Annotated in this window: 63 protein-coding genes and 2 tRNA genes (2 of these 65 cut by a window edge); 23 read left to right on the forward strand and 42 right to left on the reverse strand. The window is 29.8% G+C overall.

The window, feature by feature from the left end; translation table 11 throughout:
- On the reverse strand, positions 1-994 hold the 5' portion of the coding sequence (locus tag EU98_RS00615) for a GumC family protein (RefSeq protein WP_032516481.1). It extends 731 nt beyond the left edge of the window; the window shows 994 of its 1,725 coding nt (coding positions 1-994); it begins with the start codon at positions 992-994; its stop codon lies off the left edge, out of view.
- 36 nt (positions 995-1,030) lie between these two features.
- The gene (locus EU98_RS00610) at positions 1,031-2,050 is read right to left on the reverse strand and encodes a GDP-L-fucose synthase family protein (RefSeq protein WP_032516482.1); all 1,020 of its coding nucleotides are present in this window, start codon (positions 2,048-2,050) and stop codon (positions 1,031-1,033) included.
- Positions 2,051-2,282: 232 nt separating this feature from the next.
- Between EU98_RS00610 and galE the strand changes: the two genes are divergently transcribed.
- A complete protein-coding gene (gene galE, locus EU98_RS00605; protein WP_032516483.1) occupies positions 2,283-3,335 on the forward strand; it encodes a UDP-glucose 4-epimerase GalE in 1,053 nt (350 codons plus the stop codon).
- 47 nt (positions 3,336-3,382) lie between these two features.
- On the opposite strand, the gene gmd is transcribed toward galE, so the two are convergent.
- Positions 3,383-4,459, reverse strand: a complete 1,077-nt coding sequence (gene gmd, locus EU98_RS00600; RefSeq protein ID WP_032516484.1) for a GDP-mannose 4,6-dehydratase — start codon at positions 4,457-4,459, stop codon at positions 3,383-3,385.
- A 200-nt stretch (positions 4,460-4,659) separates the two neighbouring features.
- On the opposite strand from gmd, the gene EU98_RS00595 reads away from it, so the two are divergent.
- The 6 genes from EU98_RS00595 to EU98_RS00575 all read left to right on the forward strand — a co-directional run bounded on the left by EU98_RS00595 (position 4,660) and on the right by EU98_RS00575 (position 10,628).
- Complete coding sequence (locus EU98_RS00595; RefSeq protein WP_032516485.1) at positions 4,660-5,679, forward strand: NAD-dependent epimerase/dehydratase family protein; 1,020 nt, start codon at positions 4,660-4,662, stop codon at positions 5,677-5,679.
- Between the two features lie 182 nt (positions 5,680-5,861).
- Positions 5,862-6,920: an NAD-dependent epimerase/dehydratase family protein gene (locus EU98_RS00590; RefSeq protein WP_032516486.1), complete on the forward strand. Its 1,059-nt coding sequence runs from the start codon at positions 5,862-5,864 to the stop codon at positions 6,918-6,920.
- The gene (locus tag EU98_RS00585; protein WP_032516487.1) at positions 6,917-7,792 is read left to right on the forward strand and encodes an alpha-1,2-fucosyltransferase; all 876 of its coding nucleotides are present in this window, start codon (positions 6,917-6,919) and stop codon (positions 7,790-7,792) included. The genes EU98_RS00590 and EU98_RS00585 overlap by 4 nt, the downstream gene beginning before the upstream one ends.
- A 72-nt stretch (positions 7,793-7,864) precedes the next feature.
- Positions 7,865-8,881, forward strand: coding sequence for an NAD-dependent epimerase/dehydratase family protein (locus EU98_RS00580; protein WP_032516488.1), 1,017 nt, complete (start codon positions 7,865-7,867; stop codon positions 8,879-8,881).
- Positions 8,878-9,741, forward strand: a complete 864-nt coding sequence (locus tag EU98_RS0109245) for a glycosyltransferase family 2 protein (protein WP_032516489.1) — start codon at positions 8,878-8,880, stop codon at positions 9,739-9,741. The genes EU98_RS00580 and EU98_RS0109245 overlap by 4 nt, the downstream gene beginning before the upstream one ends.
- Before the next feature lie 80 nt (positions 9,742-9,821).
- Positions 9,822-10,628, forward strand: coding sequence for a glycosyltransferase (locus EU98_RS00575; RefSeq protein WP_152557475.1), 807 nt, complete (start codon positions 9,822-9,824; stop codon positions 10,626-10,628).
- An 8-nt stretch (positions 10,629-10,636) separates the two neighbouring features.
- Here EU98_RS00575 and EU98_RS00570 read toward each other — a convergent pair whose 3' ends face one another.
- The 14 genes from EU98_RS00570 to EU98_RS00520 all read right to left on the reverse strand — a co-directional run bounded on the left by EU98_RS00570 (position 10,637) and on the right by EU98_RS00520 (position 24,221).
- Positions 10,637-11,575 (reverse strand): UDP-glucuronic acid decarboxylase family protein, encoded by a 939-nt coding sequence (locus EU98_RS00570; RefSeq protein WP_032516490.1) that lies wholly within the window; start codon positions 11,573-11,575, stop codon positions 10,637-10,639.
- Positions 11,576-11,587: 12 nt separating this feature from the next.
- The gene (locus tag EU98_RS00565; protein WP_032516491.1) at positions 11,588-13,021 is read right to left on the reverse strand and encodes a nucleotide sugar dehydrogenase; all 1,434 of its coding nucleotides are present in this window, start codon (positions 13,019-13,021) and stop codon (positions 11,588-11,590) included.
- A 106-nt stretch (positions 13,022-13,127) separates the two neighbouring features.
- Positions 13,128-13,826 carry a DUF5672 family protein gene (locus EU98_RS00560; protein ID WP_032516492.1) on the reverse strand — a complete coding sequence of 233 codons (699 nt, stop codon included), beginning with the start codon at positions 13,824-13,826 and terminating at the stop codon, positions 13,128-13,130.
- A gap of 50 nt (positions 13,827-13,876) precedes the next feature.
- A complete protein-coding gene (locus EU98_RS00555) occupies positions 13,877-14,524 on the reverse strand; it encodes a hypothetical protein (RefSeq protein ID WP_032516493.1) in 648 nt (215 codons plus the stop codon).
- A 15-nt stretch (positions 14,525-14,539) separates the two neighbouring features.
- Positions 14,540-15,511: an alpha-1,2-fucosyltransferase gene (locus EU98_RS00550; protein ID WP_032516494.1), complete on the reverse strand. Its 972-nt coding sequence runs from the start codon at positions 15,509-15,511 to the stop codon at positions 14,540-14,542.
- 1 nt (position 15,512) lies between these two features.
- On the reverse strand, positions 15,513-16,811 hold the full coding sequence (locus EU98_RS00545; RefSeq protein ID WP_032516495.1) for a lipopolysaccharide biosynthesis protein: 1,299 nt from the start codon (positions 16,809-16,811) through the stop codon (positions 15,513-15,515).
- A gap of 15 nt (positions 16,812-16,826) precedes the next feature.
- The gene (locus EU98_RS0109250; RefSeq protein ID WP_032516496.1) at positions 16,827-17,846 is read right to left on the reverse strand and encodes a hypothetical protein; all 1,020 of its coding nucleotides are present in this window, start codon (positions 17,844-17,846) and stop codon (positions 16,827-16,829) included.
- Positions 17,847-17,852: 6 nt separating this feature from the next.
- A complete protein-coding gene (locus EU98_RS09385) occupies positions 17,853-19,223 on the reverse strand; it encodes an exopolysaccharide biosynthesis polyprenyl glycosylphosphotransferase (protein ID WP_052045524.1) in 1,371 nt (456 codons plus the stop codon).
- A 1-nt stretch (position 19,224) separates the two neighbouring features.
- Positions 19,225-20,241: a dTDP-glucose 4,6-dehydratase gene (rfbB, locus tag EU98_RS00540; RefSeq protein WP_032516497.1), complete on the reverse strand. Its 1,017-nt coding sequence runs from the start codon at positions 20,239-20,241 to the stop codon at positions 19,225-19,227.
- A gap of 36 nt (positions 20,242-20,277) precedes the next feature.
- Positions 20,278-21,195 carry a dTDP-4-dehydrorhamnose reductase gene (gene rfbD / locus EU98_RS00535; protein WP_052045525.1) on the reverse strand — a complete coding sequence of 306 codons (918 nt, stop codon included), beginning with the start codon at positions 21,193-21,195 and terminating at the stop codon, positions 20,278-20,280.
- Positions 21,192-21,779 (reverse strand): dTDP-4-dehydrorhamnose 3,5-epimerase, encoded by a 588-nt coding sequence (gene rfbC / locus EU98_RS00530; RefSeq protein ID WP_032516498.1) that lies wholly within the window; start codon positions 21,777-21,779, stop codon positions 21,192-21,194. The genes rfbD and rfbC overlap by 4 nt, the downstream gene beginning before the upstream one ends.
- A 3-nt stretch (positions 21,780-21,782) precedes the next feature.
- Complete coding sequence (rfbA, locus tag EU98_RS00525; RefSeq protein ID WP_032516499.1) at positions 21,783-22,670, reverse strand: glucose-1-phosphate thymidylyltransferase RfbA; 888 nt, start codon at positions 22,668-22,670, stop codon at positions 21,783-21,785.
- A 41-nt stretch (positions 22,671-22,711) separates the two neighbouring features.
- Positions 22,712-24,058 carry an O-antigen ligase family protein gene (locus tag EU98_RS0109260; RefSeq protein ID WP_052045526.1) on the reverse strand — a complete coding sequence of 449 codons (1,347 nt, stop codon included), beginning with the start codon at positions 24,056-24,058 and terminating at the stop codon, positions 22,712-22,714.
- A gap of 89 nt (positions 24,059-24,147) precedes the next feature.
- Positions 24,148-24,221, reverse strand: a tRNA-Arg gene (locus tag EU98_RS00520).
- A 134-nt stretch (positions 24,222-24,355) separates the two neighbouring features.
- On the opposite strand from EU98_RS00520, the gene EU98_RS00515 reads away from it, so the two are divergent.
- Positions 24,356-25,039 (forward strand): hypothetical protein, encoded by a 684-nt coding sequence (locus tag EU98_RS00515; protein WP_032516500.1) that lies wholly within the window; start codon positions 24,356-24,358, stop codon positions 25,037-25,039.
- A 5-nt stretch (positions 25,040-25,044) separates the two neighbouring features.
- Here the strand turns inward: EU98_RS00515 and EU98_RS0109265 are convergent, their stop codons facing one another.
- Positions 25,045-25,203 carry a hypothetical protein gene (locus EU98_RS0109265; RefSeq protein ID WP_342665661.1) on the reverse strand — a complete coding sequence of 53 codons (159 nt, stop codon included), beginning with the start codon at positions 25,201-25,203 and terminating at the stop codon, positions 25,045-25,047.
- A gap of 87 nt (positions 25,204-25,290) precedes the next feature.
- Complete coding sequence (rsmI, locus tag EU98_RS00510; RefSeq protein ID WP_032516502.1) at positions 25,291-26,157, reverse strand: 16S rRNA (cytidine(1402)-2'-O)-methyltransferase; 867 nt, start codon at positions 26,155-26,157, stop codon at positions 25,291-25,293.
- Between the two features lie 3 nt (positions 26,158-26,160).
- On the opposite strand from rsmI, the gene EU98_RS00505 reads away from it, so the two are divergent.
- Complete coding sequence (locus tag EU98_RS00505) at positions 26,161-27,063, forward strand: 3'(2'),5'-bisphosphate nucleotidase CysQ (protein WP_032516503.1); 903 nt, start codon at positions 26,161-26,163, stop codon at positions 27,061-27,063.
- A gap of 2 nt (positions 27,064-27,065) precedes the next feature.
- On the opposite strand, the gene EU98_RS00500 is transcribed toward EU98_RS00505, so the two are convergent.
- From EU98_RS00500 to sppA, 12 genes are all read right to left on the reverse strand, one after another.
- Complete coding sequence (locus EU98_RS00500) at positions 27,066-29,231, reverse strand: polyribonucleotide nucleotidyltransferase (protein ID WP_032516504.1); 2,166 nt, start codon at positions 29,229-29,231, stop codon at positions 27,066-27,068.
- 174 nt (positions 29,232-29,405) lie between these two features.
- Positions 29,406-29,708 (reverse strand): 30S ribosomal protein S14, encoded by a 303-nt coding sequence (gene rpsN / locus EU98_RS00495; RefSeq protein WP_032516505.1) that lies wholly within the window; start codon positions 29,706-29,708, stop codon positions 29,406-29,408.
- 62 nt (positions 29,709-29,770) lie between these two features.
- Positions 29,771-30,850 (reverse strand): RIP metalloprotease RseP, encoded by a 1,080-nt coding sequence (rseP, locus tag EU98_RS00490; RefSeq protein ID WP_032516506.1) that lies wholly within the window; start codon positions 30,848-30,850, stop codon positions 29,771-29,773.
- A gap of 9 nt (positions 30,851-30,859) precedes the next feature.
- Positions 30,860-32,137, reverse strand: a complete 1,278-nt coding sequence (serS, locus tag EU98_RS00485) for a serine--tRNA ligase (RefSeq protein WP_032516507.1) — start codon at positions 32,135-32,137, stop codon at positions 30,860-30,862.
- A 124-nt stretch (positions 32,138-32,261) separates the two neighbouring features.
- On the reverse strand, positions 32,262-33,728 hold the full coding sequence (locus EU98_RS00480) for an AAA family ATPase (protein WP_032516508.1): 1,467 nt from the start codon (positions 33,726-33,728) through the stop codon (positions 32,262-32,264).
- A 16-nt stretch (positions 33,729-33,744) separates the two neighbouring features.
- A complete protein-coding gene (yidC, locus tag EU98_RS00475; protein WP_032516509.1) occupies positions 33,745-34,887 on the reverse strand; it encodes a membrane protein insertase YidC in 1,143 nt (380 codons plus the stop codon).
- A 71-nt stretch (positions 34,888-34,958) separates the two neighbouring features.
- Entirely contained in the window at positions 34,959-35,372 is a 414-nt protein-coding gene (locus EU98_RS00470; protein WP_032516510.1) for a PH domain-containing protein, read from the reverse strand.
- On the reverse strand, positions 35,369-35,755 hold the full coding sequence (locus EU98_RS00465) for a ribonuclease P protein component (RefSeq protein WP_032516511.1): 387 nt from the start codon (positions 35,753-35,755) through the stop codon (positions 35,369-35,371). The genes EU98_RS00470 and EU98_RS00465 overlap by 4 nt, the downstream gene beginning before the upstream one ends.
- 12 nt (positions 35,756-35,767) lie before the next feature.
- On the reverse strand, positions 35,768-35,905 hold the full coding sequence (gene rpmH, locus EU98_RS00460) for a 50S ribosomal protein L34 (RefSeq protein WP_002808184.1): 138 nt from the start codon (positions 35,903-35,905) through the stop codon (positions 35,768-35,770).
- 30 nt (positions 35,906-35,935) lie between these two features.
- The gene (locus EU98_RS00455) at positions 35,936-36,514 is read right to left on the reverse strand and encodes a DUF2808 domain-containing protein (protein ID WP_032516512.1); all 579 of its coding nucleotides are present in this window, start codon (positions 36,512-36,514) and stop codon (positions 35,936-35,938) included.
- Between the two features lie 70 nt (positions 36,515-36,584).
- Positions 36,585-36,968, reverse strand: a complete 384-nt coding sequence (gene aroH / locus EU98_RS00450) for a chorismate mutase (RefSeq protein WP_080725825.1) — start codon at positions 36,966-36,968, stop codon at positions 36,585-36,587.
- 7 nt (positions 36,969-36,975) lie between these two features.
- A complete protein-coding gene (sppA, locus tag EU98_RS00445) occupies positions 36,976-37,785 on the reverse strand; it encodes a signal peptide peptidase SppA (protein ID WP_032516513.1) in 810 nt (269 codons plus the stop codon).
- A 52-nt stretch (positions 37,786-37,837) separates the two neighbouring features.
- Between sppA and EU98_RS00440 the strand changes: the two genes are divergently transcribed.
- From EU98_RS00440 to EU98_RS00430, 3 genes are read left to right on the forward strand one after another with little or no spacing between them, the layout of a single operon-like run.
- Entirely contained in the window at positions 37,838-38,779 is a 942-nt protein-coding gene (locus EU98_RS00440) for a DMT family transporter (protein ID WP_032516514.1), read from the forward strand.
- A gap of 28 nt (positions 38,780-38,807) precedes the next feature.
- Positions 38,808-39,884, forward strand: a complete 1,077-nt coding sequence (locus tag EU98_RS00435; protein WP_032516515.1) for a glycosyltransferase family 4 protein — start codon at positions 38,808-38,810, stop codon at positions 39,882-39,884.
- Between the two features lie 6 nt (positions 39,885-39,890).
- Positions 39,891-41,696, forward strand: coding sequence for an ArnT family glycosyltransferase (locus tag EU98_RS00430; RefSeq protein ID WP_032516516.1), 1,806 nt, complete (start codon positions 39,891-39,893; stop codon positions 41,694-41,696).
- Here EU98_RS00430 and EU98_RS00425 read toward each other — a convergent pair.
- The 5 genes from EU98_RS00425 to EU98_RS00410 form a co-directional block, all read right to left on the reverse strand.
- Positions 41,693-41,944: a hypothetical protein gene (locus EU98_RS00425; protein ID WP_032516517.1), complete on the reverse strand. Its 252-nt coding sequence runs from the start codon at positions 41,942-41,944 to the stop codon at positions 41,693-41,695. The genes EU98_RS00430 and EU98_RS00425 overlap by 4 nt on opposite strands.
- An 84-nt stretch (positions 41,945-42,028) precedes the next feature.
- Positions 42,029-42,823 carry an AEC family transporter gene (locus EU98_RS0109270; RefSeq protein ID WP_032516519.1) on the reverse strand — a complete coding sequence of 265 codons (795 nt, stop codon included), beginning with the start codon at positions 42,821-42,823 and terminating at the stop codon, positions 42,029-42,031.
- Between the two features lie 205 nt (positions 42,824-43,028).
- Entirely contained in the window at positions 43,029-43,253 is a 225-nt protein-coding gene (locus EU98_RS00420) for a hypothetical protein (RefSeq protein WP_032516520.1), read from the reverse strand.
- A gap of 84 nt (positions 43,254-43,337) precedes the next feature.
- Entirely contained in the window at positions 43,338-43,595 is a 258-nt protein-coding gene (locus tag EU98_RS00415; RefSeq protein WP_025881879.1) for a SemiSWEET family sugar transporter, read from the reverse strand.
- A 16-nt stretch (positions 43,596-43,611) separates the two neighbouring features.
- Positions 43,612-44,346 (reverse strand): AhpC/TSA family protein, encoded by a 735-nt coding sequence (locus tag EU98_RS00410; RefSeq protein WP_032516521.1) that lies wholly within the window; start codon positions 44,344-44,346, stop codon positions 43,612-43,614.
- Between the two features lie 140 nt (positions 44,347-44,486).
- Between EU98_RS00410 and fldA the strand changes: the two genes are divergently transcribed.
- The 3 genes from fldA to EU98_RS00395 all read left to right on the forward strand — a co-directional run bounded on the left by fldA (position 44,487) and on the right by EU98_RS00395 (position 46,943).
- A complete protein-coding gene (fldA, locus tag EU98_RS00405; RefSeq protein WP_032516522.1) occupies positions 44,487-45,011 on the forward strand; it encodes a flavodoxin FldA in 525 nt (174 codons plus the stop codon).
- Positions 45,012-45,154: 143 nt separating this feature from the next.
- Positions 45,155-46,213: a chlorophyll a/b binding light-harvesting protein gene (locus EU98_RS00400; protein WP_032516523.1), complete on the forward strand. Its 1,059-nt coding sequence runs from the start codon at positions 45,155-45,157 to the stop codon at positions 46,211-46,213.
- A 76-nt stretch (positions 46,214-46,289) separates the two neighbouring features.
- On the forward strand, positions 46,290-46,943 hold the full coding sequence (locus tag EU98_RS00395; RefSeq protein ID WP_032516524.1) for a DUF3386 domain-containing protein: 654 nt from the start codon (positions 46,290-46,292) through the stop codon (positions 46,941-46,943).
- A gap of 5 nt (positions 46,944-46,948) precedes the next feature.
- Here EU98_RS00395 and EU98_RS00390 read toward each other — a convergent pair whose 3' ends face one another.
- A complete protein-coding gene (locus EU98_RS00390) occupies positions 46,949-47,194 on the reverse strand; it encodes a hypothetical protein (RefSeq protein WP_002807817.1) in 246 nt (81 codons plus the stop codon).
- A gap of 107 nt (positions 47,195-47,301) precedes the next feature.
- Positions 47,302-47,940, reverse strand: a complete 639-nt coding sequence (locus tag EU98_RS00385) for a methyltransferase domain-containing protein (protein ID WP_032516525.1) — start codon at positions 47,938-47,940, stop codon at positions 47,302-47,304.
- Between the two features lie 152 nt (positions 47,941-48,092).
- On the opposite strand from EU98_RS00385, the gene EU98_RS10030 reads away from it, so the two are divergent.
- The 5 genes from EU98_RS10030 (at position 48,093) to EU98_RS00365 (ending at position 51,508) form a co-directional block, all read left to right on the forward strand.
- Positions 48,093-48,263 (forward strand): hypothetical protein, encoded by a 171-nt coding sequence (locus EU98_RS10030; RefSeq protein WP_193743056.1) that lies wholly within the window; start codon positions 48,093-48,095, stop codon positions 48,261-48,263.
- A gap of 2 nt (positions 48,264-48,265) precedes the next feature.
- Entirely contained in the window at positions 48,266-48,598 is a 333-nt protein-coding gene (locus EU98_RS00380) for a phenylpyruvate tautomerase MIF-related protein (RefSeq protein ID WP_032516526.1), read from the forward strand.
- Positions 48,599-48,619: 21 nt separating this feature from the next.
- Positions 48,620-49,006, forward strand: coding sequence for a DUF1824 family protein (locus tag EU98_RS00375; protein ID WP_032516527.1), 387 nt, complete (start codon positions 48,620-48,622; stop codon positions 49,004-49,006).
- A gap of 157 nt (positions 49,007-49,163) precedes the next feature.
- Positions 49,164-50,042 (forward strand): glycine--tRNA ligase subunit alpha, encoded by an 879-nt coding sequence (glyQ, locus tag EU98_RS00370; RefSeq protein WP_032516528.1) that lies wholly within the window; start codon positions 49,164-49,166, stop codon positions 50,040-50,042.
- A 131-nt stretch (positions 50,043-50,173) separates the two neighbouring features.
- On the forward strand, positions 50,174-51,508 hold the full coding sequence (locus EU98_RS00365) for an iron uptake porin (RefSeq protein ID WP_032516529.1): 1,335 nt from the start codon (positions 50,174-50,176) through the stop codon (positions 51,506-51,508).
- Positions 51,509-51,569: 61 nt separating this feature from the next.
- Here EU98_RS00365 and EU98_RS00360 read toward each other — a convergent pair whose 3' ends face one another.
- Positions 51,570-51,809, reverse strand: coding sequence for a hypothetical protein (locus EU98_RS00360; protein ID WP_032516530.1), 240 nt, complete (start codon positions 51,807-51,809; stop codon positions 51,570-51,572).
- A gap of 71 nt (positions 51,810-51,880) precedes the next feature.
- The gene (locus EU98_RS00355; RefSeq protein WP_032516531.1) at positions 51,881-52,549 is read right to left on the reverse strand and encodes a Fe2+-dependent dioxygenase; all 669 of its coding nucleotides are present in this window, start codon (positions 52,547-52,549) and stop codon (positions 51,881-51,883) included.
- A 102-nt stretch (positions 52,550-52,651) separates the two neighbouring features.
- Between EU98_RS00355 and EU98_RS00350 the strand changes: the two genes are divergently transcribed.
- The 3 genes from EU98_RS00350 to EU98_RS00335 all read left to right on the forward strand — a co-directional run bounded on the left by EU98_RS00350 (position 52,652) and on the right by EU98_RS00335 (position 56,545).
- Complete coding sequence (locus tag EU98_RS00350) at positions 52,652-53,674, forward strand: extracellular solute-binding protein (protein ID WP_032516532.1); 1,023 nt, start codon at positions 52,652-52,654, stop codon at positions 53,672-53,674.
- Between the two features lie 61 nt (positions 53,675-53,735).
- Positions 53,736-53,820: transfer RNA gene (locus EU98_RS00345), tRNA-Ser, on the forward strand.
- A gap of 925 nt (positions 53,821-54,745) precedes the next feature.
- On the forward strand, positions 54,746-56,545 hold the full coding sequence (locus EU98_RS00335) for a hypothetical protein (protein ID WP_241466407.1): 1,800 nt from the start codon (positions 54,746-54,748) through the stop codon (positions 56,543-56,545).
- Between the two features lie 8 nt (positions 56,546-56,553).
- Here the strand turns inward: EU98_RS00335 and EU98_RS00330 are convergent, their stop codons facing one another.
- Positions 56,554-56,808: a 2Fe-2S iron-sulfur cluster binding domain-containing protein gene (locus EU98_RS00330; protein WP_032516534.1), complete on the reverse strand. Its 255-nt coding sequence runs from the start codon at positions 56,806-56,808 to the stop codon at positions 56,554-56,556.
- Positions 56,805-57,671 carry the 3' portion of a cobyric acid synthase gene (locus tag EU98_RS00325; RefSeq protein ID WP_032516536.1) on the reverse strand. 663 nt of this gene lie beyond the right edge of the window, so only the last 867 of its 1,530 coding nucleotides appear in the window; the start codon falls outside the window, past its right edge; it ends in the stop codon at positions 56,805-56,807. The genes EU98_RS00330 and EU98_RS00325 overlap by 4 nt, the downstream gene beginning before the upstream one ends.

Below are 57,671 nucleotides of genomic sequence, written 5' to 3' on the forward strand. Positions count from 1 at the left end.
TTAAGGCAGATTCTCTTATTCTGTTTAACAATTGTTCCCGCTGCCTCTCTAATTTTCTAGTTTTAGAATAATTATTTGTAAATATTGCTTTTGCTTGATTAATTTCGTTTTCCAACTCTTCCAAATTCTTAAGAATTGATTCTTCAACTAATTGATTACTAGCAGCAAGGTATGAAATTTTTTCATTGTCAATATCTTCTCTTTGAAAATACTCCTTTAACTGGTAAAATAACCTTTTTTGAATGGCTGCTTCAGTAGTTTGATCTTGAATATTTGAACTATTACTTATTATGGGTCTACTTAGCTCGGTTCCAAATTCTAATGGTGGAGCATTTACAACTTTTAAATCATTTTCTAACGCAAACTTCTGAGATCTCTCATAAGAAATATTACTTTTTTCTCTATATAGTTCAATTTGATTAGTTAAATAATCAATTCCCGTCGAAAGGGTTTTGTCCATATTAACTGTTGAATAATCTTGGTAAACTTCTGAAATGTCATTCAAAATAGGTATTATTGATTCTTTATTTTTATTTTTATATTTTATTTTCAGTACACTTGTGCCTTTCTCAAGGTCAACTAGTAAGTTTCCTTTCCATTTCCTAAATGATATTGGTTTGTTGTTATTCGGATGACTTTTATCTCTAAGGATTGATTTTTTATATATGGGCATCAGTATTGAAGGACTTTTAAGAATCTCAACTTCAGTATCAAGTTTGGAGGATTGATCTTTATTCAATATGAAATCAAAAGTATTACTAGCGGATTGAAAAGCATTATTTATTGGGTTTGATTCACTTTCAAGAACTATCTGAAATTCCCCTTGCCATACATTTTTCAGCCTAAGGGCATAAATTAAACTTATACTTAATCCTATACTTAAGATATAAATAAACTTTTTTGAATTTCGTATCAAAAAAAGAACTAAATCTTTGTAGAAAATATCATTATTACCTATTAATATTTCCTCTTCTTTGCTTAAATTATATGTCATTTAGTCTTTATGCTTAACGTTTGCTTAATAAATCAATTAGAGTCTTAAAAATTTACCTTCTTCTATTGAAGTTTTAAAATACTCAATAGTAGACATAATACCATCTTCTAGAGTGATTGTCGGAGACCAACCTAGACTTGAAATTTTTTCAATATCAACTCTTTTAATAGGATGCCCATCAGGTTTTGATTTGTCCCATATTATCTTACCTTTATAACCGGTTTTATTAGCAATTAAAATGGCTAATTCTTTAATAGATATATCATCCCCTGATCCAACGTTGAGATATGTAATTATTTCTCCATTCAAACTTTTTGGAGCATTCTCTGCAAAAGTCGACCAATTCTCAAGAAGGAAAACAGAAGCATCTCCTAGATCATCAACATGTAAAAAATCTCTTCTAGGAGATCCACTGCCCCAGCATATGACTTCTTCAACAGAATTTTTTTTTGCTTCATAAAAACGTCTTATTAATGCTGGTAAAACGTGGCTGTTGGTTTGATGGAAATTATCCATTGGACCGTATAGATTCGCTGGCATTATACTTATCGCATTAAAACCATGTTGTTTTCTTAAAGATTCACATAATTTAATTCCAGCAATTTTTGCAATTGCATACCATTGGTTTGTTCTTTCTAGTTCACCTGTTAATAAAGATTCCTCTTTCATAGGTTGATGAGAAAACTTTGGATAGATGCAATTACTCCCTAAGAATAGTAATTTTTTGACTTTTCTTTCCCATGAGATCTCTATTAAGTTAGTTTGAATTTTCAAATTTTCTAATAAAAAGTCAGCAGGGAATGTATCATTTGCGAAAATTCCTCCAACTTTTGCTGCAGCAATAATCACAACATTTGGTTGGTTTTTCTTAAACCAATCATTTACTTCCTCTCTATAAAGGTAATTTAGTTCACTTCTACTTGGATAAAATAATTTACCACCAATTTCTTCTCTCCCATATCCAGATTTTTGTAACGCTCTCAAGATGGCACTACCAGCTAATCCTGAAGCTCCTGCAATTAGTATTTTATCATCATAAGAAATATCTTTATTCATGAAATTATCAAACTAAATTATTTTCAAAATTCTAAGATTACTAAATAAAATATATTATTTAAAAGAAATATAAATTTATAATTCTCAACTTAAAAAAAATAATTAAAATTTCTAATTAAAAATTAAATATAATTTTAAAAATAAAAAAATTTTTTAATAATTTAATAGTGAATTTGAATTTGATTATTATTATGTATTTTAAGAATAATTTTATGAAAAGAATTTTAATTTTATGAAAAGAATTTTAATAACTGGAGGAGCGGGTTTTATTGGTAGTCATACTTGCATAAAACTATTAAAAAATAATTATGAGGTTTATTTGGTAGATTCATTTATCAATAGTTCTCCAAAAGTTATTAATAGAATTTCTTCAATTTGCAATTTATATAATTCAAACTTGGTAAAAAATTTAAAAGTATTCAAAGGCGATATTAAAGATAAGGGATTTATCGAGAATATTTTTTCTAATGCAAAGAAGATTGGCAAGCCCATTGAAGGTGTAATACATTTTGCTGGATTAAAAGCGGTAAATGAATCAGTTATGAACCCTCTCCTTTATTGGCATGAAAATGTTTTTTCATCAATTACACTTTTAAGAGTAATGAAAAAATATAAATGTAATCTACTTGTTTTTAGCAGTAGTGCGACTGTTTATGGAAAAGAATCAATATCACCAATAAAAGAAAATTCTTATCTCAATCCCTCAAATCCTTATGGTAATACAAAGCTATCCATTGAGAAATTATTAAGCGATATATATAATGAAAATAGAAATCTTTGGAAAATTGCTTGTTTAAGATATTTTAATCCTATTGGAGCACACCCCTCTTCTTTGATAGGTGAAAACCCTCTTGGAACTCCTAATAACTTATTCCCACTAATTTGTAATGCAGCTTTAGACCCTAATCAGAAACTAAAAATTTTTGGTTCTGATTGGAATACTATTGATGGCACATGTATTAGAGACTTTGTACATGTTTCTGACGTTGCAGAAGGTCATCTGAGAACATTAGAGTATTTAATCAACAATAATTCAAATATTCTTAAGATGAATATAGGTACTGGTTTAGGAACAAGCGTTCTTCAATTAATTCAGACTTTCTCAAGAATCAATAAAGTTAAGATTAATTATAAATTTAGCTCTCGAAGAGATGGAGATGTAGAAGAAATAGTGGCCGATAATTTATTGTCAAAATCTTTATTAGACTGGAAACCTAAAAGATCCATAGAAGAAATGTGTGTTGATGGATGGAACTGGAAAAAAAATAATATTAATGGTTATTAAACTTTAGGTAAAAATAATTTAAAAATTATTTAATCTAATAAATTTTCTTATAAATCTTTTTGAACTTCTTTTTTATCCTCTTCTACCATTTCTTTTATCATTTGCTCCAAAGTAGTTTTTGGTTCCCATCCCATATCTTTGTAAGCTTTTGATGAGTCTCCTCTTAATTCTTCAACTTCAGTGGGTCTAAAATATTTCGGGTCAACTCTTATTATGATTTTATTATTATCTGCTCTTCTACCTATTTCATTTATTCCCTCTCCTTCCCAAATAATGGCAGGTTGACTTTTATTTTTATTCCAACCTATTTGTTTTGCAGTTAATTCAATGAACGTTCTTATTGTTTCCATTCTTCCTGTTGAAATTACATAATCTTTGGCTTCTTTTTGTTGAAGCATTAACCATTGCATAGCCACATAATCTTTTGCATGCCCCCAATCTCTTTTAGCATTTAAATTTCCCATATGTAAGCATTCATCTAATCCAGCTTCTATTCTTGAGAGCCCTCTTGTTATCTTTCTAGTTGCGAAAGTTTCTCCTCTTCTAGGACTTTCATGATTAAACAAAATACCATTACAAGCAAATATACCATAAGCCTCTCTGTAGTTTACTACTATCCAATATGCATACAGTTTGGCGACACCATAGGGACTTCTTGGATAAAAAGGAGTATTCTCATTTTGGGGACTAATTTGAACTTTTCCATATAATTCACTAGTGCTTGCTTGATAAAGTTTAGTTTTCTTTGATAATCCCAAGATTCTTATTGCTTCAAGAATTCTGAGAGTTCCTAATGCATCGCTATTTGCAGTGTATTCAGGGGTTTCAAAACTTACAGCTACATGACTTTGTGCACCTAAATTATATATTTCGTCTGGCTCGATTTCTTTTATAATTCTTATTAAATTTGTGCTATCTGTAAGGTCGCCATAGTGCAAAATGAAATTTAAATTATTTTCGTGTGGATCTTGATAAAGATGATCTATCCTTCCTGTATTAAAACTACTTGATCTTCTTTTTATGCCATGAACTTCATAACCTTTTTCTAATAAAAACTCGCTTAAATAACTCCCATCTTGACCTGTTACGCCCGTTATTAGTGCTTTTTTGTTTTTATTTTTCATAAATTATTTAGAAAATTAACTTTTATAGAAATCAAATGGATTAATTTTTATTTTTTAATTAAAAATTAGTTTCTTTGTAATTTACACAAAATAAATCAATTTCACATTGTCTTTTAAGCCGTTTTTACAATTTGGTAAAAAAATATAGATTGATATTATAGTATTTTGTAGGGATTAAAATTTAAATTAATAAATATAAAATGTTTAATGATAAATTATCTTTTTTAGTAACTGGTGTTGCTGGTTTTATAGGTTCAGCATTAGTAAAAAGACTGCTTGAAAATGGCAATAAGATTGTTGGCATAGATAATATGAATGATTACTATGATAAATCTTTAAAAGAATCTAGACTAAAAAGTATAAAAAAAATTTCATCTAAATCTCAGGGTCAATTCACTTTCTATAAATGTTCACTTGAAGATAAATTATTTCTTGAAAGTATATTCCTTAAAGAAAACCCTGATATAGTTGTGCACTTAGCTGCTCAGGCTGGAGTTAGATATTCGATTGAAAATCCTAATGCATATTTTCAAAGCAATTTAATAGGATTTGGAAATATAATTGAATCAATAAGAAAGATTAGTATCCAAAACTTTATCTTTGCATCAAGTAGTTCAGTTTATGGCGGAAGCAGTAATTTACCATTTAAAGAAGATCAATTGGTAGATAAGCCTATTAGCCTATATGCGGCTACAAAAAAATCAAATGAGTTACTTGCTTATTCATATAGTCATCTCTATAAGATTCCCACAATAGGTTTGAGATTTTTTACTGTTTATGGTCCATGGGGTAGACCAGATATGGCTCCATATATATTTCTTGAATCTATGCTTTCAAATAAAACTATAAAAATATATAATTACGGAAAAATGAGAAGAGATTTTACATATATTGATGATGTAATAGAGGGGCTATTTAGATGTTGTTTTAAGCCAGTATTAAATAATAAATCTTCCTTTTATTTAGAACAAACAGCTCCTTTTAAAATTTTCAATATAGGAAATGGTAATCCAATTCAATTAATGGATTTTATTGAGAAATTAGAGATTAAATTAGGTTTTGAGGCTATCAAAGAATTTTTGCCTATTCAAAAAGGAGATGTAATAGAAACTTTTGCTGACACCTCAGAATTGCAAAAATGGATTGGTTTTTCTCCTGAAACACCCTTAGAAATAGGATTAGATGAATTTATAAAATGGTATAAGAGCTATCATTCCTAGAAGTACTCAAACTATATTCTTATCGATCAAATCTTAATAATTTTAGATAATATCAGTAAAAATTTTAGGAGTAGAAATTTATTAACTTAATTATTAGATGTTTAAAAATATTCTTATCAAGTTACTATTTGTATAAAATGTCTAAGGAAACCTTATAGTAAATCTGTAATATTTAGAAAATTTTGAAACAAGAAACAATCTTAGTTACTGGTTCTTCAGGATTGATTGGAGGCGAGGTAGTTAATTTCTTTTGTGAAAAAGGATTTAAAGTTTTAGGTGTAGATAACAATATGAGAGAAGTCTTTTTTGGTAGACAAGGGAGTACAAAAAGTAATTTAAAAAGATTGGAAAACAAATTTAGTTCTTTTAAGAGCCATAATATAGACATAAGAAACAGAAAATTAATTGATGAACTAGTTAAAGAAAAGAAACCAAACATAATTGTACATACAGCTGCACAACCTTCTCATGATAAGGCTGCTGAGATTCCATTCTTAGATTTTGAGGTAAATGCATTTGGAACTCTTAATTTATTAGAATCTACTAGAAAATATTGTTCGAACTCTCCATTTATACATCTTTCAACGAACAAAGTTTATGGTGATACTCCAAATAAAATTCAAATAAAGGAACTCGAAACACGTTGGGAATATAAAAATAATTTCTTTAAAAAAGGTATAAATGAAAATTTAACTATTGATCAATCTACTCATTCTTTATTTGGAGTTTCGAAATTATCTTCAGATTTATTAGTTCAGGAATACGGTAGATACTTTAATATACCTACCTGTTGTCTTAGGGGAGGTTGCTTAACCGGGCCATCTCATTCGGGAGTAAAATTACACGGTTTTTTAAATTACTTAATAAGGTGTAATTTATTGAAAAAGAAGTATACAATTTTTGGTTATAAAGGCAAACAAGTAAGGGATAATATTCATTCTTTTGATGTGGCAAACTTTATTTATTTATTTTCTAGAAATCCTAAGTTGGCGGCTGTTTATAATATTGGAGGAGGTTATGCAAATAGTATTTCTATTCTTGAAGCATTTAATCTTATTGAATCTTTGACAGGAAACAAAATGGTTTATGACTATGATCCTAAAGAAAGAATAGGAGATCATATTTGTTACTACAGCGATCTTACAAAGATTAGAGGCGACTATCCAAGTTGGGAAATAACAAAATCATTAACTAATATTTTTGAAGATATTCATGATGGACTTAAAGATATTGTTACATGAAGACTATTATCTTAAAAGGAGGCCTGGGTAATCAACTTTTTCAACTTGCTAAGTATTTTGATCTTTATGCTAATTTTAGTGACCTCAAAATAGATATAAAGACAGGTTTTTTACTTGACTTCAAATATAAAAGAAAATTAGAGATAAAAGAATTAAAAAAGAGTAAATTTAGAAATCCAAATTATTTTTGTTTTTTTAATGCACTTTTTCTAATTTTAGAAAAAGTTTTTCCCTATTTAAATTATTTATTCAACATTAATGTTATCGATGATAATAAAGAAAGATATAAAAATACCGGTAGTAGATTAGTTATTTTTAATGGTTATTTTCAAGACTATAAATTAGTAAATTCCAACTTAAGTAATATTTATAATCTCGTTAAATCAAATTTTCTCGTAAACAAAGAAAGTAAATTTAAGGAACTTATAGAGTGTATCGATTCATGTACAAATTCTGTTGCTTTATGTATAAGATTTTATGAAGAGTCAAAAGATCCAAATATTCACGCTTCTAAAAATTCAAATCTTAAAAGTCCTGAAAACTTTAATAAAGTTATAAGAAATTTTGAAAAAAAAGTTGAAAATCCTACATTTTTTGTTTTTGTGCAGGAAGAAAATCAATTTACGGATAAATTACAATTTAATTGTCCTTTTCATATCATTTCGCACGATAGAGGATTCAGGGGCTCTTGGGAAAGACTTACATCTCAAGCGCATTGCAAACATCATATCTTTAACAACAGTACTTTTTATTATTGGGGAGCAATTTTTTCTCAATTTTTAAACAAAAGATTGGACATTGAGGCTCAGGTTTTTGTTACAGATAACTTTATTTATAAAGATATATACTGTCCTGAATGGAAAAGATTTTAAGTTAATGATTCTTTTGAATTTTATATTTTATTTGGCGCTTGTTTATAATATGGAAAATAAAAGATTTAATTAATGAAGAAAGTATTCATAACAGGCATAGCAGGATTTTTAGGTTCTCACGTAGCAGATGAATTCCTTTATCAGGGTTATGAAGTGGCAGGAAATGATAATTTAATTGGAGGGTATGAGGATAATGTTCCAAAAGAAGCTATTTTCTACCCTTTTGATTGTAGAAGTGAGCAAATAAAAACTATATTTAATGATTTCAAACCTGACATACTCGTGCACACTGCTGCTACGGCCTATGAGGGATTAAGTGTTTTTTCGCCAAGTTTTGTTACTTCAAATATTTATGAAGCTTCTGTCTCAGTATTTAGCGCTGCAATATCAAGTGGAGTTAAAAGAATAGTTAATTGTTCATCAATGGCAAGATATGGCGAAATTCAAATTCCATTTACTGAAGATATGACTCCTAAACCTCAAGATCCTTATGGTATTGCCAAGTATGCTGCTGAACAAACATTAGAATGTCTTGCTAAAGTTCATTCCATCGAATATGTAACTTTAGTTCCACATAATATTATTGGCCCTAGGCAAAAGTATGATGATCCATACAGAAATGTAGCCTCAATAATGATAAATAGATGTTTGCAAGGATTGCCTCCAATTATTTATGGAGATGGAATGCAGACAAGGTGCTTCTCTTTCATACAAGATGTACTTAGTTGTTTAATGACAGCGTGCTTAGATGACGGACCTCTTGGAAATGTTATCAATGTAGGCCCAGATGAAGAAGTTATAACAATAAATAAACTTGCAGAAAAAATTTGTAAATTGACTAATTTTAATGGTGCCCCAGAATTTTTACCTGCCAGACCTCAAGAAGTAAAACATGCTGTTTGCTCATCCAATAAAGCAAGAAAAATTCTTGATTATGGGACTAAAGTCAATCTAGAGGATGGATTGAAATCAATGGTAAAATATATTGAAAAAAGAGGAGTATCCAAATTTAATAGACATATACCTGTAGAGATAATTTCAGATTTAACTCCAAAAACATGGATATCTGATCGTATGAACCAAAAGTGATTTCAAAGCCATTTTTTTCAATCGCAATTCCTTTTTATTACCGAGATGAAAATTCTTTAAATCAGCTATATAGATGTGTAAATTCTATTAAAAATCAACTTTTTAAAAGTTATGAGGTCATAATCAGTACTCAAAATATTTTTGAGCGATTAAAAGAAGATCCTTTTTTTAATACCGAAATGATTAATCTTTATAATGCAGAAAATATTGGAGGATTTATTCAAGGAAATATTAATAATGCTATACAAAATTGTTCTGGTAAATGGATAAAGATCCTTTTTTCAGATGATTTTTTCTTTGATCAATATTCTCTAACCAATTTAAATTTGCAATTAAATTCAAATGATAAAATGTGGGCAGTAATGAATTCTTTACACTTTAACCACGATTCAAAAAAAATTTATAAACCATTAATACCTTATTTTCAAAAAAATATTTTGGAAGTTAATACTATTGGCTCGCCAAGTGCAATAGTTCTTAGAAATTCAAAAAAAATATTATTCGATAAAAAATCTTGGATGAGATTAGATGTTGATTATTATTTATCTCTTTTTAAAAAATTGGGTAAACCACTCTATATTAATGATGTTTTTATTGTTAATGAAATTCATAAAAATCAATTCAGTGCATTACTCTTAAATAAAGATAAATATATAAAAAATAAACTTAAGAATGAATTTGAATATTTATTTAATAAACATAAATATAAGAAAAAAAATGTGATGAGTTTGTTTTTCCTGCGTGTTTTTATTAAATTGGATAGATTATTATTATCATTATTGTATAAAATTTTATATAAAAATTTTAATAAAATAATTAAGATAATTTTTAAATTTAAATATCAAAAATACTTTAAATAAAAAATTAATTTATTTTTAATTAAAAAATATAAGATAATAATAAAGCATAAAATTTTAAAATTATTTTTTTGCATGGTGAAATGACTTATGATTTTTTGGGTTCTGCATACTTGAAAACTTCTTCGGAAGAATTAAATTATGCTTTATTTTCAATTCAAAAACAAACTTTAGAACCAAATAAAGTTGTTTTAGTTTTCGATGGACCTGTTAATGAAAGTTTGTTTGAAATAGTTGATAAATATAGAATTTATTTAAAAATTGATCTTTTAAAGCTTGATAATAATTTTGGACTCGGTATAGCTCTTAGGGAAGGACTAAAATTATGCGAGTCAAAATATGTTCTTCGATTTGATACTGATGATTATAATTTGCCATTACGAGCAGAAAAACAAATTTCTTTTATGAATAAGGGAGATTATGACATTTCAGGCTCTTATGTTATTGAATTCTTTGATACTTTAGATAATGTTATTTCCACAAAGAAGGTACCAACAAGTCAAAGAAAAATAAAAAATATGCTCCCTTTTAGGAATCCTTTTAATCACCCATCAATTTGTTTTAAACTTGAATCAATTCTTAAATTAGATTGCGGTTACAGACATTTCCCCTTTTATGAAGATTATGATTTATGGATTAGAGCCATGCATAGTGGATTAAAATGTTCTAATTTAAATGAAAATTTAGTGGCTATGAAATCAAACCAAATAATTTGTAGAAGAAGTGGATTAAATATGGTTTTTAATGAAACAAGACTATTTAAAACTTTTTGGAAATATTCTTTTAAAGATTTTATTTTATTTTTTCCTTCTTTCTTTTTAAGGACATTAATACGACTTTTACCAACTAGATTTTTGGTAGCTTTTTATAAACAATTTCTTAGATCGTAAAAGTTCTATTAGTAAAAACTTTTAAAGTACTCGATTGTTTTATCTAATCCTTCGGAGAGATTTATTTTAGGCTCCCAATTAATTATTTCTTTCGCAAGTTTTATGTCGGGTCTGCGTCTTTTAGGGTCATCTTCCGGGAGCTCTTTGAATTCTATCTCTAATGAAGGATTTGTTTTTTCTATAACTTTTTTCGCGAGATCAATAATTGTAAATTCATCTGGATTACCCAAGTTTATAGGACCTGAAAATTCACTATTCATAAATTCGTAAATGCCCTCAATTAAATCTGAGACATAACAAAAGCTTCTTGTTTGATTCCCGTCACCATAAATTGTTAGAGGATTACCTTCTAATGCTTGTACTATAAAATTACTTATAACTCTTCCATCGTCTCTTAACATTCTGGGGCCGAAAGTATTAAATATCCTTCCAACTCGTATCTCAGTCGAATGCATTCTTTGATAATCAAAGCATAATGTTTCTGCAATTCTTTTTCCTTCGTCATAACAACTTCTTGTCCCTGTTGTATTTACGTTGCCCCGATAGCTTTCGGGTTGTGGATGCACTTTAGGGTCGCCATAGATTTCACTCGTAGAAGCTAAAAAAATTCTTGCTCTTGTCCTTCTTGCTAAACCAAGCATATTATATGTTCCTAAAAAACTAGTTTTTGCTGTTTTTATTGGATTAGATTGGTATTGAATTGGAGAAGCTGGACATGCCAAGTGCCATATCCTATCAACTTCTACAAGTATAGGTTCTGTGATATCGTGTCTAATTACTTCGAATTTAGGATTGCCTACCCATTGATTAAGATTACTTTTACGCCCAGTGTAAAAATTATCAATGCAAACAACTTCTTCACCAGATTCCATTAATTTATCAATAAGATGGGATCCAAGGAAACCAGCTCCACCAGTAACAAGATTGCGAGTATGATTTTGTGACATTTTGAAGTTTGATTAATTTATCGCTGAAGAATTTAAATTGATAGATCTACTCCCAAGTCTCCAGAGTTTAATTTTTGTCTTTTTGATTTCTTCAATATCTATTATTGACCTGGTATCAAATATCCATACATTCTTTTTAAGTGAATCTTCTTTATCCAACCATTTTATTTTTGAATACTCTTCCCATTCAGTCAGAATAATAATTGCATGAGCATCATTAATTGCATTATCTATGCTTAGCGCATATTCCCATGTACCTTCCACTCTAGTAGCACAATTCATAATTGATTCGTTAAGTATAAAATTTATCTGATCAGATTTTACTTTTGGATCATGAATAAATAGGTTGGCCCCTTCTTCTAATAAATCATGACAAATTGATATAGAAGGTGATTCTCTAGTATCATTAGTGTTCGCTTTGAAAGCAAAACCTAGAATTGCAATTTTTTTATCACTCACAGTTCCAAAAAGTTTTTCAACTATAGTTTTTGTGATTCGTCTTTGCTGCCAATCATTTATTGTAAGTACACTTTCCCAATAATTAGAAATATCAGGTAAGTTATAGAAATCACAAAGATAAATTAAATTTAAAATATCTTTTTTGAAACAACTTCCGCCAAATCCAGGACCTGATTTTAGGAATTTAGAACCAATGCGAGTGTCTGAGCCTATTGATTTTGAAACTTCGTTGACATCTGCACCTGTTTGTTCGCATATGGCAGAAATTGAATTTATTGAGCTAATTCTTTGAGCAAGAAAGGCGTTTGCAGATAGTTTGGATAATTCACTACTCCAAATATTTGTTGTTATTATTTTTTCAGGGCTTATCCAATTCATATAAATTTTAGAGAGAATTTCAACAGAATTTTTGTCTTTACCACCAATTAATACTCTATCTGGATTAAGCAAATCATTAATTGCTGTCCCCTCTGCTAAAAACTCTGGATTTGATAAAACAGAAAAATTATTTCCAGAATTACTTTTACTTAAAATTTCTTCTAAAATTCCGGCTGTTTTTACTGGAACGGTACTTTTTTCTACAATTATAGTATTGTTTTTAGCGTAAGTCGAAATTTCGTTAGCACATATTTCTAACCACTTTAAATCGCTAGCTTTCCCAGAACCAATTCCTCGTTTTTTTGTAGGCGTATTAACACATAAAAAAATCATATTTGATGATTCAATTTCTTTTTGAACATCATTTGAGAAGAAAAGATTTTTACCTCTATTTTTCTTTATGATTTCTTTTAGTCCTGGTTCGAATACTGGCAAGTCTTCATAATTCTCACTATTCCAAGATTCGATTCTTTCTCTATTTACATCAACAACAGTAATTGTGATGTTAGGACACTTTTCTGCAATAACAGCCATTGATGGTCCTCCAACATAACCTGCTCCAATACAACATATTTTTTTTATATCTTTTGGCGGTATAAACTTGCCCATTAGATTATTTTTTCAAAACTTAAGTTGTTATTATAATACGATTAAAAGGTTTCATTAAAAAACAATTGATTTTTTTATTTAGTATTAATAGATAATATATTTATTTTCAATAAAAAAAAATACTAAAAACTCTTGTAAATAAAATTTTTGGGTGTATTTTTAATAATTTTTTTCCATGAAAACCAAAGGGTAAATTAAAAAAATCTCTTAAAGTTAAAGGACTCTCAATCGAAAACTTTTTTGCAATTGAAAATGGCGCCCACTTAAATCCTTTTGATTCTAAAAATTTTCTATGATAAACGGAAAAAAAACCATCTTCATGATTATTAGTTTGAGATTTTTCATCCATGAGTTTATATTTAGAAGCCGCTTTTAAAATATTTAAACTTCTAAGAGAAAATCCTCCATTACCAATACAATAAAATTCTCCAAATTTATCTCTTGAATAATTAAAATCTTTAGCTCTTGGTACAAAAGGAGCTCCAATATAGTCATAATCAAGGAATTTATCTTCCCATTTATTTCCATTAATTATAAAACCGTCCCATTGGACAAGCAGTATATGAGAAGTTGAAATGTAATTATGAAGTTTATAAACTATAAAATGGTTGTAGTCTTTTAAAGATTTTAATGGCTCTATTTTTATTACTTTTAGTCCCTTAAAAAAATATGAGTTTTTTATATTTTTTGAACTTAAAAGAACTACTTGACTATACTTAATTTTTTTTGATGATATTTTAAGGGAATTAATAGTCTGAATTATTTTAGTATCAGCAACTGCTACTATCGTTAAACTTTTTTGCAAAACATTAAGTTTTAATTTGATTAATTATAGATGATTTTCTTTTATTATTTTTAATTGGTAAGTTGTTTCAAAATATAAAAATAATTATAAGTAAGTTCCACTAGTAAATGAAAAATATATCGGGGCAAAAATTTTATTATTAATATCCTCTTTTTTTTGTGAGAATATCTTTTTATTTCAATAATACAATTATCAATCAGAAATCTGTTAAATCTAAAGTCAAAAATTTTACAAGAATGTTCAAAAAATATATTGGTTACAGACTTAATATCAGAACTTATATTTTCAACAATTATTACTCCATTTTTTTTTAATTTAGATTTGAGAAAATTAATAACATAATTGATATCTTCAATATTCTTATATTTTTTTATAATTACAATGTCAAATAAAAAGTCTTTATATGATTCCATAAATATATCAAAGCTTTTAGCAGTACTTAGAATTTCATTTTTTATTACTGGGCTTTTAAAAAAACTATTCCATAAATTATTTATTATTTTATTAGATTCGTTTATTTGAATAATAACTGGAGATTTATTTTGATTATAAATTTTGCAAAATGAATCCATGTAATATAAGTCTGAGTATGATTTCGGCCAAACAATATCAGTCCCTTTAGGATTTTTTGAAATACATATTTTATTTTTTTCGATTTCTCGTGAAAATCTTTTTTTTATTTCCTTAAATTTTTCCATAAATTATTTTACTAATCACCCAATAAAAAGTGGAAATATCTTTGCAAGAAATTTTTTTATAGGAATTTTAAGTTTTCTTGGAATTAAATCTTTGAAATTAAATCTTTTAAGAGCTTTAATATTTGTTTTGATATTATAAGATTCATAAATAATTTGTGAATTAATTAAAGATTTTATTATTTCACTCTCGGGTACTAAATTACCATCTATATTTTGCCATAACCAGTTCTTATAATAGTTACATGGAGAGGCCCATCTATTATATGTATTCCCAAATCTTGACCATTGATAAGGAGCTATGACAATTTCAGGTTTTATACCTAATTTTACTGGGAAATATCCAAAAGATGAGTTTGATAATATCACATAATTACAAGAATAAAGATTCATAAAATCTTCTTTAATGCCTCCCTCTAATATCTCATAATTTGGCAAAAGTTTGGAAGCGTATAAATTATCATCTGTAATTATTTTAAATTCAATATCTTTATTTATTTTTGATATATTTTTTATTCCATTTAACCAATAACTTTTTGGAAGTATTAGATTCTTATGTAGTTTGTACTCTCCTCCTCTGATATTAAGGATACAAGTATTTTTTTTGATTTTTTTATTTTTAGTTACACTCTTTAGTTCAATATATTTATTTAATATTTCTATGTTTGGTCTTAGATAATTTTCTGATTGTAAATTACCTTCTATTATTGTATTGTCGGATATATTTAAAATATTTTTATCAAAAAGATATATTAAACATTTTAAATCACTATCAAATATTGCACTCTCCTTATAATGTTTATAATCTTTAGTTTCATGTTCTTCTTCGCTATTTGTTAATTCAATATTTAAAAAATCTTTTGCTTTGAAATTTTCATAGTCAATAATTTTGAATTTTAAATTATTAAAATCAGCTGCTGATCTTAAGACTACATAATTCCACAATTGGTTCCCAAGCCCTTGATCTTTTTTAAATTTTAATACAAGCATTTTAAAAAATTTCTTTTTTGTAAGGTTGTTTTTTTGTCTTATTATATTTTGTTATGACATAGATTAATCCCACTGATTCTGCAATTAAATTTGAGTAAGCAGCGCCTAAAATTCCAAAATAGTAGATTGAGGGGAAGCCTGTTAAAATAATACTTGAAACAATTAATGTTCTTAGTTTATTTATTTCTTTATACATTCCATTTGGAATCATATATTGATTTACCATAATTTCTTCTATTACATTGATAACGAAAGAAAATAAAAGAATTCGTAATACACTAATTATTTTCAAAATATCTTCATTTGTGAAGTAAGAAACCACCTCTTTGATATATATATTCAAAAATAAAAAACTCACTATTGTTATTGAGAGAAAAAGGACTAAAAAATATTTAAGAAGTTTATTTCCCTTATTTTTATTTTGATGATATTCCTTTGTCATTCTTGGAAAAATTGAATGGCTTAAAGGATGTGATAATTGAACTGAAATCCCCTTAATTCTGTCGGCTATATTATACATGCCTAGATTTATAGGGCCAAGTAAACTTCCAATTAATAGAGGCAATGAAGAATTTATTAAAGAGCCTAAAATAGATGATAAAAATAATCCTGAACTCTTTTTTATAGTGCGAAAACCTTTTTTAAAGCTTATTAGCCCTATTAAATTTTTGTATTTATTTGAAAGCCTTAATTGATAAAAAATACCAGTTAAACAAAAACTAAGACCATAGAAAAGGAAATAAGTATTTATTTCAGAAAAATTATTTATAAAAGAAATTGTTAGTGAAGCGAAAAAAAATTTATGAAATAATTGTAGCAGTGCACTTTCATAGATTTTTTCTAAACCATTTATAAACCAATATGGTTGAAGGAAGTTTCCTATAAGAATTAAACAGAATGGCCAGAAAAGAGATTCTTTTCCCAAATAAAATAATAGAAAAAAACATATAGAAATACTTGAAATAGTAAGTATAAATTGAGCAGTCCAAGTCTCTCTAAAAATATTTTTTAGCTCTTTATAATTATTCGAATATATGGAAACAAATTTTGAGCTATATTGATGAAATGACCAATCAATTGTCCAAATTAAATAATTAAGAACTAATTGAAGAAAAACAACTTCTCCCCATTTTGCAATGCCATAATTCTTTATTAGATGAGGAAGAACTAGTAGACTAATTAGGAAATTAAATCCATAAATTATAAATAGAGAAATTGTATTTATAGTTATATTTTTATTAGAAGAAAGACTTTTAATGATTTCTCTATATTTCTTGAAATTAATTTTTAAATCGCTCATTTTTAAATAAATATCTTAGAAAAATTTCGAAAGGTTCTTACTAAAAATATTCTTTAATTTAAAAATTGCTCTTAAAGGGTTTTTCTTTACTAATGATATATATATTTTTAATTGAATATATCTATAAAAAATCACATCAAATAGATTTTCCTTAATAGTTGTTTTGATTTGTAGTTGGTTATAATTCGAAAGTATTTTTTTAATTTTCATATCAAAGATCTTATCCTTTTCAATATCAATTATTTTATTTCTTGAAATTCCTAATCTATAAAAAACATCTCTTCCAGTTAATAAATTATGTTTAAGATTATTTTTTATTTCATCAATATTAAATTCTTGATGCCCCCAACTTTCAATCTTGGATTTTAATAATTTTTCGCCACCTAATGAAGTAAAGTGGTAACCCGCATTTTTTATTTTCTTAAATTTACTTGATTCTTTCCTCATAAGATTTAGTGATTTCTTTTCTAAAAATGAATAAGGAGAGATCATTGAACCTAACCACTTTAAATTATTAAGACTATTTAAATAATATTTAAATTCATATTGTTCACAAACAAGCGGAATTGATAACTTCTTATTTTTTTTAATAAAATCAAATACTTTTAATGAGGGAATTTCATCTAGATCTGACAAAATAACTATATCATTAGAATGGCAAATCTTTTTTAATACTAAGTGTATACACTCTCTATGATATGACTCTAATACCCACCATAAATGCTTTCTATCGTAGTGGTAATGACTTTCAATTAATTTAGAAATAAATCTTTTTTGGGAATATTTATGATTTGAGAGATATCTATATAGTTCTTCAAAGGTATGATGGAAATCATTGATTTTATAGTAAATAATTTTCTTAGAATATTTTTTAAATCTATTTTTGTGATTCTCGAAATTGAACTTCTTTCTTTTACCCTTGAAAGTTTGACAAGCCTCAATAATTACAAATTTATCAACATATTCGTATAAATAATTTAATCTTATTTCTAGTAAATCTAATTCTTGAAAAAATAAAAAACTATCAATAATCATATGAAATTAGTAACCTTTCATTTTGAAAATTAATTTAATTGTTTGAATAAATATTAATAGATCTAACCAAATAGATTTGTTTTGTATGTAAAAGAGATCATAACTTAGTTTTTCTGAAGAATCAGATATTGAGGAACCATAAGGGAAATTTACTTGCGCCCATCCACTAAGACCAGGTTTAATAATATGCCTTAATTTATAGTTAGGGATCTTTTCATTAAGCTCTTCCTCAAGTTGAGGTCTTTCTGGTCGTGGTCCAATTAAACTCATATCACCAATTAAAACATTTATTAATTGAGGAAGTTCATCAATTCTTGCTTTTCTTATCAATCTTCCTACTTTAGTAATTCTTTTATCATTTTTATTTGCCCAAACTGCACCATTATTTTCAGAATCGATTTTCATTGACCTTAATTTCCTTATTATTATTGGCTGCTCAAATAGACCTGTCCTAACTTGATTATAAAATACAGGACCGTTATCTTCTAATTTGATTAGAATTGCAACAATGAATATTATTGGGAAAGTTAAAAATAATAATATGAGACTAAGAAAAACATCAGCCATTCTTTTTATCCTTATATGAATTTTATTACTGTTTAAATATTTATTACTGTAATTAATAAAATTCAATGTAATAAATTGTGATGGAATCTTATGGACATATTTCTCGAACCATTCAGATTTATTTAGTATTTCTACATTATTTTTAAAAGTCTCATTAATAAGAAATTCAGTATTATCAAATTTCATACCTTCTGTCGCAATAACCACAGTTTTAAAGTCTTTTTCTTTACTGGAAAAAAGATCATTAATGCAATTTAATTTTATAATTTTTGTATTTTTATTGGTTAAAAAATTTTTAGATTGTTTCTTAAATATCCTAATATCGTCTTCTTTACCAATAATAAATATTGATTTGTTTTTTTTATTTAAAGAATTAATAATTATCAATCTTAATGATTGAATAATTGCACTAGATAAGCCAATAAATAAAAATGAATTCCTGCCAATTGGGAATAAGTATGGTAAAAATATTAAAATAATTTTGTCAAAAATATATACTAAAATTAAAACAAATATTGTTTTTAGTAATAGGTAATAAATTTCAATAAAAGCATTAGGGTATTTACTCTCTTTACTATATCTACCAAAAATGTAACTAAGTAATCCCCATGATAATGATAATGTAAATACCTTTAAATTATCTATTGAATTTATTTTTGTAGAATTACTTAAATAAAAAAATATAAATATTGCAAGGTCTAAGAAGTAAAAAATTAATAAGCTTTTTCTGCTTTGTATCCAAATTGGTAAAGATAGGCCAAAATAATTAGCTATATTTTCTCTTAGAGTGTAGTTTATTTTTGATTTCATTTTATTTTAAGTATTCCCACCAAGTTCTATTATTTAAATACCAATGAATAGTTAGTTCAATACCCTTATCAAATGATATTTTGGGTTTCCAATTCAATTCTTTTGTTAACTTATTTGGATCTATTGCATAGCGCTTATCATGTCCTGCTCTATCCTTGACATTCTGAATTAATTTTATGTGTGGATATTCTTTAGGAAAAAAAGTATCAAGACTATTGCATATTTTTTCTAATACTTCTTTATTGGTTCTTTCTCCAAAACCACCAATACAATATTTTTCTCCAATCCTACCTTTTTTGAAAATGAGAAGTAATGCATCTATGTGATCATCAACAAATAACCAGTCTCTAATATTTAAACCATTACCATACAAAGGAATTGGTAAATTCTTAATCCCATTAGTTATAGCTAGTGGAATAAGTTTGTCTATAAATTGAAAAGGTCCATAATTATTGCTGCAATTGGTAATAATTGTGGGTATGCAATAAGAGTGGAACCATGCGTTAACGAAATGATCACTAGCAGCTTTTGATGCAGAATATGGACTTCTTGGATCATAATTTGAATTCTCATTAAATTTACCAGTAGATCCAAGGCTCCCAAAGACCTCATCGGTACTTATATGCAGAAACTTAAAATTTTCTTTCTTTGAACCAGTAATTTTATTCCAATGAATCCTGGTCGCTTCAAGTAAATTGAATGTACCAAAAACATTACTTTGTATAAATTGATCTGGATTACTTAGTGAGACATCTACATGACTCTCAGCAGCTAAGTGAAAAATTGCATCCGGATTAATTTGTTCAAATAAATTTATTAAAAGTTCTTTATTAGTTAAATTAACTAAATAGTGCTTATGTCTATGAGATGCATTAAATTCCTCAATTCTAGTTAATCCATTTTTATAAGATAAAATATCGATATTGTAAATAATATTATTTTCCTCTTTAAGTAATCTTTTAATTAATGCGCCCCCTATAAAACCTGCACCTCCAGTTATTAATATTTTTTTAGTCATAGCAATAATTATAAAATAAACAAAAAATTAAAACTTTTAAATATTAAGGTTTTTTTCTTTTAATTGTTCTAATAGCATTTGGTAAATTGATTTCTGCCAAGGTATTCTCTTTATATTTAATAATTTTTGGGTCGAATTGCAATCAAGAGCCGAAAAAAGGGGCCTTTGTGCATTTGTTTTATAATTTGAGCTCTTGGTGGGATTTATTATCTTATTTTTTTCTATCAATCCTAATTTTGAACCTATTGAGTATATTTCAAGAGCTAACTCATACCATGATGTAATACCTTCATCAGTCCAATGATAAATAGGGTATTTATTAAAACTATATTGTTTGATAAGTTTATCTTTTGATATAAGCCCCCATATTACATTTGCTAGTGATTTTGTTGTGGTTGGTGAACCAAATTGATCTGAAATAACGTCAATTTGATCTCTTTTAGAGAGTAGCTCAATAATTTTTGAAGAAAAATTGCCCCCTTTTTCACCCATTAGCCAGCTTGTTCTTAAGATGTAATAATTTTTTGATTTTGTCATTGCTTTTTGAATTTCATCCTCTCCTTCAGCTTTACTTTTACCATAAATATTTATGGGATTTTTTATTTGATCAGTTTGATAGGGAAAATTCTGTGCTCCATTAAAAACGTAATCAGTACTTATGTGAATTAAATTACCCCCAACAAGATTCAATGCTTTTGCAAAATATTTAGGAGCATCTCTATTGATCTTAAAACAAAGCTCATGATTTGATTCTGCTAAATCTACTGATGTATAGGCTGCACAATTTAAAATCCAATCTGGTTTTATATCTAAGGTTTTAATAAAACATTCTTGAGGATTGCTTAGGTCTAATTCTTTTCTATTAGGAGTTATTAAACATATATTTGCTGGCTTTGTTTTAATCAAGCTATAACCTAATTGACCTGATGATCCAGTAAGAAGAACTTTTATCAAAAAAATTCTCCCTTTTCAATCAAATAATCAATACTTTTTGCATCGCTATCTTTCTTTGATAACTTAGGAAGCGTTTCATTTATTTTTTTTAATGGCCATTTTATTCCAACTTTATTTTCATTCCAAATCAAAGACCTCTCGTCCTTTCTAGACCAATAATTAGTTACCTTATAAGATACTCTTACCTTTTCACTCATAGTAAGGAAACCATGAGCGAATCCAGGAGGGATCCATAATTGAAAATTATTTTCTTCATTTAGTTCTGTCCCAAACCAATCTAAAAAAGTACTGGAATTTTTTCTTAAATCCACAATAACATCGAATATTTCTCCATTTGTAGCTCTTACTAATTTCCCTTGGGCAGCTGGGTTTAATTGAAAATGTAATCCACGCAAAATACCAAAAAAAGATAAGGATTCATTATCTTGTACAAAATTAATTCTCTCACCTATCACATCATCGAATAGTCTCCTATTCCAACTTTCAAAGAAAAACCCTCTTTCATCGATGATTAAATCTGGTTTGATTAATAAGGGGCCTGAAATTAAATTGCCTTTATTACTAATGATCTTATCAATTTTCATTTATTAATTTTCTAATAGATTATTTAAGTATTTTCCATATTCCTGATTCTTTTCTTTTTTGATAAGTTCTCTAAGTTCTATATCGTTTATTAAGCCAGTTCTCCAAGCAATTTCTTCTGGACATCCAACCTTTAAACCTTGCCTTTTTTCTATAGTTCTAATAAATGCCCCTGCCTCTTGTAGAGCATCAAATGTACCAGTATCAAGCCATGCCATACCTCTTCCAAGAATTTGAATATTTAATTTGTTTTCAACAAGATATCTTTGATTAATATCGCTAATTTCTAATTCTCCTCTTGAAGAGGGTTTTAATTCTCTTGCAAAATTAATTACTTTGTTATCAAAAAAATAAATACCTGTGACAGCAAAATTACTAGATGGTTTTTTAGGCTTTTCTTCAATGCTTATAGCTTCGTTTTTTTTATTAAAATTTACTACGCCATATCTCCAGGGATCACTAACCGGATAAACAAATAGAGTAGCTCCTTGATCATTTTTATTCGCATTTTGAAGTTGAGAAATTAAATCATTCCCATAAAATAAATTATCTCCAAGAATCAATACACAGGAGGAATTTCCAAGAAATTGCTCTGCGATCAAAAAGGCTTGTGCAATACCTTCTGGTTTCTCCTGACATGCGTATTCAATTGATAAGCCCCAGCTATGCCCATTGCCAAGTAATTTTTTAAAAGAAGAAAGATGATCTTTACTGCATATAATTAATATTTCTTTTACCCCAGACATCATTAATGTTGTAAGAGGATAATAGATCATTGGTTTATCATAGATTGGTAGCAATTGTTTGCTGGTTGCTATTGTTAAGGGACTTAATCTTGAACCTATACCCCCTGCGAGTATTATTCCCTTTCTTCTTTTAATTGAATTATTCATATATATACGTCTATAAAAAAATTATTCTTTTTAAAATGGATTTATTCATTACTTTTAAAAAATCTATAAATTAAATCCTTTTTTAGATTTATAGGGCATTTATTTTCAATAATTATAGCCCTTAATCCTGCTATAAATATCCAGCTTGAAATGCTTATTCTTAAGTCATAATAGAGAACATCATACAAATGAGACAAAATAAAAATCAAAGTAGCTGCCCACCATGACCTATCATTAATAATTTCTAAATTATTTTCGGTTTTAAAAATAAAAAAATAAGAATTAAATAGAATTGAAAAAATTGCAAGAAAAATTATCAGTGAAACAATAATTCCGTAATTAATGGATAATTCCAAAAATAGATTATGAGCATGATTGTTGAAAAGATTTGTTTTTTGAAAATATAATATTGAAAAAGTTGAAGCTCCCCATCCTAAAAATGGACGATTACTTATAAATAATAATGATTTTTTCCAGATATCTAACCTTGGAAAAGCTTGAAGATTTAAGAAAATTTCACTGAATTTAGAAAATACTTTTTCAGGAATAAAGTTCATCATTACTTCCTTATATTGGAGTGGCATATTTGGTATAAAAGTAACTAGAATTGTCATCAATAAAATTAGTATTAATGGCATTAACCAAAACAAAGTAATTCTTCCTAGTACTATAGGAATAGAGACAATAAGACCAATCCAGGCACCTCTGGAGTTAGTTAGAACTATACTTGTTGTGAATGTTATACAAATAACTAAAGCTATTATGGACTTAATTTTGAATCTTTTCTTTCTATTTATGAAAAGCACAGATAAGCATAATGGAAAAAGCAAAGTAAGCCATCCGCCAGCATAATTTGGATTATTAAATAAACTTGTTAATCCTCCTCCATCTATAGGTCTTTGATACCAAACAACGAGACCGTTCATTAATTGAAATGGACCATTTATTTTAAAGAAAAATTGAGCAATTCCACTTATTAATATTGGGATTGAACTTGCAATAAATACTTTTGATAAGATAAGTCTTTTTTGTACTGAATCTAGATATGGTTGAAAACCAATAAAGCAAAGGAAAAGTGGAATCCAATTTAATAAGCCAATCCAATTAAGAATAGGGTCCCAAGAATCTAAAAAACTTATTTGATTAAAGTGACCATTTATACACTTAAAAACCATAATAAAGGAAACAACAATTAAGGCGATATTGTATTTATCTCTAAGGATTTCAGACCTTTTTTTTATGATTCCTTTTGCTAATGGATACAAAAGAACAATAGTTCCTACAAAAGGTGCTGAGGCGAGAAAGAAGACTCCCAGCAAAAATAATTTATTATCAATATCCTTTTTAATATTTCTAAATAAAAAATTATTTGAATTTATTAATTTCATGAAAATTTATTTTAGCTTTCAACACGATTTAGGTAATTAAATTTATAAATAATATTTATCATCTTCACCAACGCATTTTATGAGACTTACGCTTCCTGCAGGATTCGAACCTGCGGCCCACTGCTTAGAAGGCAGTTGCTCTATCCAGCTGAGCTAAGGAAGCACTTAATTATTATATCTGACAGTTATTGGTCGAACAATAATCCTAATGCTTTTAAATATATTATTACTAAAAAATTTTTGATAAAATACACTTACTATTATTTTTAATAGAATGAATAGAGTTGCGAACTGATAGTGGCGAAAAAGCTGTCTGAGAAACAAAAAGAAGAAATTGTTAATTTTTTTAAATCAGGAAAATCTATTGATCAACTATCTAAAGAATTTAATTATACAAAATTAACTATAGTAAGAAATTTGAAGAAAAATCTTGGTGAAACAAGATATTTAGAGTTATTTAAAAAAAATAAATTGACAACTCACAGCTTTAAATCTAAAGAGAAAGAATCTAAATTTAATAATGAAGAAGATAATTCAAGTATAAAAAACAAGATTGAAAACAACTATGATAAAGAATTACTTAATAAAAAATCTGAGGAATTATTGCTATTCCAAAATCCTTTTACTGAGATAGTACCTTTAGATTATGAGATTGAGAATTCGACGCAAAAAGATTTATCTTCAATTCCTATCTGCGAGGTTGTTTTCCCAAAAGTTGTATACATGATAGTGAATAATAAAATTGAATTGGAAACCAAATTCCTTAAAGATTATCCAGATTGGCATTTTCTAGCTGAGGAAGAGTTAAATAGAAAAACAATTGAAATTTATAATGATATGAAAATCGCAAAAAGGTTTTGCAATAAAGAACATAAGATAATTAAAGTCCCAAATACTGAAGTTTTTAAAATTGTTTCTCCTATACTAATTTCCAGAGGAATTACAAGAATAATCAATGAAGAAAAATTGATAGCCTTATAGAGGCTTTAATTAATTTCTTTATTTGGACTAAAAGATAGAAAACTACCCATTAAAGCTCCGCTTATAAAACTAACACCAACTATAAAACTAACGGGTAATTTAACAGTTTCACTCATTATTAAATTGACTTTTCTTTTTTCTGAACTATTTTGAATTCCAACCATAAGTATTAAAAATAAACAAACATTAAAAGTAAAGTTCAGAAATATTTTTTTTGGCTGTAAAAACATGAAGAATTTGATTAAAAAGCTTTAGTACATATTGTAAATTATACTTTTAGAAAGGTTATTTTTTTTTGCTAAATATTTAGAAGCTGCAGATAAGCTTAAACCTGCATTAATTAAATTATGTAATTCTTTCTTTAATTCAATATAATCAAATTCAGAATTCTTAGATTTTTTATCAATACCTTTAATTACTACCGTAATCTCACCACGAACATCTTTTCTTTCAAAAAAAACTATGGCCTCATTGATGTTGTGTCCAATATGCTCTTCAAATTTTTTTGTTAATTCCCTTGATACTTGAATTTCTCTCTCCCCTCCACAATATTCTTTTAATTCACTCAATAAATTTTTAAGGCGATTAGGGGACTCAAATAAAATTGTTGTTTTTTCATTACTACTTATGTTGAGAAGAATTTTTTTTCTTTCGGAATTTTTTTTGGGTAAAAAACCTTCAAATATAAATTTTGAAGATGGAAGACCACTTGACGCAAGAGCAGTTATTGCTGCACATGGACCAGGAATGCAAGTTATTTTTAAACCAACAGATTTTGCAGCTTTAATAAGATTCTCGCCTGGATCACAAATACTAGGCATGCCTGCATCACTAACTAGGGCAATAGATTTGCCAGATTTTAAATCATCAATCAATTTTGGGATCTTTTTGAAAGAATTATGCTCATTGAAGCTTATTAGATTGTTATTAAAGTCATATCTTTGCATTATCTTTTTTGTTTGCCTAGTGTCTTCGCAGACAATTAAAGAGACATTTTCTAGAATTTTGAGAGCTCTTATTGAGATATCGTTCAAATTCCCAATGGGTGTGCCAACAATATATAAAAAACCACTTTCAGGTTCTTGTTTTTTATGCGAGGATGAATATTTAATATTCATTTTGTGATTAAATTACCATCCGGTTTAGAAATAAATAATCTTATAGATGATTTGAAAGTCTTTAGTTGGGAAGCTTCTGAAATCTTGCTTTATTATTCTCAAATATTAAAAGATTCATGCAATAATAGCAATATTATTAAAAATAATAATATTGAAGATCCAGTTACTCTGGCTGATCTGGAAGTTAATAAATTAATTATTCAAAGAATTAATGGAAAATATAAAGATATTGGTTGGGCAATTTTGAGTGAAGAAAACGTAAAAATAAAACCTCACAGTTGTGATATAAATTCTGATTGGATTTGGGTTCTGGATCCTCTTGATGGTACAAAGGACTTTATACAGGGAACTAATAATTATGCTATGCATTTAGCTCTGAACTATAAACAAAGACCTTATTTGGGTGTCGTTCTAATCCCAGAAAAGGATGAGCTATGGATCTCTGATGGGGAAAAGACATGGTGTGAGATGAAGAACAGTACGACAAGTGGAACTAATCTTTCTAGGAGTAAAAATCTTAAAGAAATGATTATTGTCACAAGTAAAAATCATGGCAATGCAAACCTCCATAATCTAATAGAAAAAGTTGGCTTTAAGGATGTTAAGGTTATGGGAAGTATTGGTTGTAAAATCTCCTCAATTTTAAGAGGAGAAAGTGACATATACATCAGCTTAAGCTTACCAGGTAAAAGTTCCCCAAAAGATTGGGATTTTTCTGCCCCAGAAGCTGTTCTAAAAGCTGCTGGAGGGGCCATTACAAATTTAGAGAATGAACCTTTATCTTATGGGGAAAAAGATTTTGAACAGAAGGGAATCATAATCGCATCTAACAATAAACTGACACATAAAAAGGTCTGTTTTGATATTAAAGAAATTATTAAGAAATATGATTTATATCCCTTGTAGCTTTAATTAAGTGGGGCTACTGGTGTTGGAGTGGGTTCAGGATAAGACATCCCTCCATTTTGGGTAACTCCTCTTAAAGTTAAGTTTATTCGCCCTCTACTATCTATTTCCCTAACCCTTACAGTAACTTCATCTCCTTGTCTTACTACATCCTCAACTCTTTCTACTCTTGCTTCTGATAGTTGTGATATGTGCACCATTCCTTCTTTGCCAGGGAGGATTTCAACAAATGCTCCAATTGGAATAATTCGAGTTACTACTCCTGAGAAAATCTCACCTTCATGTACTTTGCGAGTTAGACCTTCAATAATTTTTTGAGCTTCTTCCGCGGCTGCTCCATCATGAGAAGCGATGGTCACAATGCCTCCGTCTTCAATATCAATTTTGGTATTAGTCCTCTCAGTAATACCCTTAATTGTTCTTCCTCCAGGGCCAATAACTGTTCCTATAAGTTCTGGATCAATTCTGAAACTTAAAAGTCTTGGGGCATGAGGTGATAGTGATTCTTGAGGTTTATCTATAGCCTCTTGCATTTTTTCTAAGATATGTAATCTTGCGGGACGAGCCTTTTTTATGGCATCTGAAATAATTGATACCGATAGCCCTGTGATTTTCATATCCATCTGTAAAGCCGTTATACCTTTCTCGGTTCCTGCGACTTTAAAATCCATATCTCCAAGAAAATCCTCAATTCCTTGAATATCTGTAAGTATTCTGATTTCTTTATCCTCTTTTATTAAACCCATGGCAGTTCCACTTACAGGAGCCTTCAGAGGAACCCCAGCATCAAGTAAAGAAAGTGTACTACCACAAACAGATCCCATAGAAGTGGAACCATTAGAACTCAAGACCTCACTGACTACACGAAGTACATATGGAAATGTCTCTTTACCAGGTAGTACGGGGATGATAGCCCTTTCTGCTAATGCACCATGACCAATTTCTCTTCTCCCTGGAGTTCTCATTGGTCTAGTTTCTCCTACAGAATAAGGTGGAAAATTATAGTGATGCAAATAGGTCTTTTCAGTGCTTGGATTCAGATCATCCATTTCTTGAGCATCACTTGGTGTCCCAAGAGTAGCTGTCGATAAAACTTGGGTTAAGCCTCTTTGAAATAATGCTGAACCATGAACTCTCTTCGGAAGGATTCCTGCTTGAGCAGATATTTTTCTTACTTCATCAAGATCTCTTCCATCAACTCTTTTCCCATCATTAATGATTTGTGACCTCATTAATTTTTTGGTTAATTTTTTAAAATCGGAGTGTATTAACTTATCATTTTCTGATGTTAAAAGTCTTAATTGATTATCCTCTTTAAGAGAATCTATTTTGCTTTGTACATCAAGTTTTATTTTTTCTAATTCGAGATCTCTTTCTTCTTTGGACTGATCAAATTTCTTAAGTATTAGATCAATTGGCTTGGTGCAGTTTTTCTCCAAATATGAGAATAATGTTTTGTCTTCTTCAGGATCAGATGGTTTGATTTGTTCTATTCCTAAATCTTTTAATAAATCCTCTTGAGATTTAATAAGTTCAGTTACAGCCTCATATCCAAAATCTATAGCTTCGATTGTATCTTGCTCTGATAGTTGATTAGCACCAGCCTCGATCATGACAATCCCATCAGGTGAGCCCGCTATAACAATATCTAGGTCACCTTTTTCAATTTCTCTATAACTTGGATTTAAGATGAAATCATCGCCTATTAGACCCACTCTAACTGCAGCCATAGGACCGTAAAATGGAATCCCTCCAAGCAAAGTTGCAATTGACGCACCTGTTACGGCTAAGACATCTGCAGGTACCCTTTCATCAAGAGAAAGGCAAGAAGCTACTATTTGTATTTCATCTCTCATCCATGATGGAAAGAGAGGTCTCATAGGTCTATCAATTAATCTTGAGATTAATGTGGCTCTTTCTGGAGGACGCCCCTCCCTTCTCATGAAGCCGCCAGGAATTCTACCGGCAGCATACAGTTTTTCCTCATAATCACAAATTAGAGGTAAAAAGTCTGAAACTTCCTTTTTCGAGGTTTTTGTAGCCGTAACTAATAAAGATGTGTCTCCACACTCAATCATTACTGATCCATTTGCTTGAGGAGCATATAGTCCTGTAGTTAGTCGTATCTCTCGTCCGTCAAACGTGATCGACTTATTTTGTCCTTCCACTTTTTAAATTATAAATCTATACATAATTTATTCTTACATTTTATAGGGACATATTGAGTAAATTATTTAGATAAGCTATAAAATTTTTTAAAAATGCCTCTAAAAACGAGATGAACCTCAATTTATTTAATAAACATTTTTTCTTTAGAAAATATATTCTTTAGTAAGAATAAACTACCAACTTGATTTAACCACGCCTGGAAGTTCACCATTATGAGCTCTTTGTCTTAACTGATTTCTGCAAAGACCAAAGTCTCTATAAACTCCTCTAGGTTTACCTGTTGCCCAACATCTATTCCTAACTCTGTTTGGAGCAGAGTTTCTTGGCAGAGCTTGAATCTTTCTATGTATTTCTAATCTTTCCATTGGATCTTTAGCTGAATTGAATTCATCCAATAATAATTTCCTTTTAGCAGCATATTTCTTCACAAGTTTTTTGCGTTTGACCTCTCTCGCAATCATGGACTTTTTCGCCATTTATCAGAATATTTAAACTAATTACTATATTAACAGCTTGTCTAACAATTTTTAAAATTTATTCATTGGTTTAAAAATCTTTGTACTATTAAAAGTTGACTAGTATCTCTAATAATAAGTAATACACTTAGTCCAACCAAAAGAAAAAAACTGGACTGAGTTACAACCATTTGTACCTTAACTGGGACAGGTTTTCCCCTAAAACCTTCAATTAAAGTGAAAACAAGCTGTCCTCCATCTAATAACGGTAAAGGCAATGAGTTGAGTACTGCTAAATTAATAGAAATTAATGCCGCAAATAATAATATCCCTGTACCGCCTTGTTGTGATAGTTGCGCTCCGATTTCAACGATTTTGACAGGCCCACTTAGTTGTTGAGCTGTTGAAGAAAAATTTGTTATTAATCCTTTATAACCTTGAATTGTTTTTACCAAAAGTGAGGAAAACTCTTTATTGGTGTATTTAAAAAGTTCGTAAACGTTTTTTGTCTTTTTAGTTTCTTTTCTTATATTAGGCTGTAATTGAGCGCCTATAGTTCCTTTCCCATCAACATTCTTTGGTATCAAAGTTATATCTTTAAAAATTCCATTTCTCTCGATTTTTATTGAAATTGGGTCATCTGAAGAATTCTGAATCTCTTTTACTAAAGTGGAAACAGCTTGATCCCCTACTCCTAGGGTACGAGTTTCAACATCTAATATTTTATCTCCTGCTTTTAATCCAGCTATTGAGGCAGCCTTGTCAGGTTGAGTTGCTAAAACTAAAATACCCGGTTCTGGATCATATGGAATGCCAATAGTAGATACATTTAAAATTAAAATGATATAGGCAAGGATTAAATTAGCGAATACTCCAGCAGAGATTACAATAACTCTTTGAATTATTGGTCTATTTTTTAAAAGGTTTGGATCTTTAGGGTCGATATTATTCAGTTCTTCATCAGGGAATGAAACAAATCCTCCTAGGGGAAAGGCTCTAAATGAATAAGTAATATCTTTAAATTTTTTCTGAATTATGGAAGGTCCAAAACCAATTGAAAATCCATCAACATATATGCCTTGCAAAATTGCTGCAAGAAAATGACCCATCTCATGAAAAAAAATGAGAAATCCAAGAACTGTTATTGATGTTAAAACATTCATTTTTTTATATTAAGCAGTTTTTAAAAAATTTGATCCAAAGTAAGGAACTAGAGCATCTGGAATCTTAACGCTACCATCTTTTTGTTGACCATTTTCAAGAATCGCAGCCATTGTTCTTCCGATGGCGAGGCCACTTCCATTTAAGGTGTGTAAATATATATTTTTTTTATCAATTTTTGTTCTTATTGAAGATCTGCGTGCCTGAAAGTCTAAACAATTGCTGCAACTCGAAATTTCTCTATAACTTTTACTACTAGGTAGCCACACTTCAAGATCAAAAGTTCTACTAGAAGAAAAGCCTAAGTCTCCAGTACAAATATCTATTAATCTATAAGGAAGGTTTAGCTTTTTTAAAATACTTTCTGCATCAGAAGTTATTTTTTTATGAGCTTCAGTAGATTGGCTTGGATCACAAAACCAATACAGCTCAACCTTATTAAATTGATGAAGTCTTATTAAACCTTTAGTATCCCTTCCATAACTGCCAGCTTCTCTTCTAAAACATGGGCTATATGCAACGTACTTAAGAGGTAATTGCTTGGAATCAATTATCTCATTTTTATGAAAAGCAGTAAGTGGAACTTCAGCAGTTGGAGAGAGCCACAGATCGTCATTAGAGCACTTAAAACTTTCATTTGAGAATTTGGGTAATTGACCAGATCCCCTGAGACTTTCTGAATTTACTAAAGCTGGAGGCATTAACTCTAAATAACCATTTTTACTATGCATATCCAGCATGAAATTAATCAATGCCCTCTCTAGTCTTGCACCATTGCCAATAAGAGTAATAAAACGACTTTTTGATATTTTTGTTGATTTAACGGAGTCAAAAATATTAAGACTTTCGCCTATTTCCCAATGAGATTTAATATTCTCTTTTACTAACGGATCTCCCCAAGTTTTTATTTGTACATTGTCATTTTCATCTTTCCCAACAGGTGCATCTTTACTAGGAAAATTCGGTAAATTATAAATCTCATCATCAACTTGTTTATCTAATAGTCTTTGTTTCTCTTCAAGTTCAGAAATTTTGATTCTGTATTGGTTTCCCCTTTTCTTCAAATCAATTAGTTCTTGTGGATTAGTATTTTGTGATTTCCCAATTACTTTACCGATTAATTTGCTTAATTTTTTACTTTCAGATTGAATGCTTGAGATTTCTATGTCAATTTCTTTTTTTTTAACAGTTAATTCGTGTATGTGGGATATCTTATAGATTTTCCCCCTTAAGGATAAATTATCTTCAACGGAAGTTGGATTTTCTCTTATTAATTTTTGATCTAACACACTTTTTTTTTTATACCTTAATTAAGATAGTTAAAAACTATTCATTATTAGGGATTTTTGATGAAAAATTAACTTAATTAATGTTTCCTAACTTATGAAATATTCTTCATAAAGAATATTTCAATTAGGACGCAGAACGAGCTCTTCCTGTAGATGACCATGCTTTTAGTAAATCAATTTGCTCTTTAGCAGTTCTTGATAAAGGAACTAATTCAGAAACTGCCTTTATTAAATCTTTCTCCATAAGTTCTCTATTTTCAGAGAATGAAATATGCATGCCCTCTATAACTGCTTGTTCAAGTTCTGCACCCGAGAATCCATCTGTTCTGTCTATTATTGTGGTAAGAGGAAAACTGTAATTTGGTCTTCTTTTTTTTAAATGCAAATTCAGGATACTTAATCTTTCTTCGGAATTTGGTAAATCAAGAAAAAATATCTCATCAAATCTACCTTTTCTTAATAATTCTGCAGGAAGCTTATCTATAGCATTAGCGGTAGCTATGACAAATACGGCGGATTCTTTTTCGGCCATCCAAGTTAGCAAACTTGCCAAAACCCTTTGACTTGTTCCTCCATCACTTCTAGCATCGCCACCAAAGCCCTTGTCAATTTCATCGATCCAAAGGATACAAGGTGACATGGCCTCAGCTCTTAATATTGCTTCTCTTGTTCTTGCCTCGCTTGATCCAACAAGACTAGAAAATAGTCTTCCAACATCTAGCCTAAGCAACGGCATAGACCAACTCTTAGAAATTGATTTTGCCGTTAGCGATTTTCCTGTTCCTTGAGCTCCAACGAGTAAGACTCCCTTGGGAATAGGTAATCCATAGTCTCTAGCTTCTTTAGAAAAGGCCCTGTATCTTTGATTAAGCCAAACTTTTAAAACATTTAAACCACCAATATCATCTTGATTTGATTTAGTTTCGAAAAATTCTAAAATTTCACTTCTGGCGATTACTTGTTTTTTCTCTTCAAGAATATCTTTAATATCTTCTTTACCTATTTTTCCCCTTTGAGCAAGAGCCTTTGCAGTTACTTGCTTTACTTTTATTTCGGTAAGACCGCTTGAAGCTATAGAAAGTTCATTTAAGTCTTGTTCCTCTAGATTTGAATTGGTATTAATAGCAATTTGTTTTATTAGATTTTTCAATTCTCTTTGATCAGGTAAAGGTAAATTTACAATTGCCATTAATTCATCTAACTCTTCTGATGATGGAAATAAATGAGAACTAATAATTAAATTATGACTAGTTTTTTTTAGCGCTAAGGATAGTTCTTTAATAGTTCTATTGATAGATGGATCATCATAAAATTTATGAAAATCTTTAACTAATAAAACTGTTGAAATTTCAGAATTTAGTTCTTTAAGCCAATTAAGTACTCCTAACGGATTGTTAGAAAATTTACTTTCTTCATTTATTAATCCTTTAATACCGCTAACACAATCCCAGGAAATGAATCTTTTTATATTTAGTCTTTCACAAGATAAATTAACTAATTTTTCTAATCTTTCCTCTTCTTTAGTCCTAATCCAAATTAATGAGGTTCTTGATTTTATAAGTAGTTCTAAATTTCTACACCAAGAATTCATTATTTAAGATATAAAATTATTTTTTATTGTTAGGTTCAAAAGGTAATCTTTTATCAGAAATAGTTGTGGCAGGAGTATTTATCACTTCATTTTTAGCTAACATTTGTTGATCTAAAATTTTTTGCAGATTATCAGGAAGTGATTCTTTATTAAGTAGAAAAGTCTGAAATGCTTGGAAAATATTAGCAACGACCATATAGAGTAAGACTCCAGCTGGTAGTGGGAAAAACAAAAACATTCCAGTTATCATAACTGGTGTAATTTTATTCGCTGTTGATTGCTGTGGATTCGCAGGCATCCCCTGACTTGATAAAACTTGAGAGAGGAGTAAGGTTAATCCAAAGGCACCAACTAATGCAGCAATATCCCAATTAATTGCCCCATCTACATAAAAACCAACTTGACCAAGAGCTTTAATAAATAAAAAACCACTTTTAGCCGCTAGTCCAGGAATTTTTGCCTCGATTGTTGCATCACCAGGTTTAATTGCTGTTACTGTACCGTCTTGAGAAACTTTAAGATTTTCGGATCCTTTAGAAACCTTCCAAGTGGGTAGGAATTTAGATCCGTTTTCGTAATTAGATAAAACATCTGAATAGGTATTGCCATTTGTTGTTTGTAAATTTACCTTTATGGATTCTTCTGCTCCTAATTTTGTTCCACTAGGAATAGTAGCTACTACTGGAAAATGTGATTTTTCTGTAATAAATATAGAGTGTCGTGGGGATTTGTAAGGTTTTGGGTCAATAGCTGCTACTTGATCCTGTGGGACGACCTTGAGGTTTATGTTATAGGGTACATCAGCGAATGGAGAGCCTCTTAGGGTTGCAAATAATGCAAATAGCACTGGCATTTGGACAATCAAGGGAAGGCAACCTGCGAGGGGGCTGCCAAATTCGTTCATTAATTTTCCAAGTTCTTCTTGCTGTCTCTTTGGATCACCTGAAAACTTAGATTTTATTTCTGCTTGCCTTTTTTGCATTACTGGTTGGGCAATCTTCATCCTCCTAGCACTTCTAATGGAACCAGCGCTTAGAGGGAAAAGTGCAATTCTAATTACGACTGTCAATGCAACAATCGCTAAACCATAACTAGGGACTAAACCGTAGAAGAAATCTAGAATAGGGATAAGTAGTTTTTCAGAAATGAACCCTATCACGATATTAAAGAGAGTGTAATTTTACTAAACATTTATTTTACAGGAAAAAGAGATTTTTGTAATTAATTTATTTAGGATTTAGTAGCAAATCCTTCTACCTCGTTGAGATTTGGAATTTGTGATCTTACGTTTATATTCTCTTCAATAAATCTTTGTTTTTCTCTGAATAAAGGCAATGATTTCATTTCAACTTTTGATCCATCGTTAAGGATAAGAACCATGTCACCATATGAACCGAATCCCCTTGGTATAGATCTGATTTCTTCAATGTTATTTAATGAGACTTGAGTTTTGTTTTTACCAAACCAGCCACCATCAATTGTTATTCTTTTGTTTGTGATTTTATATCTCAACCATAATGCTCTGACTATTGCCGCAAAGGTAAATGGCAAACCAAGTATAGTTATTCCTGCAAGTAGATTTATTATTAAATCGCTTCTAGCAGGACCACCTTCATAAAAGGTTACTTCATTCATGTTAATCATTTGATTAGACGAGATTTGTACATTAAGTTTTGAAATTCCTCCAAAAGTCTACTTTTATCATTGCAGAAATCCCCAAACTTAAGGTTAACAAGTAACCAATAAGGTTTGTGGTTATTAATTTTTTGAATGTTTGTTAATAACCATTCTTGCAGAATTCTTCTTAATTTATTTCTTTCAACAGCTTTTTTTGAAACTTTTTTGCTAATTGCAATTGCAACTTTAAACTTGTTTGAGGTATTTGTGAATTTATGGGTTAAGAGTATTGCTGGATTTGATCTTGCAACTTTAAATGTCATTAATTTCCCATGATATGTTGTGGAATTTTTGTGAATATAATTAAAAGTCCTGTGACCTTTTAAACGCATATCCCGAGGTAAGGCCATTTAAATTCGAATTTATACAGCTATTCTTTCTCTTCCTTTTTGTCTTCTGCTTTTAATAACTCTTCTACCTGTATGAGAACGCATTCTTACTCTAAAACCTGATACACGTTTTCTTTTTCTTGAAGTTCCGCCAAAAGTTCTTTTAGTCATTTGTTTAATTATCCTTATCTAATTTATCATTTAATCGATCACTATAGTCCAGCTTCCTAAATAACTTGAAAATGATTTTCCTTTAGGTTGCCCAAATGAATGAAATTGATATAAACCTGATTTTTTTGGATTAAAGACTTTTAAGACAATTGCATAACTTGCTTTATTAGAGGGAATTGGGCTGTAAGGATAAATATCTAGGGACCGTAAGCCTGATTCATCAGTATTGATTTCGATATCAGCTGGAATGTCTTCTAAACATTTAGTTCTACTCTCAAAACCACCTATTTTTACTTTGCAAAAACTAATTTTTTCTTTTTTTATAGTGGATTTAAAGGTCTTGGGAATTGCTAAATTAATTTTTAAGAGATCAGTTTTTCTATCAGATGGCCTAAAGAAAAAATAAATTGTATTTCTAAATCTCCTTTTATTTTCCTTTTGAAACCACTTTAATCTTCTATAACTATCGTCTTGATCCCACTGGAATTCCAACCCCGCTTTAGCATCTTGGATATTTTTAAAAAAAGGTGTTAAAACTAAAATTGTAGGGATAATAAGAAATCTTAAAATTCTAAGATTTAAAGTATGTTTCTTTTTGATTTTTAACATTAAGGGAATGAAATTAAAAGGTTGTGTTCGTGCTATTCAAATTTAAAGCAGCAAAATAATTTCACTAAGGTTAACATCTATCTGCCCTTAATTTTGCAGCGCCATTTAAATAAGGGTGTTTTATTGCATAATTTGGTGGCAATAAAACTTGAGCCATTATTCTTATACAAAAATCAACATCATTGGGTACGTGCATTTGTTGGCAGTCTAAAAAGGCAACTGAATCAAGTCCATTACATTTCCTTGCAATTGAGGCTGGGAAACATGCACTTAAATCTTTTGTCGCTGTGAATGTAATTGATAGTATGTTCGTCTTAATTAGACTATTACGTGAGATTAATTCATCAATTAATTCCACTACGGCAAATTCTATTTCCCTAACAGAATTCCCAGATGCTGTCGTAGCTCCACGAATAAATGTAATTTTATAATCATCTTTCATTTTTTCAGGCATACTCGATTTAAGGCTTGTATAACCAAAGTATTTTATTGGATGAGTCAAACTCAAAAAAGATATTTTTGATAATGTTCTCAATCATTCTGCTTCCAGGAATAAGTCCAAGTAATTTTTTTTTCTTCTTCCCAAATGTTAAGGGCTGAATTTTAGGATCGATATTAACCATTTCTGCAGCTAGCTCCCTTGCAACAAATTCATCTCCAACCTTATCCACAAGACCAAGTTCGAGTGCTTGTGTTCCAGTGAAAATTCTTCCATCAGCAAATTTTCTTACTTCCTCAACAGGTAGATTCCTCCCTTCAGCAACAGCTTCAGTAAATTGTTTATAACTTTCATCTATAAGCCCTTGGAGTAGACCTCTACCTTCCTCACTTAATGGTTTATCTGGAGAAAGTATGTCTTTAAAAACACCGCTTTTAACAGTCTCAAATTTAATGCCGATTTTATCTAATAATTCAGATAAATTATTTCCTCTTATAATCACACCAATAGATCCTGTAATTGTTCCTGGATTAGCAACTATTTTGTCTGATGCAACACCAATGTAAACGCCTCCTGATGCGGAGATGTTCCCAAAACTAGCAATGACTTTACATCCTTTATCTTTTATTCTTTTAATAGCAGAGTATATCTCTTGGCTATCCCCAACAGTACCCCCTGGAGAATCAATTCTCACGATTAAAGCAGGAAATTCTCTATCTTCAATTTGTTTAAGAGCTTTAAGGACTGAAATTCTTGTTGAACTTGTAATAGGCTCATCAATTACTATACGAGCTATTCTTTTTTTTGACTTTCGTCTAAAAGGCCAAATCATTATTTTAAGGTAAATTCATGAAACTACTTTAAAAAGATTATCAGCAGACCTAATGAATTCAATCCTAAATTGGTTTTTAATGATACTCCCTTTTGCACTTTGGGGTACTTCAATGGCGGCAATGACTCCTTTAGTATCTAGTGCTGGGCCAGAGTTTGTGGCTTCATTAAGATTACTTCCTGCAGGGATTCTTGTTCTAATAACAACATATTTGTTTAAAAGAGATTTAAAAATTTATAAGTGCGATTTGAAATGGTTTATTGTTTTTACGATTGTTGATGCCACTTTTTTCCAGTTGTTTTTAACTTATGGTATTGAAAAAACTGGAGCAGGTTTAGGTTCTGTCTTAATTGATTCTCAACCCCTTTTGGTAGCTATTTTAGCTCGGGCAATTTTTGGGAATTTAATTAACCCAATAGGATGGTTAGGACTACTTTTTGGCTTGGGAGGAATAGTATTTTTAGGAGTTCCACAAGAAATCCTAGGAAATTGGTGGTTAATGTCTGATAAGTCTATAAATGACGTTGTTTTTAACTTTGGAGAACTTTGGATGCTTGCAGCCTCTCTCGCTATGGCACTAGGAACAATCTTAATTAGATTCACTTGTACTAAAAGTGATCCAGTGGCAGTCACAGGTTGGCATATGGTTTTTGGGAGTTTGCCCTTAATTATTAAGCACTGCTTACAATCAAATTTCGCAATAATTCCAAATTGGTCAATATTTGATTGGGGACTTATGTCATTTGCAAGTATTTTTGGAGGGGCAATAGCTTATGGATTGTTTTTCTACTTTGCTAATAATAAAGAAATAACTGGATTTAGTACTCTTGCATTTTTAACACCTGTATTTGCTCTTCTCAGTGGAGGTGTTTGGTTAGATGAAAGACTCACTATTGTGCAGTGGATAGGAGTGGTTTTTGTTCTTATCTCAGTATTTTTTGTTAGCCAGAGAAAGAGTTTATGGGAAAATAAATTTTCTGATACTACTATTTAATTAGTTTCTTTTTGTAAAAAGTCCAATAATGCGAATAGTTTTGATTAGTACTCCAATAGGATTTTTAGGGAGTGGTAAAGGTGGTGGAGTTGAATTAACTTTAAATTCATTAGTTTCAGGTTTAATTTCTTTAGGTCATTCTGTTGAGGTTGTAGTTCCAAAAAATTCCAAGTTACATGAAAGTAATGTAAAAGTAAAATTACATTTTGTGGAAGGTGAAGATCAAATTAGTTGGCAGCATCAAAATTATAATTCGCCCGTAAGTATCCCAGACAATTCTCTTTTAGCAGGAATGCTTGAAAAGGGATTAGATATCGCTAAACATGCAGATGTATTGTTGAACATGTCCTATGATTGGTTGCCAATCTGGATGACTCTAAATTTAGAGATACCCATTGCACATATTATAAGTATGGGTTCTGAAAGTTCAGTAATTAGTAATTTAATCTCTAAGGTATATGATAAATATCCAAATAATTTTGCTTTTCATTCGAAAATGCAAGCTAATGATTATCCATTCATAAAACAACCAACAATTATTGGGAATGGGTTTAATTTAGATAATTATATTTTTCAAGATTCAGTTAAGGGACCCTTAGCATGGGTTGGAAGAGTAGCTCCAGAGAAAGGTTTGGAGGATGCAGTTTATGTGGCAAATCAACTTGGCGAAAAATTAAAAGTTTGGGGATTTATAGAAGATGAGATGTATGCTTCAAAGATAGAAAGATCATTCCCTCAAGGAGCTATAGATTGGAGGGGTTTTTTATCAACTGATGAATTACAAAAAGAACTTGGTAAATGCAGAGGGTTGCTAAATACTCCGAAATGGAATGAGGCATATGGGAACGTTATTGTAGAAGCTTTAGCCTGTGGGGTTCCTGTTGTAGCTTATAAAAGGGGAGGACCTAGTGAAATTATTCAGCATGGCCAAACAGGTTATCTTGCTGATCCTGATGATAAAAAAAATATGCTTTCATATGTAGAGATTATTGAAAAAATTAATCGTCAGAAATGTAGAGAATGGGTAGAAAAAAATGCCTCCGCAGATATATTTGCTAACAAGGTTGTGAACTGGCTTAATAAGGTAATGCATGAATATAAATAATATTTAATGATTCTTCTTAACTCAAAAAAAAGGCTTACAACCCAATTAATAATTTTAGTTTGTGGGATCATTATATTTATCTTGGGTTTAGGCTCTACAGGCTTGGTGGATGAAACTCCCCCTTTATTTGCAGCTGCAGCAAGGGCTATGAGTGAATCTGGTGATTGGATAACTCCAAAAGTCAATGGAATATTCCGTTTTGATAAGCCTCCACTGATATATTGGCTAATGGGTTTTTTTTACTCATTACCGAAAAACGAGATTTGGGATAGTTTAGGGACTCTCTCAGCAAGACTCCCTTCAGCTTTGGCTTCATTATTTTTAATGTTGATCATTGGAGATACGTTGTTTTGTTGGCCACAGAAGAGTGATAGGCAATTCCTCACTCCCATAGTTGCATCATTAAGCTTTGCTCTTTCTCCACTAATAATTATTTGGAGTAGAACTGCAGTGAGTGATTCCCTTTTAACTGGAACCCTAGGGATTAGCCTGCTTTTGTTTTGGAGAAGAATGGCAAGTGAAAATAATGATCAATGCATCTCATCTTGGGTATTTTTAGGTTTTGCAATTTTAGTTAAAGGACCTGTTGCATTTGTTTTGGCATTATTTACTATTACGTCTTTCTTGTTTTGTCAGAAGAATTGGAAAAAGCTGCTAAGTAAGATAAATCCTAAGAAAGGTTTTTTAATAACAACACTAATAAGTGTTCCATGGTACATATTAGAACTTCTAAAAGAGGGAAAGCCTTTTTGGGATAATTTTTTTGGTTACCATAATTTTCAAAGATATACCTCAGTTGTAAATAATCATGCAGAACCATTCTGGTTTTTTCTTTACATAATGATATTGGCTTCGTTACCATTCACCCCTTTTTTGATTCATGGGATACTTAAAACCTTTAAGGATTTCTTTAAAAGTTCTAAAGAAAGTTGTGATGTCACTAAAACCCTTTATACATATTCTCTATGTTGGTTAACTTCAGTTTTAATCTTCTTTAGCCTTTCTGCAACGAAACTACCTAGCTATTGGTTGCCAGCAATTCCAGCTGCGGCATTAATAACAAGTAATAGCTTTATAAGTTTAAAAAATATAAATAAAAGTAATTTATATTTCTGGATTTTTAATATTTTAATTTTGTTTGGGTTCTCATTAGCATTCTTTTTCTCGAATATTTGGTTGAGTTCGATTAATGATCCCGAAATGCCCAATCTTGCATCCGAACTTATAAGCTCAGGAATTATTTTCAAAGCTAAATTGTTCTTCTCTTCATTTACCCTTCTTGCAATAATCTTATTATTTTTAAAATCTAGAAATATCCTTCTTTATCTCCAAATTTTACTTTTAATTGGGCAATCTTATTTGATGTCGCCAATTAGAAAATTAGCCGATACATCAAGACAATTACCCCTAAGGAATATCTCAAAATTAATTTTAGATATTCGCGAGGGAGGGGAAACTTTAGCAATGGTTGGGATAAGAAAACCTTCATTACATTTTTATTCCAGACAAATAGTTTTTTATGAACCAAACACTGAAGAGGGATTAATTAATCTGTCAGAAAGGCTAAATACTGATAAGAGAAAGAATTATGAGGATCAACCCGATTATGAATACAAATCTTTATTGGTCGTGATAGATGATTACTCTACCCGCCGACAACAATGGTCAAAGATTAATCATCAAAAATTGGGCAAATTTGGGATTTATAATTTATGGCGAATTCAAAAAAGTGAATTAAATAAGTATTCGAGATTTTTAGTTAAAAGTGGTTATAAATCTGACTGGAAAAATAGAAAAGTTGAAAAATTTTAACAAAGTCTTTTTTTAAGAAGAGCATTTTTTAAATCATCAATGCTGCACTTGCTTGGGATATCAATCTTATTTAAATCTTCCATTAATTCAAGATCGATGACAGAATCTTCGGCTAAAAAACTAAAAACTTCATTAATGCTTATTCCCATATCTCGAGCCATCTCTGAGATAAGCCTTAGAGTATCCCTCCTCACAGAAATCCTTAGATCTAAAGGAATATATTCATTTTCAGGGTTTGCTGACTTCATAACCTAAATCTTAAGACATTATTTAGTTATCAGGATATAATCTTTACAATATTCATTAATCATGCTCCTAATATTAGTTTTCATTCAAGTTGTTTGAATAAATAAATTCATAAACATTTTTAATAGTGGAACTGTAAATATTGAAATTAAGGTTGTAGTAAAAAGAATTTTTGAAGCTATTTTTTGTTTAACACCATAAGCCTCTGCCATTAATATTGTGGATATTGCCGTTGGGGTTGCTGCCTGAAGAATTACTGCAGATGATTGATAGAAGTTAAAATTTAAGAATTTGCATACTAAAAAAATAATAAGTGGAAGAATAAATAACTTTAATAAAATTGAAAATTTAATTTCTTCATTTAGATCCAAAATCTTCTCATTTTGATTTGTGATTATTCCAAGTCTTGTTCCCACAATTATAATTGCCAAAGCAATAACTATCTTTGCAGGTATCCAAAGATAATTGCCTAAAATTTCATCTATTTGCAAAAGATATGCAAGAAGTACACCAATAATCCCTCTTGATGCAGGGCTATTTATCAATGCATTTAATAGTCCTTTGATGTTAGGGATATTCTTGTTTTTGGATTTTTCTTGGAGAAAAAAAGGTCCAAATATCCAAGCGAAAAGTGTTGTACCTAAATCAAATCCAATAGTGAAATTTATAGTTGTTGAAGGTAGAAGAGCTAGCGCAATTGGTATCCCAAGAAATGATGTATTGCCTATTAGGCCTGCTAGCTGAAATGTGTAATTTGGAAGCCTATTCTTTAATATTGGGATTATATTTATTAATGTGATTAAAATTCCAATTGCAGAAAATGCTAAAAATGCACTTTTAATTAGGTTTATATCTATACCTTCCTTTAATAACAGGCCCATTACACTTAATGGAATTCCAAATCTTATTAGAGGTCTTGCTATGTATTTTGAAATCTTTGGATTCTTTTTACCTAAAAGAAAACCAAAGATTAAAAAAGGTATAATATTTATAAAAAGAGAGTAGATGGTATTAATTAAATATTTATTAAAGCAATATTAACTCGCCACAGTACAGTCAAAAAGTATTTTATTAAAAATTCAGAATTTAAATTATTTTCCAGATCGCTTTGTCTGGAATTAGAGGAGATTTATATAAATTTTCTGGTTCTTTAGTCAAAACTCTCCATGTAGGAACCCGACAAGTTACGTAAGCGGGACTTTCTATTAAAACTCCAGGGTTCTCATCAAAAGTACATGTAAAACCTTCTTTCCAATATCCACCATTGTTAAGGCTTCCTTTAAACCAAACCCAGCATTTTGAAGATTTCAAGATCAGTAAATTTTTTGCTCTATCTTAATCAAGATTTAAGTAATAAATCTAAAGTTTATTATTTTTAAAAAAAAATTTATTCATTTAATTTTTTGAAAAATATATTTTAGAGATTAATATCAATAAATTTAAGATCAGGGTAATTAAATTTGCTATCAAAATTGGTGTAGAAGAAATTTTATAACCGTAAATAATCCAAGACAAAACACCGATAATAAACATTATTAATGTTGTTAAAGAAACATCATCGGCCTTTTTTGTTTTTAAAGTTTTTATCAATTGAGGTAGAAATGCTGCTGTTGTTAAAATTGCGGCAAAATATCCAAATATATCTACATTCATAAAAATATTTAAAAAACTATTCTTTAATTAAATCAGTCAAAAATCCCAAGGGATCCCTCATGTTTGGTGAATATCCAAGCACATCTTTTGAAAAAAATTTATAAATAATTTGATTTTTATTATTCAATAGAAAAGAAGCACTTCTTTGAGGAAGGTATTCTTCATTTGTAATGTAATCACTCCAATTTTGAATTATTTCATTCATATTATTTAATCTAAATGTTGCTAATTCAAATGGTCTCAGATAACCATCCCCGAAAACCTTTTTAAAAGAATTACCTGAAAATTTTAAAAATTTTAAAATATCAATTTTGTCAACTTCTGAATAGATTGCCTTAGCTTTTCGGTCGCCGGTATAACCTCTAATAACTTCTTTAATTGTTTTAAAAGAATTTATCCCTGATAACATCAAAAGCATATTGATCCAACCTCCTAAACCAATATCTAATCCTCTTGAGACTTTGAGATTATTATGGATTTGATTATCAGAAACAACTATTACATTTTCCTTTTGAAATCCAGTAAATTTACAAAATCTTTCTTTTCCTTTTTGGCTCCCAATAGCAATTGCAAAAATATCTAAATTTTTATCTTGATTATTATCGATAAAACTTTTCAAATTTATTGCATATTCAAAGCTATCAAAATCTCCCAATAAACCAAATAAAACTATTAATTTGAATTTTTTATGCCCATTAAAGTTGAATTCTTCAATAAGATTTTTAATATCATTTTGAAATTTGTCAGTCACGATGGTTTAAATAATATGTAAATTATTCTCAAAAAATTTTTCTTACCTTGATTAGTATAAAATTTTACATGAAAAAGTTTTTAAAGAAATTAATTTAACGTTTTTAGATTTTATTATTTTAATGTAAACATTTTGAAGTTATGACCGTAGGAATTTATTACGCAACTACAACTGGAAAAACTGAAGACGTAGCTGATCGTCTTCACAACTTTATCTCTTCAGCAGAATCACCTAAAGATGTATCTGATGTGGATGATCTTTCAGAATTTGAAGGTCTTGATGGAATTATCTGCGGGATACCTACTTGGAATACAGGTGCCGATGAAGAAAGATCGGGAACTGCATGGGATTCAATCTTAGAGGATATTGGTGAACTAAGTTTATCAGGAAAAAAAGTTGCAATTTTTGGTTTAGGAGATTCTTCTACATATACAGAAAACTATTGTGATGCAATGGAAGAACTTCATAGTTATTTCATAAAAGCAGGTGCCGAAATGGTCGGTTATGTAGATAAATCTACTTATACTTTTGATGAATCTAAAAGTATTATTGGAGAAAGCTTTTGTGGATTACCTCTTGATGAGGATAGTGAATCTGATTTGACAGATTCGCGACTTGAAACATGGGCTTCTCAGCTTAAGGGTGAAATCCCTTCATTGGCGTAAGCTTTCTAAGATATTACTTCCCCAAGTTGTAACATTTGTTCTTTTGCAATATGTTTTTTTTACATAAGTAATTAAATCTGTAAAGAACATGTAAAAACAATAGCGATAAGCAATATGCTCAATTTGCTGTTTACTTAAATCAAGTGTTACAAACTTACGGAAAATCTGACGTCACCTATGACTGGTTCGCAGGGAATTCTGGTGTTGTTGGCCGTTCAGGTAAATTCATAGCTGCTCATGCAGCCCATGCAGGTCTAATGATGTTCTGGGCAGGAGCTTTTGGATTATTTGAATTGGCCCGTTACGACGCCAGTATCCCAATGGGTGCACAGAAAGCAATTGTTTTGCCTCACCTTGCAGGTATTGGAATTGGTGGTGTTGAAAATGGTGTTATTACAGAACCATACGGAATCGTTGTAATTTGCACATTACATCTAATTTTCTCAGCAGTATTGGGTGCTGGAGGATTATTACATTCCAACAAATTTGCAGGTGATCTTGGAGACTACCCAGAAAATAGTAAGCCACAAAAATTTGATTTCGAATGGGATGACCCAGATAAATTAACTTTTATTCTTGGCCATCATCTAATTTTTCTTGGGCTTGGAGCAATTATGTTTGTTGAATGGGCTCGTATTCATGGTATATACGACCCTGCAATAGGATCTACAAGACAAGTTATTTACAATTTAGACATTGCCGCTATCTGGAATCATCAATTTGATTTCTTAAAAATTGATAGCCTGGAAGACGTTATGGGAGGACATGCTTTCCTAGCTTTCCTAGAAATAATTGGAGGTGTTTTCCATATTTGTACTAAACAATTTGGAGAATATACAGAATTTAAAGGAAAAGGATTACTTGGAGCTGAGGCGATTTTGTCATACTCAGTTGTTGGTGTTTCTTATATGGCTTTTGTTGCTGCTTTTTGGTGTGCTTCTAATACGACTATATATCCAGTCGATCTATATGGAGAACCCTTAAAGCTTCAATTTGAATTCGCCCCTTATTTTACTGATACAGTAGATTTAGGTTCAGGAGCGTATAGCTCAAGAGCTTGGCTTGCTAATACTCATTTTTATTTGGGTTTCTTTTTCTTACAAGGTCATCTTTGGCACGCACTAAGAGCAATGGGATTTGACTTTAAGAAAATTGGTCAAGCTTTTGACAATATTGAAAATACAAAAATTACTCAAAACTAGTTTAATCTAATAAAAAACCTCTCCTAAAACAGGGAGGTTTTTTTTTTGTAGAATTATTCAATATATTCAAAAATTAATGGATAATCTAAAAGAAGTTAATTGTAAGGAGATTTTTAAAAAGGCTTATGAAAATCGTTACACCTGGAAGAATGATTTTTATGGTTACCAAGGTAGATGTATTTTCTTCACTAACAATAATATTCATAAAGGTGACTTCGTATTAGGTAAAGACTTTAAACCAAATATTCAAAAAATAGAAGATGCGAATGTTGTTAAAAGTATTTCCTCTCAGTTATTTGAAGTTTGTATACATAGGGTAAAAAGAGATTTTGAATCAGTGCACTCAGAAAACAATTTTAATTTTCTTAAAAATTCTGAAAGTGGTATTGAAATGATTGTTTCAGGTAAGAATCACGGAGATAAATATAGAGTTAAAAATAACTATATTAATATGGTCTACAGAAAAATACATGGAACTATAATAGAAATTTTTGTTCAAGAATTTTTAGATACAGGAACAGGTTTCCTTAGTAAAAAATATAGTAGTCAACAAATTGATCCAGATACACTAGAGACAAATTCTCAAAAATTGGAATACGAGGATGAATTTCTAAATATGGGTAAAGACAATTATTGGATATTAAATTCTAGGACAATAAAATACTTAAACCAAAATCAAGAAGAAGAAACCCAAAAGTTTGTCTTCGAGGATCTATGCTTATTAAATTAGGTTTTTTATTCAACCAATCTAAAACCTTTATCAAGTAGTTTTTGATATAAGAGTCTTGCTCTAAAAGCTAGAATTTGCTCTTCATTTTCATTACTAATTACATGAAAATAATTATTATCTAATTTATTTTTGCTAAAGCATACATTTGCTTCTCCTAATCTTAAAGTCCAGTTCTCTTCTTTTGCTAAATGCTGATTAGGGCCAAGATCCCAAGGACATTTTTCAGGATATTTTTCTCTTTTAGAACCCATATGATTATTTTTAACTACCCAATATTAGTCAAAATTTAAAAGTATGGCTATGAAAAATTGTTGATAACTTTTTCATAGAGTTCTTGTTTAATGCAATAAAATTAAAATTACTCTTTTGTTGCGATTAAACAATAAAATGGGTCTTTATTTAAAAAATTAAAGATATTAAGTGCTGGTTTAGTAAACTTTTTGATAATTTTTGGCTCACAAAATCCATTTGAGATTAATACTTTTCTTACATATTTAACCCTCTCTTCTTCAGTAGATGAAGTCCATATGTTGGGAGCTTTATGCCAAAATGCTCTGTTTGAAAAAGCAATAATAATCTTTCCATTTCTTTTTAATATTCTTGCGATTTCGTTCGTTAAATTCTCTGGATATTGTAAATATTGCCATGCGGCCACCATTAAGCAATAGTCAATGCTTTCTTTATCTAGAGGAAGTTGTTGACTTAAATTAAAGTTTTGTATCCAATAAGAATCAAAAATTTTGTTTCTTTCAAGTTCTTGTTTGTTTAAACCATGTCCAATTATTTTTTTATATTTTTTCCCTTTAGGTAAATAACTATCCCAACTAGACATTAAATCAAGGACTGTTGAATTATTATCTATTTCTCTTTCATATAAATCTGAAAGATTTTGTCTAAAGTTTGCGTCTAAATGATAAACAAATTTTGGATCAAAATAAAATTCTTCATCATTGCTCTCATCAAGTTTTTTTCTTTGATAATTATTTAAAACTTCCAAAACAAATAATTTAGAATCTACATAACAAATTTAGTAAAAAGAAATTCTAATTGTGTATTAGCAATTGATTTTCAATTAGTAAATTAAAAATTCTCAAAAAAACTAGACATCTATTCAAAAAAAGTTAAATTATTAATAATGATTTAATAATGATGATTGAGTTCAAGAGGAGCAAAAAAAACAGGTCCCAAAATGCTCTTTTCAATCCTTATAAAAACGGAATAAGTTCATACGATATGGCATATCTTTCATCAAAAAGAAATTTAAAAAATAAAACTGTTTATCTAGAAAATGATTCTAAGAAAAATTATCTTGCTGCATAGAGATGCCTTATATTAATGTTTCGACTTCAGCAAAAGTAAATGATAAAGGTAAATTACTTGAAGAAATCTCAATTCTTATTTCATCTTTAACTAACAAATCAAAAAGTTTTGTTATGGCGAAGATAGATGATAATTGCCAAATGTATTTTGATGATGAAACACCTTCTTGCTTTCTAGAAGTCAAATCAATAGGTTCTCTAAATCCTTCAGAAATGGCAAAGCCAATATCAGATTTTGTATATGAGAAAATGGGGATACCAATTGATAGGATTTATATTTCTTTCGAGGATGTACAAGCCTCATTGTGGGCTTGGAATGGAAGAACATTTGGTTAAGAATTTTTAGATATAAAGCTAATGGAAATAAATAAATTAGTCGATTTAAATAATCTTAGAACTGCACCTCAATTAAGTAATAGTCAAGAAAAAAAACTTTTAGAGGAACTAGAAGCAAATATTTTTAATGCTGATTGGATAACAATTGGAATAATGGCACCTTACGATAATAGTGCGATTGAAGCATTACGATCAATTGCTAAGAAATATGCCTCAATAAAATTTCAAAATTTAGATTCTCTTCATGCTGATGGATGTGTTTTTTTAAAAGCTAATCAAAAAACTGGTAATGTTTTTGTGAGAACTGAAAATGGTCTTGGAGAAGGAATTTTAATAACATGTCAGTATGATGAAGATGCTAAAAAATCTAATACTTTTGGACCTTTGCCATTAGATTTTTTTACATAATAAATTCCTCATTTATTTTTTATCAAGAATCTAATTTAATGACAGCTTTTTATCGAATGATAAATTTGAGAACTTCTATTTCAAAATATTTTTTACTTTAAAGTTTTGTTATTATATCTAATGCCATTGTTCTAAATGTTTCCGTTATTTTAATTTAATGTTTTTTCAGGATGTAATTCGAAATTTAAATAATTATTGGTCAGAAGAAGGTTGTTTGATTATGCAGCCCTATGATACCGAAAAGGGTGCTGGGACAATGAATCCTCATACTTTTTTAAGGGCTATTGGACCAGAGCCTTGGAGTGTAGCATATGCAGAACCATGTAGAAGGCCTGCAGATGGACGTTTTGGCGATAATCCAAACAGGGCGCAACATTACTTTCAATATCAAGTAATAATTAAACCTTCTCCAGAAGGAATCCAGGAAAAATATTTGACATCTCTAGAATCTCTTGGGATTAATCCTAGAAATCATGACATAAGATTTGTGGAAGATAATTGGGAGTCTCCAACACTTGGAGCCTGGGGTGTGGGTTGGGAAGTTTGGTTGGACGGAATGGAAGTTACTCAATTTACTTATTTCCAACAATGTGGTGGTGTTGATTGTAATCCAATCCCAATTGAAATCACTTATGGGTTAGAGAGAATTGCAATGTTTTTGCAGGATAAGGAAAGTATCTGGGACTTAAATTGGAACAAAAATATGAAATATAGCGACATTTGGCTTCAATTTGAAAAAAGTCAATGCTCTTATAATTTTAATGAATCTAGTCCTGATAATCTCAGAAAATTATTTGAAATTTATCAAGCTGAGGCAATTTCTTTAATAGAAAAGAAATTAACTTATCCTGCGCTTGATTTTGTTCTGAAATGTAGCCATACATTTAATCTTCTTGATGCTAGGGGAGTAATTTCGGTTACAGATCGTGCTCAGTATATTGAAAAGATTCGAAAATTAGCAAGAGAAGTTGCCTCATCTTGGATAGGGGAAAGAGAATGCTTGGATTTTCCACTAATCAAAGAATCAACATATTGAATCTATAAAAAATAAGATTGAGCTAGTAACAAATGATACGAGCTCTTGATACTTTTATTTCTTTTGTTTTTTGTTACTAGCGATACAGTATAGTTGCCCCTTAATCTGGGCTTTTTTAAGTGTGAGGTAAAATGAAACTCTTCCAACAAATGTTGGTGGCAGGAGCAACATTAGGTTTATTAGCCCCAGTTGCTGCTCAAGCTTCCGATGTAATCAATCTTGAAGAAATGAATAGCTATGCTAGGAGCAATTCAAAAAAATCTTCAAGACTAGACAGTAAAACATTCATTAATGAAGTTAGTGAAGAAGTAGCAAACCTTAATGGTCGTGTTGATGCTCTTGAGGTTAGGCAAAATGTATATGAAGCTGGCAGCTTCTCAGATTCAACAGTTTTAGATGGAAAAGCCGTAATGGCAATTGGTGCCATCGATGGTGGTGATGCACTTGGTTCTAATCATCATGAAAAAGTTTCTACTGCATATGTCTATCAGATGAACTTAAATACTAGTTTTACTGGCGATGACAATCTGTATGTAAGACTCAAATCCGGAGATGGATGGGATGGAGCATTTGATAATAAACCAGGTACCTATCACATAGAAGCTAAAGACACATCAGACGCCTTTAATGTTGATAAGTTGTGGTACACATTCCCAATTGGAGACAAAATTACTGCCACAATTGGTCCAAAAATTGAAAACTACTACATGCTTGCTGCAACACCTTCTGTATACAAGCCTGGTGCTTTAAAGGCATTCAAATTAGGAGGACATGCTTCCGCTTTTGGTGCTAGTACTTCTACAGGTGGTGGTTTAAAATATGAAGCTGATAACGGTTTTGCAAGCAGTATTACTTTTAACTCTAAGAAAGCAGCTACAACAGGTGGTTTGTTCTCTGATCAAGATCAGAATAAGGTCAATACGCAAGTAGCTTACACTGGAGATAATTATCATGTATCTGCCACCTATTCAATGCAAAACGGATGGGACTCATGGAAATACTACTCAACTAAGACTCTGGGAACCAATGCAGGTACAGTAGGTTGGGGTTCTGCTTCAACTCTTGCTACTGTTCAAGCTGATGCAGTTGCTTTAAGAGGCTGGTGGAGACCTGAAAATTCTGGTAGTGCTACTCCATCAATTTCAGTGGGTTATGACACAATCACCTTCTCTAACCGTAGCGATAATATTACTGAAGGTAATGGCTATTTTGTAGGTCTTAACTGGTCAGATATGATCCAGCCAGATGACAAAATTGGTATAGCTTTAGGTCAACCAATGAAGGCTACCAAAGTTTCTTCAGGTACATTAAGTGAAATTGATCCTTTCATGTGGGAAGCGTATTATTCCTTTAGACCTAATGACTCTATTGAAGTTACACCAGCAGTATTTGGTGGAACTGATGTATATGCAGACACAGGAGATGATCTCTTCGGTGCAGTACTAACTACAACTTTCAAATTCTAATATTGAAGTTGACAAAAAAAGGCCTCTTAATTAAGAGGCCTTTTTTATTGCATGAATATATTTACCAACAATTCTCTCCCTCTCCTATGGGAATGCATGCGCTTGACTTTTCTGCCTCTTCAGCTAATTTCTGGGCTTCATCGTCAAGAATAAAATCAGCCTCTAATGGCATATCAGTATTCCATTCTTTAAGTCCCCCTAAGTCATTCCCCCCTGATTTGACGGAATTGGTATTTGCTGTGGAAATGGCGAGTGCGCTTGTAGCTGCAATAAAAATTGAAATTGAACTTTTTTTCAGCATTAGTAAATTCTTTTTTTTTATGATAAACGACTTTAGACTGGGATTCTTTTTGTTGTATAAAATGATTCTTTTTAATCTCCCATAACTCTTAAGAGATTTGAATAAGTTTTAAAAATAAGATCAAGTTCGTCAGATCTGCCATGCTTTGCCAGTAAACTTCTTGCACCTGCGTCTAAATCAAATAAATATTCCCTTTTTTCAGTTGATTTGACATAACTTTCTATCCAACCCACGCATACCAATCTTTCACCATTATGCACTTCATTCACTGCATGCAAGTAAGAACTTGGATATAAAATTATCTCTCCAGCATTTAATTTGAATTTCTCTTCATTATTCATTGTTTCAATAATTAATTCTCCACCTTTATAAAAATTTTTATTCGTCAAAGAAAGAGTAAAAGATAAGTCTGATCTACCAGAAGACATGTATGGATTATCAATATGTCTCCCGTAATGCATATTATTTGACGATTTTGTAAACATTATTCCATGTATTCTTTTTGGTAAAGAAAAACTTTTTATTAATTGGCTAGAAAGGATCTTTTTATTAACTAATTGAGCGTTTTTTTTTGATACTTCAATATTTCTATTTAGTTGCAAATTATTTTTTACTATTGAGGCGTGACTGCCAGCAGTTTTTTTTCCATCTTCCCAATCTTGTTGACTACATTTCTCTAGTTCTTTTTTTATTAAATTTATTTCTTCAGCGTTTAGTAACTGATGGATTAAATAATTCATATGAAATATAAAAAATGATACAAGTTGATGTATAGAAGTTCGCTTTTAAAGTTTCAACACTTTTAATAAGTCTAAAGTAACCATAGATACTATTTTGAAAAAGTGCAAAAACTCAAAAAACTACTTTACACAGCACTAACATGTACATTTTTAATCAATGTAAATATTCCAGTCAATTCAACAGAAAAAGAAGTCAATGTTTATTCGGGTAGGCATTACAATACAGACAGAAGTATTTATAAAAAGTTTGCAGAAGAAACAGGAATTAAAGTCAGGCTTATAGAGGCAGCAGGAATTTCTTTAATCGAAAGATTGAAAAGAGAAGGGAAGAATTCCAAAGCAGATTTAATATTGCTAGTAGATGCAGCAAGAATTACTAATGCAGCTAAAGCTGGATTACTGAAGCCAATAGAATCTTCTAAATTAGAAAATGATGTTCCTGTTGGATTAAAAGATCCAAATAAGGAATGGTATGCATTAACTAGAAGAGTTAGAGTTATGATAGCCAATCCAAAAGCGGTAGATATCAGCAAGATTAATGATTACACTGATTTGGCTGATCCTTCTTTAAAAGGCAAAGTGTGTTTGAGAAATAGAAAAAGTCCATATAATCAATCTTTAGTTGCTAATCAAATAATTAATAAAGGTGAATCAGAAACTAGAGCTTGGTTAAGTGGAATGATTTCAAACGTTTCCCAACCATTCTTCCCGGGAGATATTTCAATAATTAGAGCAGTTTCTAAGAGAAAATGTGGAGTAGGAATCGTTAATCATTATTACGTTGCAAGAATGTTAGCGGGTGTTAATGGAAGAAGAGATGCTTTGTATGCAAAAAAAACAATGGTCCTTACTCCTAATCCTGCGCACGTAAATATTAGTGCCGGTGGTGTTGCAAAATATGCAACAAATAAGAGTGAAGCGATAAAGTTGCTTGAATTCTTAGCATCTCCAGAAGGAAGTAAAGGTTTAGCTGCTCCAACTTTTGAACATCCTTTGAAGGAAGTTAATCAGAACGAAATAGTGAAGAATTTTGGAAAGTTCATACCTGATAGTGTCACGGTGGAAGATCTTGGAGAAAAAAATTCTTTAGCTATTAAATTGATGAAAGATGCAGGGTGGAATTAAAAATTAAGATAATTATATAGATCACAATTTTCTGTTTTTATGTGCATACTTATAAACAGACGGAGAGGTGGCTGAGTGGTCGAAAGCGAACGACTCGAAATCGTTTAATAGGTAACTATTCGTGGGTTCGAATCCCACCCTCTCCGTTTAATTGTCTTACTGTAAAGTTCTATGTGGGTAATAATGATGGAATTCTTACCCATAGAGACCAATTAATTTTGATAAGTGTTAATTTTGAAAGGTGATTTTTAGAATCATTATTTTTGATAATCAATTGGAATATCAGGACTGATATGTACAAAAGAAATCAAAATTTAAAATCAGTAATTTTTAAAGTCTTTTTTACCTATTTAGTTGTATACCTTTTGGCATTAGTATTTAGATATAACAATGATGTTGAATCTTTACTAAATAATATTCAATACAGATATTTGATAGTTTTGAACATAATTTCTATATTTTTAGGTTTACCTTTATCGATTATTTTTGACTTTATATTAATAAAGTTATTTGGGTTATATTATGTTTTATTTTTTTCTCCTGCTTTAGCTATTTTGAGTTTTGTTCAAGTGCTAATTTTGAGAAAAATAAATTTAAAACTTTTAAAAAGAACATCTTTTTTAAAAAAAATAGGAAATAATAATCTTTTAAAATTATTTAAAAACCTTAATTTTAGATCTTCTTACATAATAATTATTAGGTCATTCCCAATTTTGCCTCATATTTTAGGTAGTTATATTATTGCCTCTTCAAAAACTAAAAAAAAGATTATTTTAATAAATACACTTTTGGGTTCAGTTTTTTATTATATTTTTCTATACTTAATAATTTCGAATGTTTAATGAAACTTACTCTTGAAGCTCCTTAAACTCAAAAAATTTATATGAGTTTTAATCCTCTTAATTGGCAGATAAATTTAGAATAAAATATAACTATTAAAAATATTTTTATTATTAGCAAAAAATTTTTTCGGAAACTTTAATATTGATTAATTTTGTTTCAATTGCTTATAATTAAAAAATTACTTTGAAAATATAATAATTATATATGAGGTTGGTTTTTTACTTATTTTTGATTAGTCAATTATTTAACTTTATTGGAGTATTTGCAGAAAAAGTAAGAGAAAATTCGTCGGGGAAAAATACGATTAATTGGGAAAAAACAGATGAAAATAAATCTAAACCTTATAAAAAGATTATTTGGAGATCCTACAAGAATGATGAATCCTATTTTGGAAATGAAAAACAACAAAGTTCAATAATACAAAAGACTAAATCATCAAAAGAAGAGAGAATTTCTGAATCCTCAAAAAAACTAGGTTCTTCTATTATTGAAATTGAACCTTATTTACCTCTCAATAATTTCCTTGAATATGGTGATTTTCAAACCTCAGTTAAGTGGAAATCATCTTTTGAAGGAGGCGCAGCAGGAGGGACCGGCCAACAAAACCCTTCATTTGTATTAGATTATGGGATTTCAGATTCTTCTTTAATGACCATTTATTTTTCTGAGGTTGACGATGATTTATACAATTTAATTGATGGACAAATAGTAAATTACAATTGGCAAAACTATGCTTTTTCATTTAAGAAAAAATTATTAAATAATAATGAGAATAGTTTTGCAATATCAATAGTTCCTACCCTTGAGTATTGGAGGCATGCTAGTGGGGGTAAGAATTCTAAAAGTATTTATAATCAGAAAGATAATCTAGATGGTAAAGATAGATTCGATAATTTGATTGGATCTTTATCTTTGCCTATATCAAAAAAAATAGATGAAAACTTTACGGCATTAATTGTTCCCGGCGTTACCTTCTTGCCTGAAAAATTAGGTTCAAAAGGGATTGGTAAAAATGCGTATGGCAATAATTTCTATATTGGAAGCGGTATTATCTTTGATATGGCTAAAGATGTTGATTTTCTTGCCTCATATACATCTCCCTTAGGCCCGGGTAATAATTATTTTGACAAGGATTTAAACTACTCCAGAAAGCCAATTTATAGTATTGGTCTCGGATGGGATGTTAATTCAAAGATTGGTATTGAAGGAAAAATAACAAATTCATTTGGAGCTACACCCTCAACTGGATTGCTAACTATCCCATCAGATAATCAGCCACTCTACTCTGCAAATATAACTTATAAACCTCACGGAGAGGATACATATCTTAATCATCTAAATGAAAGAGATAAATTGATTAGCACTGGTGGGATTACTGTAAATAATGCTTTAATGCCAAGAGTTGGAACTTCAATAATTAATTTTAACTATGACAATAAGGGAAATTTGTTTGGTTCTTATGGTTACTCTTTATCAAACATATTCAAATTAGAGCTTTTAAATATTGGAAGTTTTAATGAAGTAAAATTAAGCGGGGATAAAAATTCAAATTTATATTCAACTTACTTAGATGACAGTAATCTTAATTTCAGGCTGGGAGGTAAATTATTAATATTTAGTCCGCAAAAAAATGATCTTTATTGGATGTCTTTAAGATCATCAGTTGGAAGAAATAATGATACTAATCAAGGGTATTTATTTACTGAATTTATTAATACTTTTAGATTAAATAATTGGTGGGCATTTAATATGAGTCCAAAATACTTTTTTAGTGGAGTGGAAAGTTTTGGTGGGATAGGCTTCTCAAGTTATATAAATTTATCAGATAATTTGATGATTATCCCAGAAATAAATACTTTACTTAAAAAAGATTGGGATTTGAATTCTACTCTTGCCTTGAGATATTCTTTCTCACCTTCAAAGTCATTAGATTTGTATTATTCTAATGCCGCAGGAGTTCAAGATATTGGACAACTTCTAAAAGATAATGAATATAGATTTGGAATTAAGTTGAATTTTTTATATTAAAAAAACTTTTAATTTTCCCAAAAGGGATCTGTAGTTAAAGAAACCCTTAAAATACACTTTTTATTGTTTTTTATTTCACTAATACAAGCCCTTACTGTTTCACCGTTTACATCTATTTCACAGGCTCCACAACTTCCTGTGAGGCAGCCAGTAGGGATATCTAAACCTGCTTTTTCAGCAGAAGAGAACCAGTTATCACCATCTGAAACAAATGTTTCTTTATTGTTTGGCCAAATTACTTTTATATTTTTTGTTTCTTTCAACTTAAAAATGATTTGAGACTTAAATTTTTGTGGAATTCATTCGCAAGATTATCAATAATAGATTGTCTCTTCTCCTTATAAGATATTGATTTTGTATTTAATATTGGTAGATTTTTTCTCTTTCTTATTAAATTAATATAATGCGTTCTCCAACTGTCATTTTCAAAGATCCCATGAATGTATGTTCCCGCAATAGTTCCTCCTTTATTATTTTCTTTGTACCAACCAAGATCTGAATCTTCAAAAATAGGATTAATCTTTATTGAACTTTGGACGTCATCCAATACAGTTTGACCATTATGAATTTCAAATCCATTAATTTCTGATTGGCATGGCCATATAGATTTAGAGTTGATTTGACGTGTTAATTTTTTTTTAAAAAAAGTCGTTTTTAATGGTAGTAATCCAATACCTTTAATTTTTTGTTCAGAATGATTTTTGGAACCCTCTTTAAAATATGGATCTTCAAGTGAAGCCCCCAACATTTGTAAACCTCCACATATTCCAATAATATTTCCTTCGTTTTTTGAATAGTCCCTTATGTCCTGAGATAATCCAGATTTTTCAAGAAATATTTGATCTTTAATCGTTTGTTTACTGCCAGGCAGAATAATAAAGTCATACTTACTTAGGTTTCGTGACTTTCTAATCCATTCAATTAATATTGTTTCTTCATTTTCAAGTGGATCAAAATCAGAGAAGTTACTAATAGATGGTAATTTTAAAATCCCAACTTTGATTTCAGGATTTTTATCAAGTGATTTTTTTTCTAATAAATCTAAAGAATCCTCCGGAGGGAATGAATCATTTAACCATGGAATAATTCCAATAACAGGGATTTTAGTTTTATTTTCTATCCATTT

This window comes from Prochlorococcus marinus str. MIT 9314 (assembly GCF_000760035.1).
GTDB lineage: Bacteria > Cyanobacteriota > Cyanobacteriia > PCC-6307 > Cyanobiaceae > Prochlorococcus_A > Prochlorococcus_A marinus_B.

Excerpts from the sequence above, each read along its gene's own strand:
- EU98_RS00610 (WP_032516482.1), bottom strand. The coding sequence starts at position 2,050 with ATGAATAAAGATATTTCTTATGATGATAAAATACTAATTGCAGGAGCT.
- galE (WP_032516483.1), top strand. The coding sequence starts at position 2,283 with ATGAAAAGAATTTTAATAACTGGAGGAGCGGGTTTTATTGGTAGTCAT.
- gmd (WP_032516484.1), bottom strand. The coding sequence starts at position 4,459 with ATGAAAAATAAAAACAAAAAAGCACTAATAACGGGCGTAACAGGTCAA.
- EU98_RS00595 (WP_032516485.1), top strand. The coding sequence starts at position 4,660 with ATGTTTAATGATAAATTATCTTTTTTAGTAACTGGTGTTGCTGGTTTT.
- EU98_RS00585 (WP_032516487.1), top strand. The coding sequence starts at position 6,917 with ATGAAGACTATTATCTTAAAAGGAGGCCTGGGTAATCAACTTTTTCAA.
- EU98_RS00580 (WP_032516488.1), top strand. The coding sequence starts at position 7,865 with ATGAAGAAAGTATTCATAACAGGCATAGCAGGATTTTTAGGTTCTCAC.
- EU98_RS00575 (WP_152557475.1), top strand. The coding sequence starts at position 9,822 with ATGACTTATGATTTTTTGGGTTCTGCATACTTGAAAACTTCTTCGGAA.
- EU98_RS00570 (WP_032516490.1), bottom strand. The coding sequence starts at position 11,575 with ATGTCACAAAATCATACTCGCAATCTTGTTACTGGTGGAGCTGGTTTC.
- EU98_RS00565 (WP_032516491.1), bottom strand. The coding sequence starts at position 13,021 with ATGGGCAAGTTTATACCGCCAAAAGATATAAAAAAAATATGTTGTATT.
- EU98_RS00555 (WP_032516493.1), bottom strand. The coding sequence starts at position 14,524 with ATGGAAAAATTTAAGGAAATAAAAAAAAGATTTTCACGAGAAATCGAA.
- EU98_RS00550 (WP_032516494.1), bottom strand. The coding sequence starts at position 15,511 with ATGCTTGTATTAAAATTTAAAAAAGATCAAGGGCTTGGGAACCAATTG.
- EU98_RS00545 (WP_032516495.1), bottom strand. The coding sequence starts at position 16,811 with ATGAGCGATTTAAAAATTAATTTCAAGAAATATAGAGAAATCATTAAA.
- EU98_RS0109250 (WP_032516496.1), bottom strand. The coding sequence starts at position 17,846 with ATGATTATTGATAGTTTTTTATTTTTTCAAGAATTAGATTTACTAGAA.
- EU98_RS09385 (WP_052045524.1), bottom strand. The coding sequence starts at position 19,223 with ATGAAATCAAAAATAAACTACACTCTAAGAGAAAATATAGCTAATTAT.
- rfbB (WP_032516497.1), bottom strand. The coding sequence starts at position 20,241 with ATGACTAAAAAAATATTAATAACTGGAGGTGCAGGTTTTATAGGGGGC.
- rfbC (WP_032516498.1), bottom strand. The coding sequence starts at position 21,779 with ATGAAAATTGATAAGATCATTAGTAATAAAGGCAATTTAATTTCAGGC.
- rfbA (WP_032516499.1), bottom strand. The coding sequence starts at position 22,670 with ATGAATAATTCAATTAAAAGAAGAAAGGGAATAATACTCGCAGGGGGT.
- EU98_RS0109260 (WP_052045526.1), bottom strand. The coding sequence starts at position 24,058 with ATGAAATTAATAAATTCAAATAATTTTTTATTTAGAAATATTAAAAAG.
- EU98_RS0109265 (WP_342665661.1), bottom strand. The coding sequence starts at position 25,203 with ATGGTTGGAATTCAAAATAGTTCAGAAAAAAGAAAAGTCAATTTAATA.
- rsmI (WP_032516502.1), bottom strand. The coding sequence starts at position 26,157 with ATGAATATTAAATATTCATCCTCGCATAAAAAACAAGAACCTGAAAGT.
- rpsN (WP_032516505.1), bottom strand. The coding sequence starts at position 29,708 with ATGGCGAAAAAGTCCATGATTGCGAGAGAGGTCAAACGCAAAAAACTT.
- rseP (WP_032516506.1), bottom strand. The coding sequence starts at position 30,850 with ATGAATGTTTTAACATCAATAACAGTTCTTGGATTTCTCATTTTTTTT.
- EU98_RS00480 (WP_032516508.1), bottom strand. The coding sequence starts at position 33,728 with ATGAATTCTTGGTGTAGAAATTTAGAACTACTTATAAAATCAAGAACC.
- EU98_RS00470 (WP_032516510.1), bottom strand. The coding sequence starts at position 35,372 with ATGATTAACATGAATGAAGTAACCTTTTATGAAGGTGGTCCTGCTAGA.
- EU98_RS00465 (WP_032516511.1), bottom strand. The coding sequence starts at position 35,755 with ATGGCCTTACCTCGGGATATGCGTTTAAAAGGTCACAGGACTTTTAAT.
- rpmH (WP_002808184.1), bottom strand. The coding sequence starts at position 35,905 with ATGACTAAAAGAACTTTTGGCGGAACTTCAAGAAAAAGAAAACGTGTA.
- EU98_RS00455 (WP_032516512.1), bottom strand. The coding sequence starts at position 36,514 with ATGTTAAAAATCAAAAAGAAACATACTTTAAATCTTAGAATTTTAAGA.
- aroH (WP_080725825.1), bottom strand. The coding sequence starts at position 36,968 with ATGCCTGAAAAAATGAAAGATGATTATAAAATTACATTTATTCGTGGA.
- sppA (WP_032516513.1), bottom strand. The coding sequence starts at position 37,785 with ATGATTTGGCCTTTTAGACGAAAGTCAAAAAAAAGAATAGCTCGTATA.
- EU98_RS00440 (WP_032516514.1), top strand. The coding sequence starts at position 37,838 with ATGAATTCAATCCTAAATTGGTTTTTAATGATACTCCCTTTTGCACTT.
- EU98_RS00435 (WP_032516515.1), top strand. The coding sequence starts at position 38,808 with ATGCGAATAGTTTTGATTAGTACTCCAATAGGATTTTTAGGGAGTGGT.
- EU98_RS00430 (WP_032516516.1), top strand. The coding sequence starts at position 39,891 with ATGATTCTTCTTAACTCAAAAAAAAGGCTTACAACCCAATTAATAATT.
- EU98_RS00425 (WP_032516517.1), bottom strand. The coding sequence starts at position 41,944 with ATGAAGTCAGCAAACCCTGAAAATGAATATATTCCTTTAGATCTAAGG.
- EU98_RS0109270 (WP_032516519.1), bottom strand. The coding sequence starts at position 42,823 with ATGGGCCTGTTATTAAAGGAAGGTATAGATATAAACCTAATTAAAAGT.
- EU98_RS00415 (WP_025881879.1), bottom strand. The coding sequence starts at position 43,595 with ATGAATGTAGATATATTTGGATATTTTGCCGCAATTTTAACAACAGCA.
- fldA (WP_032516522.1), top strand. The coding sequence starts at position 44,487 with ATGACCGTAGGAATTTATTACGCAACTACAACTGGAAAAACTGAAGAC.
- EU98_RS00395 (WP_032516524.1), top strand. The coding sequence starts at position 46,290 with ATGGATAATCTAAAAGAAGTTAATTGTAAGGAGATTTTTAAAAAGGCT.
- EU98_RS00390 (WP_002807817.1), bottom strand. The coding sequence starts at position 47,194 with ATGGGTTCTAAAAGAGAAAAATATCCTGAAAAATGTCCTTGGGATCTT.
- EU98_RS10030 (WP_193743056.1), top strand. The coding sequence starts at position 48,093 with ATGATTGAGTTCAAGAGGAGCAAAAAAAACAGGTCCCAAAATGCTCTT.
- EU98_RS00380 (WP_032516526.1), top strand. The coding sequence starts at position 48,266 with ATGCCTTATATTAATGTTTCGACTTCAGCAAAAGTAAATGATAAAGGT.
- EU98_RS00375 (WP_032516527.1), top strand. The coding sequence starts at position 48,620 with ATGGAAATAAATAAATTAGTCGATTTAAATAATCTTAGAACTGCACCT.
- glyQ (WP_032516528.1), top strand. The coding sequence starts at position 49,164 with ATGTTTTTTCAGGATGTAATTCGAAATTTAAATAATTATTGGTCAGAA.
- EU98_RS00365 (WP_032516529.1), top strand. The coding sequence starts at position 50,174 with ATGAAACTCTTCCAACAAATGTTGGTGGCAGGAGCAACATTAGGTTTA.
- EU98_RS00360 (WP_032516530.1), bottom strand. The coding sequence starts at position 51,809 with ATGCTGAAAAAAAGTTCAATTTCAATTTTTATTGCAGCTACAAGCGCA.
- EU98_RS00355 (WP_032516531.1), bottom strand. The coding sequence starts at position 52,549 with ATGAATTATTTAATCCATCAGTTACTAAACGCTGAAGAAATAAATTTA.